The sequence below is a fragment of the uncultured Roseibium sp. genome (assembly GCF_947494555.1).
Taxonomy (GTDB): domain Bacteria; phylum Pseudomonadota; class Alphaproteobacteria; order Rhizobiales; family Stappiaceae; genus Roseibium.
Window position 1 is genome coordinate 573661 of the sequence record NZ_CANLVF010000003.1, and the last position, 57375, is coordinate 631035.

The 57375-nt window shown below is 57.6% G+C and carries 56 protein-coding genes and 1 tRNA gene (2 of these 57 cut by a window edge); 33 read left to right on the forward strand and 24 right to left on the reverse strand.

The annotated features are described in order from the left end of the window. Window positions 1-175 carry the 3' portion of a DUF1190 domain-containing protein gene (locus Q0915_RS17360; protein ID WP_299476146.1) on the forward strand. The gene continues 389 nt to the left of window position 1, outside the view, so the window shows 175 of its 564 coding nt (coding positions 390-564); its start codon lies off the left edge, out of view; the stop codon is at window positions 173-175. A 91-nt stretch (window positions 176-266) separates the two neighbouring features. Here Q0915_RS17360 and Q0915_RS17365 read toward each other — a convergent pair whose 3' ends face one another. Next, on the reverse strand, window positions 267-1166 hold the full coding sequence (locus Q0915_RS17365) for a LysR family transcriptional regulator (protein ID WP_299476149.1): 900 nt from the start codon (window positions 1164-1166) through the stop codon (window positions 267-269). A gap of 88 nt (window positions 1167-1254) precedes the next feature. Between Q0915_RS17365 and Q0915_RS17370 the strand changes: the two genes are divergently transcribed. After that, window positions 1255-1899 (forward strand): NAD(P)-binding domain-containing protein, encoded by a 645-nt coding sequence (locus tag Q0915_RS17370; protein WP_299476151.1) that lies wholly within the window; start codon window positions 1255-1257, stop codon window positions 1897-1899. Here the strand turns inward: Q0915_RS17370 and Q0915_RS17375 are convergent. The 6 genes from Q0915_RS17375 to Q0915_RS17400 form a co-directional block, all read right to left on the reverse strand. Then, the gene (locus Q0915_RS17375) at window positions 1883-2959 is read right to left on the reverse strand and encodes a DUF4105 domain-containing protein (RefSeq protein WP_299476153.1); all 1077 of its coding nucleotides are present in this window, start codon (window positions 2957-2959) and stop codon (window positions 1883-1885) included. The genes Q0915_RS17370 and Q0915_RS17375 overlap by 17 nt on opposite strands. 55 nt (window positions 2960-3014) lie before the next feature. Continuing rightward, complete coding sequence (gene gltS, locus Q0915_RS17380; RefSeq protein WP_299476156.1) at window positions 3015-4244, reverse strand: sodium/glutamate symporter; 1230 nt, start codon at window positions 4242-4244, stop codon at window positions 3015-3017. 223 nt (window positions 4245-4467) lie between these two features. After that, window positions 4468-5541: an FAD-dependent oxidoreductase gene (locus Q0915_RS17385; RefSeq protein WP_299476158.1), complete on the reverse strand. Its 1074-nt coding sequence runs from the start codon at window positions 5539-5541 to the stop codon at window positions 4468-4470. 20 nt (window positions 5542-5561) lie between these two features. After that, a complete protein-coding gene (locus tag Q0915_RS17390; protein ID WP_299476161.1) occupies window positions 5562-6239 on the reverse strand; it encodes a cupin domain-containing protein in 678 nt (225 codons plus the stop codon). Between the two features lie 260 nt (window positions 6240-6499). Continuing rightward, a complete protein-coding gene (locus Q0915_RS17395) occupies window positions 6500-6958 on the reverse strand; it encodes a DUF3429 domain-containing protein (protein ID WP_299476163.1) in 459 nt (152 codons plus the stop codon). Between the two features lie 93 nt (window positions 6959-7051). Further along, window positions 7052-7498, reverse strand: coding sequence for a DUF4174 domain-containing protein (locus Q0915_RS17400; RefSeq protein ID WP_299476166.1), 447 nt, complete (start codon window positions 7496-7498; stop codon window positions 7052-7054). Between the two features lie 225 nt (window positions 7499-7723). Between Q0915_RS17400 and Q0915_RS17405 the strand changes: the two genes are divergently transcribed. Further along, a complete protein-coding gene (locus Q0915_RS17405) occupies window positions 7724-8185 on the forward strand; it encodes a DUF302 domain-containing protein (RefSeq protein ID WP_299476169.1) in 462 nt (153 codons plus the stop codon). A 57-nt stretch (window positions 8186-8242) separates the two neighbouring features. On the opposite strand, the gene Q0915_RS17410 is transcribed toward Q0915_RS17405, so the two are convergent. Further along, window positions 8243-8557, reverse strand: coding sequence for an antibiotic biosynthesis monooxygenase (locus Q0915_RS17410; protein ID WP_299476172.1), 315 nt, complete (start codon window positions 8555-8557; stop codon window positions 8243-8245). 250 nt (window positions 8558-8807) lie between these two features. Between Q0915_RS17410 and Q0915_RS17415 the strand changes: the two genes are divergently transcribed. After that, window positions 8808-10100, forward strand: coding sequence for a fasciclin domain-containing protein (locus Q0915_RS17415; protein WP_299476176.1), 1293 nt, complete (start codon window positions 8808-8810; stop codon window positions 10098-10100). A 65-nt stretch (window positions 10101-10165) separates the two neighbouring features. Here the strand turns inward: Q0915_RS17415 and Q0915_RS17420 are convergent, their stop codons facing one another. Together Q0915_RS17420 and Q0915_RS17425 are read right to left on the reverse strand one after the other, a co-directional pair. Further along, window positions 10166-10705: an amino acid synthesis family protein gene (locus Q0915_RS17420; protein WP_299476178.1), complete on the reverse strand. Its 540-nt coding sequence runs from the start codon at window positions 10703-10705 to the stop codon at window positions 10166-10168. Then, window positions 10702-11880 (reverse strand): MFS transporter, encoded by a 1179-nt coding sequence (locus tag Q0915_RS17425; RefSeq protein WP_299476181.1) that lies wholly within the window; start codon window positions 11878-11880, stop codon window positions 10702-10704. Before Q0915_RS17425 ends, Q0915_RS17420 begins: the two co-directional genes overlap by 4 nt. 267 nt (window positions 11881-12147) lie before the next feature. Between Q0915_RS17425 and Q0915_RS17430 the strand changes: the two genes are divergently transcribed. After that, complete coding sequence (locus tag Q0915_RS17430) at window positions 12148-12960, forward strand: LuxR C-terminal-related transcriptional regulator (protein WP_299476184.1); 813 nt, start codon at window positions 12148-12150, stop codon at window positions 12958-12960. Between the two features lie 34 nt (window positions 12961-12994). On the opposite strand, the gene uxuA is transcribed toward Q0915_RS17430, so the two are convergent. Further along, window positions 12995-14215 (reverse strand): mannonate dehydratase, encoded by a 1221-nt coding sequence (gene uxuA, locus Q0915_RS17435; RefSeq protein ID WP_299476185.1) that lies wholly within the window; start codon window positions 14213-14215, stop codon window positions 12995-12997. A 128-nt stretch (window positions 14216-14343) separates the two neighbouring features. On the opposite strand from uxuA, the gene Q0915_RS17440 reads away from it, so the two are divergent. The 6 genes from Q0915_RS17440 to Q0915_RS17465 all read left to right on the forward strand — a co-directional run bounded on the left by Q0915_RS17440 (window position 14344) and on the right by Q0915_RS17465 (window position 19412). After that, window positions 14344-15072 (forward strand): GntR family transcriptional regulator, encoded by a 729-nt coding sequence (locus Q0915_RS17440; RefSeq protein ID WP_299477070.1) that lies wholly within the window; start codon window positions 14344-14346, stop codon window positions 15070-15072. Window positions 15073-15077: 5 nt separating this feature from the next. Then, a complete protein-coding gene (locus Q0915_RS17445; protein ID WP_299476188.1) occupies window positions 15078-16055 on the forward strand; it encodes a TRAP transporter substrate-binding protein in 978 nt (325 codons plus the stop codon). A 63-nt stretch (window positions 16056-16118) separates the two neighbouring features. Continuing rightward, entirely contained in the window at window positions 16119-16616 is a 498-nt protein-coding gene (locus Q0915_RS17450; protein ID WP_299476190.1) for a TRAP transporter small permease subunit, read from the forward strand. Window positions 16617-16618: 2 nt separating this feature from the next. Then, the gene (locus tag Q0915_RS17455; protein ID WP_299476192.1) at window positions 16619-17896 is read left to right on the forward strand and encodes a TRAP transporter large permease; all 1278 of its coding nucleotides are present in this window, start codon (window positions 16619-16621) and stop codon (window positions 17894-17896) included. 8 nt (window positions 17897-17904) lie between these two features. After that, window positions 17905-18960: an L-idonate 5-dehydrogenase gene (locus Q0915_RS17460; RefSeq protein WP_299476194.1), complete on the forward strand. Its 1056-nt coding sequence runs from the start codon at window positions 17905-17907 to the stop codon at window positions 18958-18960. A gap of 149 nt (window positions 18961-19109) precedes the next feature. Beyond that, a complete protein-coding gene (locus Q0915_RS17465) occupies window positions 19110-19412 on the forward strand; it encodes a hypothetical protein (protein ID WP_299476197.1) in 303 nt (100 codons plus the stop codon). Between the two features lie 61 nt (window positions 19413-19473). Here the strand turns inward: Q0915_RS17465 and Q0915_RS17470 are convergent, their stop codons facing one another. The 6 genes from Q0915_RS17470 to Q0915_RS17495 all read right to left on the reverse strand — a co-directional run bounded on the left by Q0915_RS17470 (window position 19474) and on the right by Q0915_RS17495 (window position 26689). Then, window positions 19474-20493, reverse strand: a complete 1020-nt coding sequence (locus tag Q0915_RS17470) for a LacI family DNA-binding transcriptional regulator (protein WP_299476200.1) — start codon at window positions 20491-20493, stop codon at window positions 19474-19476. Continuing rightward, window positions 20490-21977 (reverse strand): glycerophosphodiester phosphodiesterase family protein, encoded by a 1488-nt coding sequence (locus Q0915_RS17475; protein WP_299476203.1) that lies wholly within the window; start codon window positions 21975-21977, stop codon window positions 20490-20492. The genes Q0915_RS17470 and Q0915_RS17475 overlap by 4 nt, the downstream gene beginning before the upstream one ends. 10 nt (window positions 21978-21987) lie before the next feature. Then, the gene (locus tag Q0915_RS17480; RefSeq protein WP_299476205.1) at window positions 21988-23046 is read right to left on the reverse strand and encodes an ABC transporter ATP-binding protein; all 1059 of its coding nucleotides are present in this window, start codon (window positions 23044-23046) and stop codon (window positions 21988-21990) included. Beyond that, on the reverse strand, window positions 23046-23876 hold the full coding sequence (locus Q0915_RS17485) for a carbohydrate ABC transporter permease (protein WP_299476208.1): 831 nt from the start codon (window positions 23874-23876) through the stop codon (window positions 23046-23048). The genes Q0915_RS17480 and Q0915_RS17485 overlap by 1 nt, the downstream gene beginning before the upstream one ends. Window positions 23877-23880: 4 nt before the next feature. Next, on the reverse strand, window positions 23881-25182 hold the full coding sequence (locus Q0915_RS17490; protein WP_299476211.1) for a sugar ABC transporter permease: 1302 nt from the start codon (window positions 25180-25182) through the stop codon (window positions 23881-23883). 139 nt (window positions 25183-25321) lie between these two features. Then, window positions 25322-26689: an extracellular solute-binding protein gene (locus tag Q0915_RS17495; RefSeq protein ID WP_299476214.1), complete on the reverse strand. Its 1368-nt coding sequence runs from the start codon at window positions 26687-26689 to the stop codon at window positions 25322-25324. Window positions 26690-27327: 638 nt separating this feature from the next. Here Q0915_RS17495 and Q0915_RS17500 point away from each other — a divergent pair. Next, complete coding sequence (locus tag Q0915_RS17500; RefSeq protein ID WP_299476216.1) at window positions 27328-28728, forward strand: amidase; 1401 nt, start codon at window positions 27328-27330, stop codon at window positions 28726-28728. A 52-nt stretch (window positions 28729-28780) separates the two neighbouring features. On the opposite strand, the gene Q0915_RS17505 is transcribed toward Q0915_RS17500, so the two are convergent. Continuing rightward, window positions 28781-28856 (reverse strand) — tRNA-Ala (locus tag Q0915_RS17505). 152 nt (window positions 28857-29008) lie between these two features. Then, window positions 29009-29401, reverse strand: coding sequence for a TIGR02300 family protein (locus tag Q0915_RS17510; RefSeq protein ID WP_299476218.1), 393 nt, complete (start codon window positions 29399-29401; stop codon window positions 29009-29011). A gap of 415 nt (window positions 29402-29816) precedes the next feature. Between Q0915_RS17510 and aroA the strand changes: the two genes are divergently transcribed. From aroA to Q0915_RS17550, 8 genes are all read left to right on the forward strand, one after another. Continuing rightward, window positions 29817-31172, forward strand: a complete 1356-nt coding sequence (gene aroA / locus Q0915_RS17515; protein WP_299476221.1) for a 3-phosphoshikimate 1-carboxyvinyltransferase — start codon at window positions 29817-29819, stop codon at window positions 31170-31172. Further along, window positions 31169-31795 carry a (d)CMP kinase gene (gene cmk, locus Q0915_RS17520; RefSeq protein WP_299476224.1) on the forward strand — a complete coding sequence of 209 codons (627 nt, stop codon included), beginning with the start codon at window positions 31169-31171 and terminating at the stop codon, window positions 31793-31795. Before aroA ends, cmk begins: the two co-directional genes overlap by 4 nt. A gap of 275 nt (window positions 31796-32070) precedes the next feature. Further along, on the forward strand, window positions 32071-33768 hold the full coding sequence (gene rpsA, locus Q0915_RS17525) for a 30S ribosomal protein S1 (RefSeq protein WP_299476227.1): 1698 nt from the start codon (window positions 32071-32073) through the stop codon (window positions 33766-33768). A 32-nt stretch (window positions 33769-33800) separates the two neighbouring features. Continuing rightward, on the forward strand, window positions 33801-34679 hold the full coding sequence (locus Q0915_RS17530) for an NUDIX domain-containing protein (RefSeq protein ID WP_299476230.1): 879 nt from the start codon (window positions 33801-33803) through the stop codon (window positions 34677-34679). 12 nt (window positions 34680-34691) lie between these two features. After that, window positions 34692-35690, forward strand: a complete 999-nt coding sequence (locus Q0915_RS17535; RefSeq protein ID WP_299476233.1) for an SPFH domain-containing protein — start codon at window positions 34692-34694, stop codon at window positions 35688-35690. Further along, on the forward strand, window positions 35687-36586 hold the full coding sequence (locus Q0915_RS17540) for an NAD(+)/NADH kinase (RefSeq protein ID WP_299476236.1): 900 nt from the start codon (window positions 35687-35689) through the stop codon (window positions 36584-36586). Before Q0915_RS17535 ends, Q0915_RS17540 begins: the two co-directional genes overlap by 4 nt. Window positions 36587-36678: 92 nt before the next feature. Next, window positions 36679-37731, forward strand: coding sequence for a DUF3616 domain-containing protein (locus Q0915_RS17545; protein WP_299544359.1), 1053 nt, complete (start codon window positions 36679-36681; stop codon window positions 37729-37731). Between the two features lie 134 nt (window positions 37732-37865). Beyond that, window positions 37866-38750, forward strand: a complete 885-nt coding sequence (locus Q0915_RS17550) for a DMT family transporter (RefSeq protein WP_299476242.1) — start codon at window positions 37866-37868, stop codon at window positions 38748-38750. Between the two features lie 51 nt (window positions 38751-38801). On the opposite strand, the gene Q0915_RS17555 is transcribed toward Q0915_RS17550, so the two are convergent. Next, complete coding sequence (locus tag Q0915_RS17555; RefSeq protein WP_299476245.1) at window positions 38802-39695, reverse strand: LysR family transcriptional regulator; 894 nt, start codon at window positions 39693-39695, stop codon at window positions 38802-38804. A 108-nt stretch (window positions 39696-39803) separates the two neighbouring features. On the opposite strand from Q0915_RS17555, the gene Q0915_RS17560 reads away from it, so the two are divergent. From Q0915_RS17560 to Q0915_RS17575, 4 genes are read left to right on the forward strand one after another with little or no spacing between them, the layout of a single operon-like run. Next, complete coding sequence (locus tag Q0915_RS17560; RefSeq protein WP_299476248.1) at window positions 39804-41402, forward strand: sulfatase; 1599 nt, start codon at window positions 39804-39806, stop codon at window positions 41400-41402. A 24-nt stretch (window positions 41403-41426) separates the two neighbouring features. Then, on the forward strand, window positions 41427-42428 hold the full coding sequence (locus Q0915_RS17565; RefSeq protein ID WP_299476251.1) for a tripartite tricarboxylate transporter substrate-binding protein: 1002 nt from the start codon (window positions 41427-41429) through the stop codon (window positions 42426-42428). Between the two features lie 15 nt (window positions 42429-42443). Then, on the forward strand, window positions 42444-42926 hold the full coding sequence (locus Q0915_RS17570) for a tripartite tricarboxylate transporter TctB family protein (protein WP_299476254.1): 483 nt from the start codon (window positions 42444-42446) through the stop codon (window positions 42924-42926). A 6-nt stretch (window positions 42927-42932) separates the two neighbouring features. Further along, entirely contained in the window at window positions 42933-44438 is a 1506-nt protein-coding gene (locus Q0915_RS17575; protein ID WP_299476257.1) for a tripartite tricarboxylate transporter permease, read from the forward strand. Between the two features lie 69 nt (window positions 44439-44507). Here the strand turns inward: Q0915_RS17575 and Q0915_RS17580 are convergent, their stop codons facing one another. From Q0915_RS17580 to mtnK, 3 genes are read right to left on the reverse strand one after another with little or no spacing between them, the layout of a single operon-like run. After that, window positions 44508-45527, reverse strand: a complete 1020-nt coding sequence (locus Q0915_RS17580; protein ID WP_299476260.1) for a sugar-binding transcriptional regulator — start codon at window positions 45525-45527, stop codon at window positions 44508-44510. Further along, a complete protein-coding gene (mtnA, locus tag Q0915_RS17585) occupies window positions 45524-46633 on the reverse strand; it encodes an S-methyl-5-thioribose-1-phosphate isomerase (RefSeq protein WP_299476263.1) in 1110 nt (369 codons plus the stop codon). The genes Q0915_RS17580 and mtnA overlap by 4 nt, the downstream gene beginning before the upstream one ends. Continuing rightward, window positions 46630-47904, reverse strand: coding sequence for an S-methyl-5-thioribose kinase (gene mtnK / locus Q0915_RS17590; RefSeq protein WP_366525293.1), 1275 nt, complete (start codon window positions 47902-47904; stop codon window positions 46630-46632). The genes mtnA and mtnK overlap by 4 nt, the downstream gene beginning before the upstream one ends. A 125-nt stretch (window positions 47905-48029) precedes the next feature. Between mtnK and Q0915_RS17595 the strand changes: the two genes are divergently transcribed. The 4 genes from Q0915_RS17595 to Q0915_RS17610 all read left to right on the forward strand — a co-directional run bounded on the left by Q0915_RS17595 (window position 48030) and on the right by Q0915_RS17610 (window position 52302). Next, window positions 48030-49544, forward strand: a complete 1515-nt coding sequence (locus tag Q0915_RS17595) for a sugar ABC transporter ATP-binding protein (protein ID WP_299476265.1) — start codon at window positions 48030-48032, stop codon at window positions 49542-49544. A gap of 10 nt (window positions 49545-49554) precedes the next feature. Then, window positions 49555-50568 carry an ABC transporter permease gene (locus tag Q0915_RS17600; protein ID WP_299476267.1) on the forward strand — a complete coding sequence of 338 codons (1014 nt, stop codon included), beginning with the start codon at window positions 49555-49557 and terminating at the stop codon, window positions 50566-50568. A gap of 54 nt (window positions 50569-50622) precedes the next feature. After that, the gene (locus Q0915_RS17605) at window positions 50623-51645 is read left to right on the forward strand and encodes a substrate-binding domain-containing protein (RefSeq protein WP_299477076.1); all 1023 of its coding nucleotides are present in this window, start codon (window positions 50623-50625) and stop codon (window positions 51643-51645) included. Between the two features lie 228 nt (window positions 51646-51873). Beyond that, window positions 51874-52302 carry a peptidylprolyl isomerase gene (locus Q0915_RS17610; protein ID WP_299476269.1) on the forward strand — a complete coding sequence of 143 codons (429 nt, stop codon included), beginning with the start codon at window positions 51874-51876 and terminating at the stop codon, window positions 52300-52302. 94 nt (window positions 52303-52396) lie between these two features. Here the strand turns inward: Q0915_RS17610 and Q0915_RS17615 are convergent, their stop codons facing one another. Then, complete coding sequence (locus Q0915_RS17615) at window positions 52397-53626, reverse strand: MFS transporter (RefSeq protein WP_299476271.1); 1230 nt, start codon at window positions 53624-53626, stop codon at window positions 52397-52399. 175 nt (window positions 53627-53801) lie between these two features. On the opposite strand from Q0915_RS17615, the gene Q0915_RS17620 reads away from it, so the two are divergent. From Q0915_RS17620 to Q0915_RS17640, 5 genes are all read left to right on the forward strand, one after another. Next, a complete protein-coding gene (locus Q0915_RS17620; RefSeq protein WP_299476273.1) occupies window positions 53802-55010 on the forward strand; it encodes an SLC13 family permease in 1209 nt (402 codons plus the stop codon). A 151-nt stretch (window positions 55011-55161) separates the two neighbouring features. Next, window positions 55162-56148, forward strand: a complete 987-nt coding sequence (gene sppA, locus Q0915_RS17625) for a signal peptide peptidase SppA (protein ID WP_299476274.1) — start codon at window positions 55162-55164, stop codon at window positions 56146-56148. Window positions 56149-56163: 15 nt separating this feature from the next. After that, window positions 56164-56463, forward strand: coding sequence for an integration host factor subunit beta (ihfB, locus tag Q0915_RS17630; RefSeq protein WP_299476276.1), 300 nt, complete (start codon window positions 56164-56166; stop codon window positions 56461-56463). A 55-nt stretch (window positions 56464-56518) separates the two neighbouring features. Continuing rightward, window positions 56519-56884: a LapA family protein gene (locus Q0915_RS17635; RefSeq protein WP_299476277.1), complete on the forward strand. Its 366-nt coding sequence runs from the start codon at window positions 56519-56521 to the stop codon at window positions 56882-56884. Between the two features lie 14 nt (window positions 56885-56898). Beyond that, window positions 56899-57375 carry the 5' portion of an ornithine cyclodeaminase gene (locus Q0915_RS17640; RefSeq protein ID WP_299476280.1) on the forward strand. Its footprint extends 432 nt past the window's final position, so the window shows 477 of its 909 coding nt (coding positions 1-477); its start codon is at window positions 56899-56901; its stop codon lies beyond the right edge, outside the window.

Sequence of the window (57375 nt, forward strand, 5' to 3'; positions counted from 1 at the left end):
CCGGTATTACACATCGCGCGGGTATTATGTCGGTAGCTATGGCGGCGGCAGCTGGCGCACCTATAACGACGCCGTCAAGAGCCCTCCCAGCCCGGCGCGCGTTCAAACGCGCACGTCGATGGCATCGCGTGGCGGGTTTGGCAGCCGCTCAAGTTTCGGTTCCAGAGGCGGATAACAACGGCGGGGGCGACGGCGTATCGCCAAAAGCAGTTTTTACTGCTTCGCGCCGAAGTCCCGCCAATAGATCGAACAGAAGTGCCACGAAATCAAAGCTTCTTCATCAGGTTCGCGATTTTCGTGCGAAACCAGATGTGAGCCGGATCGTTGTGCCTGCGCGGATGCCAGAGCATATCGACAGAAAAACCCGGCACATCAAACGGCGGCGACCGGGCAATCGTTGTTTCGCTATAGAGCGACGCAAGACGCCTTGGAACAACGCACAGCGCGTCTGACTGCGCGACCAGAGCCGGTGCCAGCAGGAAGCTGGGCAAAGACACGCTCACGTGCCGGCTTGCGCCCAGCCGGGAGAGCGCTTTATCCACCGCCCCGACAAATCCGCCTCCCTCGGGCGAAATCAGGATATGGCGCGCGGCGCAAAACATCTCAAGCGTCAAATCCCGATCACCGAGAGGATGGCCTGAGCGCATGATGACGCAGAACGTTTCCGTCAGCGCGGTCCGCGACCTTGCATCCGGCAAGTTCATTCCGGTGACAAGAGCAAGCTCCGCAGCATCGCCTTCCATTGCATCCCACATGGACCTGGGTTCAAACGGCAAGAAGGCCAACCGCGCCATAGGGGCCGACGACCTCACCTGTTCTTCCAGCCGGTTCGCGACAATCGCATGAACATAGTCCGTTGCAATCAGGCCAAAGGTCTTGCGTGTTGTCGCCGCATCGAAAGCATTGTTTTCCCTGACGAGCGCATCGAGATCCTGAAGGTGTCTGCGCAGGTCACCCTGCAGTGCACGGGCCCGGCTTGTGGCAACCAGATGACGTCCGGAAGGTGTCAGAAGCGGATCGTTGAACAGGTATCGCAACCTCTTGAGCTGAGCTGACATGGCCGGTTGACTGATACCGAGGCGACCAGCTGCAACCGAAACACTCTCGTGCTCCAGCAACGCGTCCAAGGCCATGAGGAGCCCCAGGTCTCCCTGCTTCATATCCATTTTAATTATGCCTGACATACAAATTTGAAATTTCAATTATGAAAGGATCTCCGCCAAATACAAGCCAGCACCAACAAAGGAGATGGTCATGAAAATCGGCATCATCGGCTCCGGCGGCATGGCAAAAGCGCTGGCCGGCAAATGGAGTTCCAAACATCAGGTCATGTTGTCAGGCCGGGACCTCGACAAGGCCTCCAATGTCGCAGCAGAGGTCGGCGCAAGCGCAGGCACGGCAAAAGAAGCCGCTGCATTCGGCGAAGTGATTGTCCTCGCAACACGTTGGGAGGACGTCTTCAGCGGTATCGACAGCGCAGGTGGCCCGGAGGTCTTTCAAGGCAAGGTCGTCATCGACATCAACAATCCGGTCAACTTCGAGACCTTTTTGACGACGCGCGACGACAAAAGGTCGCTGACACAAGCCATTGCCGGTCACCTTCCGGGCGCGCATGTCGGCAAGGCCTTCAACATGGCACAGGTGGCCGTTTGGGAAGACCAGGACATGACCTATGACGGTCGCCAGATGGTGACTTTGTACACGGCCGACGAGCGCGCCGACGCGGTGATAGCTGAGCTGATCGGGGATGTCGGTGCGGAACCGCTGCGTCTTGGTGGCAACGAATATGCGTACCAGCTGGAGGCAGCGGCAGCGATCGTCATCAAGTTCCTGTTCGCCGGCCGAAACCCGCAGACCATTCTCAATTTCATTCAGCCCGAAGTCAGGGACGTCCGATGAAACTTTCCGACGTCCCGATCGCGGATGTTTGCAGGCGTAAGACTGCCTGGTCCGATCGCCCAACCCTTGAGCGCAGATAGCTGCTCCAAGTGTTTGCATCTTCAAATTCCCAAGGCGGCCGAATGTCCGGCCTCAGTTTTTGCCGCTCCAGGAGCTCTTCTTCGCTGACGCTGCTATCGATCAGTCCGAGCTCCTGGAACAGACCGACCGATGCACCCGGAACCCAGCGGCGCAGGTCATACCAGGGAACGGTTTCCCTGAGACGCGGGCTGAGCTTCAAGAGCGTTGTGAAACAGCTTTCTGAAATCGTTGAATAGAATTGAGGCGTCTGGTGAAGGCTCGCAACAAACTCAAGAAGGTGTCTGAGATACGCCCTTCCTTCTTCACCTGTTCCTTCCAGATCAAAGAAATAGAGATCGTTCGGCGGAACGCGCGCGAGCCGCTTCCAAAGAAGATCCCGTTCCGTGCCCAACACGGGATAAAGCTGATCGTGTTTGAAAAACCCGGCAACGGCATCAAACGTGTCCCAACTTGTCCGCCGGGCCTCGAAGGATACGGCCAGATGATCGCCATTTGAGAAGGCAAAACTCATCATGACGTGGACCGTTGCCGCCGAATTGCCGAATGGCTGGTAAATAAGCTGTATCCCGCTCAACTCATTCAGATCGAATGTTCGTGTCGTCCAGCGAGGTTGGGCAGGCTCATCAATTTGATGGACCGCGTCGCGGAAATTGATAATTTCGGCAAGATCCCCGTCGAACTTCACATCCACAATGCGCTCATGCAGCGGCACAAAGCTCTGAGGGTAGAGTTCCTTCTGGGAATAGGCCGAAAGGAACAGCGAAATAGCACCAATCACCGCGACCCGGCGCCAGTGCCGAACGGTTCCGGGAACAAACCATAATGCGGCTAGGCCTGGAACCGCACAGAGCGCAAGACCCGTCCGCAGCCAGTCGGGCCAGCCAAGCCAATAGTAGCTGGCGGCGGCCATGAAGGTTGAAGCCAGGATGACAGCGAGCCCGGCCAAGAACCCGAGAAGACGCGCAAGGCGTTTTTTCACGGCCTTCAATCCCATGACCTGACATCACTCGACCGTCTTGCAGCGAGACAAGCCGTCATCCGAGCGCCAGAAACCATTGAATGATGAACGCGTTCGCCAAGTCGACAAAGAAAGCGGATATCAACGGCAGGACGATGAATGCCAGCGGGGACGGACCGTACCGCTGCGTGACCGCTTTCATGTTGGCAATCGCAGTGGGTGTGGCCCCGAGCGCAAAACCGGCGAAACCGGCAGACAGCACCGCGGCAAAGTAATTTCGTCCCATGACCCGGAAAACGATCAGGACGATGAAGAGGGTTGCGGCAACCGCCTGCAGAACCATCGTTACCGCCAGGACACCCGCGCTTCCCGCAAGCGTCCAAAGCTCCATGCTCATCAGGGACATCGACAGGAACACCGACAGACTGAACTCGTTGATCAGATCCATGGACTGAGTACCCGCCGGTGATTTTGCTTTTTTGAAAATGGCGGGAACGAGGTTTGACAAAACAATGCCGGCAATCAGGCAGGGCACAAACAGCGGCAGTTTCAGACCTGCGGTGAGCAGGCTCTCATGGGCAGAATAGCCGATTACGATGGCGACGTGGATCCAAAGGATGCACCGCATGATTTCGACGTGATTGATCGGAGCGCGCGTTTCGTCCGTCGCCGCAGCTTCATGTGTCTCGCTCCCCTCTTCGCCAGCCGGTGCAGCGCTCTTGTTTTTGGCGATCAGGAACTTGGCAATCGGCCCGCCGAGAACGCTGGCAAGTATGAGGCCCACCGTCGCCGATGCAATGCCAAGCTCAGCAGCACCGGTCACACCATATTGCGAGGCGATTGTTGGGCCCCAAGCAATGGCTGTTCCGTGTCCGCCGATCAGCGATGCCGTGCCTAGAAGAACACCCGCCTGGGAGGGCAGGCCAAAAAGCAGCGCACCTGCCGAGCCGACAACATTTTGCACAATCATGAAAACAAGCGTGAGTGCGAGCATCACCGCCAGAATCGGACCACCGCGGGTCAGATCGGATATGCGCGCATTCAGCCCAACCGTCGTAAAGAAGTAGACCAGAAGAAAATCGCGAACCGACAGGTCGTACTCGATCGTCCGGCCCGTGCCCACCACCACGAGAAGCGCGCAAATGGCTGCGGCGAGCCCTCCGCTAACCGGTTCGGGAATACTGTAAGACGACAGGATCGTGAATCTCTTTGTGAGCCGCGCGCCCAGGAAATAAACGATTATGCCCAATGTGAAAGCTGCAAAGCTGTCAATGACGATCGGATCGGCAGCGGCCACGGGATCCATAGACTTCTCCGTATGCTGACCGTTCCCGCCGGTGGCTCACGCGTTCCTCGTCAACACGCTTGCCTTCCGATCAGATTGCCGGTCATGAACTACACTTGTCTTTAAAGACTCATCGTAGTCCATCGGCAAGACCAAGACCAAGACCATCCAGGTGTCTCATCGGAAATTGCCTTTCGCCAAGCGTACGTCGGACGAAGCGCCAATCGGCAACGGCGTCTGTCTCTCAGATCCGTTCTGCCGCCTCGAGTGCGCCTTCCAGAAATCCACCGTTTTCAGGCGCCGTTTCTGTACCCGAAAAGAGGACTCGCCCCTGCCAGGGATCTGCATCCAGGCCGATCTGGCGATACCGCGGATGGACGGATAGGTCAGGCACATCCAGGGACGTTGCCGTTTCGGGCTGCTTTGCCCAGTTCACCAGATGCACACGAACCGGGTGCGCAGCCTCCGGCCCAAAGAGTTCCACAAGATGCGCGACTGCGTCGCGTTCAAGCGGCTCATCGTCGCCGTCAGAACCGCCTCGGCCCGGGGCAACGAAACCGAACAGGGCAGCTTCCCTGGAGGCATCGACATCCGGTGACGCGTCATGGATCTCAAACAGCGGTCCACGATGGCTGATCGCATCTCCCGACAGACCAAGATCGCGCCAGAACGCGCGCTCGTAGATCGCAACAAACTTCGCGTGACCGGCCATCCAGGTCGGCACCGCATCCAGCATTTTGGAGAAACCTTCAGGCAGTGCCGGCCTGAACCGGATCCGGGCTGAAACCAGGCGCGGCGGCATGGCCAAAACGACACGGTCGGCGAGAAATCCGAAAGCGCCATCAGCTGCCGATCCCGTCAAGAGAATTCCGTCCTCCGATACGTCAAGACCCGTGACGGCGTGCTCGAGCAGGACTGCGCCTGCCGGCAAATCGGCAGCCAGCTTGTCGGTAAGCCGCGCGAGCCCCCCTGGCAGTCTCAAGGCTTCACCCATTGTTGCGAAGTCGAGATCCCGCCGGATGAGACCGTTCTGATCCTGGAACACAAGTCTCCCGGCAGAATGCTGCCGCATGAGTGGCAGATCGAGATCGGCAACGAGCTTCAACATCCGCGCGTTGTGGGGCCAAACCCAGGCAGGGCCGAGATCATAGCGAATGTCGTGCGACACCGCACCGGACAGCGAAAGAATACGGCCGCCGACACGATCTCGTGCTTCGAAGAGTTTGACACTCTCCCTCCTCGACACCAAAGATCGCGCTGACACGAGACCGCTTAGCCCTGCTCCGACAATCGCCGTCTCCACTTTTTCGAGTCTCACCGGAGTGTCCTTTCCGACCGTCAGGCGCCGGGCGCCGAAACGTGATTGAGATGCCCCGTCTTGATCCAAAGCCGCGCGCCTTCCACGCCGGCGGTCAGATCAATCTGTTCACCGACCGGCCTGCGGACCCATGACCAGGGATCCAGCCTCTCGCCACCCGAAATCACGTTGCCCTCCAAAATCAGAATTTCCGCACCACCCGGCGCATCGATCGTGGCGCCCGTGCCGGCGTCCCAGATTTCAATGCTTACTTTTTCGCGGGCATCTTCAAAAAGGGGTGAAATCCTGACGCCCTTTCGCTGTTCGTCCGCGACCGACCCCAGCTTTTTGGTGTCGATGCGCACATGGCTGCGATCCTCAGGGTCGAATTGCCAGAGCTTGACAAAGATCACCGCACCTTGCGGCGCACTCGGCGTGTGGCTCGAGCCCGGCGGATTGCGAATGTAGGAGCCGACGGGAAAGGCACCGTGCTCGTCTTCGAAAACGCCTTCAAGAACGATAAACTCTTCGCCGCCGTCATGTGTATGGGACGAGAAGGCACTGCCCGGCGCATAGCGCACGATCGTCGTCGCACGGGCGACTTCATCCCCAAGCCGGTCCAGCATCATCCGCTCAACGCCCGGCATTGGCGATTTCACCCACTTGTGGTGTTGCGGCACGACCTGAACACTCTGGTCAAATTCAGCATTCAGTTCCATGTCCTGTTTCCTTTCAGCACGGCGACGGTGCACATGACTTACGGCACAAGGCCTGCGCCAAATTGCGTTGTTTCACGTTCAGCAACGAAATTAACATAACTATCTACTGATAGATAGATCGTGATTCTATTGGAGATACTCAATTCACGAACGCGTGAAAGGACTGCCTTATCTGCGGTGCTTTCATCCAGGCAAACGTGCGTGTTCGAAGTTCGGTGTTTTGGAATTCCAGCCTTCGTGCGTCCTGCAGCTGCCTCGGATCAGATTGTACCCAAGGATCCGAGAAGAAGAGACCCCATAACGGCGATGCTCAAAGGTATCCGTAATTTCGGATACCAGGCAGGAGCTTCGCCGCGCATCGAGGCCTGCAGGTCAAGGTATAGGACAAGCGCAAAGGCGGCGGAGAGAACCAGCAAGCCCGGAAAGACTGGCATAAGCAAAGCAACCCAGCCGATCAGCGAGGGAACAACACTTAACCCGAGCCTGGTCGCGGACAGATTTGGTCGCCCTTCACGCCCCATCGTGAGACCCCACTGAATGCCGCCCAGAAATGACAGTATGACGGCACCATAAACAGCGAGTGCGTAAGCCGCCCACGCGGACCAGACTTGCGGACCGAAGACGGCAATCAGCGCAGCCGCGACAAACGGCAAAGCCCCTGTCCCGCCGAGCCACTTTGCCGGCAGCGGCACGGCTGCCTGCGTCGGGCTTGGAGACATGTGCGTATTCTCCGAAGTCATTCTCTCCCGCAACTCCAATTCCGGCTGCCCGCTAGGGTGCCGATGCCCTTATTGCAACGGCAAGCATCTGCCTCAACGTCCACTGCGTTTCATTTCCTGCCGCCGCATCGGCATTGTGTCGATCAGTGAAAAAACATTGCTTGCAGCAACAGGTTCAGAAGAGCGCAGCTTGATGCCCGTGTCCTTTCCGAATAACAGCACTTCGAAGCGATCGTCCTTTTTTCGCACGAATGTTTTCAATTCATTGCCCGACAAACCGAGATCGGGACCGGAAACGTGTGTTGCGTTGCTGCCGATAACTTCGATGACCGACATGTGGCGGTCATCGAGTTCCGACCTCATGCCCTTTAGCTGCTGACGCTGCGATCGCAGCGAAGGGTCTTCGTCGTTCGAAGCGAATACGACGAGAACCCTGTACTTCCAGGCCCAGCTATCGGACGGGCTTGCAAAAGCCGCGCTGCCAGCACCTGCGTTAAACGAAACCACCATCGCAAACAAAACTGCTATTGTTCTTGCCAACTTGTTTGAGCCCCTCCATGGACCGTCACCATTCGATTACGATCAACCGCGACCGACGGATCTGAAAGGATGTGAATTCCTGAAACAAAATACAGCGCATGCCCGCCCGCGTATTCCGGCCGTCCGCAATATGGCTTCATTGTGCTCATAAAAGTGTGATTGGCATTCGCGACAATCACTGCATGATATTGCCTTCCATTCCAACTCCCTTCTCTGGAGAATTCAATGCTCAACATTACTTTCAAAACGCTTCTGTCCGTTCTGGTGGTCGGCTCTTGGCTTACGGCCGCTCATGCCGCCGGTACAGACCGGGTTCACGTTCCGAGCGCGCATTCCGTAAAACAGACCGCAGACAATCTCGTTGCCGCAGTCGAAAAGGCAGGAGCGAAGGTCTTCGCCCGTGTCGATCATGCGGCAGGCGGAAAAAGCGTCGACATGGAAATTCCGGCAAACGAGCTCATCATCTTCGGCAACCCGCAGCTTGGAACACCGGTGATCCGCGATGCGCCTGAAGCCGGTCTCGATCTGCCGATCCGTGTTGCGATCATTGAAACCAGCGACGGCACCATCCTGGTCTACCACTCACCGGCGTCCCTTGCGGCCGCGCATGGCCTGCCGGCCGACCACCCGAGCATCGTCAAGATGACAGGTGCCCTGAAAAACCTGACGGCAGCGGCAGCGAAGTAAGGTAGCTCATCGCTGCTTCGTTGCCGGAACGCGGCAGCGATAAGCCCGGCGCAGAGTTCATTCACTCAGAACGGGCACGAACCCTTCAAAATGCGGGTGGCCGACGTACATGTGTCTGTTGCTGCCCGCGTTTTTATGCGCGGCGCGGAAGTGCTCCGATTTCGTCCAGTTGATGAAATCCTGCCGGTCCGACCAAATCGTGTGCGTTGCATAGAGGGTCGTACCGCTGTCTTCGTCGAATGCGCCCTTCAAAAGGTGAAATGTCTGGAACCCCGGCACCTCGGAAAGCCGGGAGTCGCGCTCTTTCCAGACCTGCTCAAATGCGTCCTCCTGACCCTTCAGGATCGAAAAGCGATTCATTGCCAGATACATGTTCTGCTCCAGATTGGCGGCCGTGCGCTATTGCGTGGCCTTGGCCATGTAACCTGAGTAGGTTACTCATGTTTTTCAAGTCTTTTCGCCTGTCCTCGCGAACCTGTCGCGTCGCTTGGCGCCTCTTGATCTTTTCCGGCTCGTTCACCCAGTTCACGTCACTGTGAACGGCAAATTGAGCGCAGGAGCAAACCATTTGGCCGATTGACCGTAGACACGAGCGATGGGGCGCAAGTAGGGAGCGCAAAAAATGCCTACAAACACGATCCTCGATATCGCGAGCGGAAGTAACGATTTTCAAATTCTCACCGCGGCTCTCGGAGCCTTTCCGGATCTTGCCGCCGCTGCCGGTGACAAGAACGCACTGCTTACCGTTTTCGCACCAACGGACCAGGCATTTCTCAACCTCGCCAATGCGCTCGACCCGACTGTCGGATCGGATGAGAACAAGGTCGTTCCAGCCCTTATTGCAGCATCGGAACTGTTGTCGCCTTCCGACAACCCGACGGCCTTCCTCAAGAATGTTCTGACTTATCATATCGCAGGCGGAGCACTTGACGGTGCCGCGGTGGCCGGCAGCAGCAGCATCACGACCCTTTCCGGCGAGACGATCGAGCCGGACACGTCATCCGGTCTTTCGCTCGGTGACAAGGACGACGGCTTTGCCGATCCCAACGTTGCCAATCCCGCAGGCTCGGAAAACGGCATTGTCGCGGACAACGGCATTGTTCATGTGATCGACAACGTTCTGCTGCCATATGACATCACGTTTGCAAAGGGCGGTTTCCTGTTTACCGGTAATGGTCCGGACGCTGTCATAGGCTCCGATCATTTCGACTTCATTTCGCTTGGGAAGGGCGACGACATCGCCAATGGTCTCGGCGGGCATGACATCATTTTCGGCGGCAGGGGCAACGATCTCATCAAGGGCGGTGACGGCAACGACTACCTGTTCGGTGGACGCAACAACGACACGCTCGAAGGCGGTGCCGACAACGACTACTTGAACGGCGGACGCGGGCACGACTTCCTCGATGGCGGCGACGGTAACGACAGTCTTATCGGCGGCCGCGGCAAAGACGTTCTCGAAGGTGGAGCCGACAACGATTACCTCAATGGTGGCCGTGGAAAAGACAGCCTCGAAGGGGAAGAAGGCAACGACTTCCTGGTCGGCGGCCGGTCAGCCGACAGCTTCATTTTCAACCCGTTCCGTGAAGGCGAAGGCGACGACGTTATCGCTGATTTCAATGCCAAGCGGGACAAACTGGTTCTTGATCTGCGCGATGGCGACCCGGAAGTTCTGGACGCGATTGCGGCGACGGGCGCCGCGGGGCTTCAGTTCACGGATCTGCTTGAATTCGACACCGATCCAGACACCGACGGCACCCAGGCAGCGGTTTCTTTGGGCGCGTCACACGATGGAGATCTCCTGATCACGCACCTGACTGGTACCATCGAGCTCAACGGCATTGCGTCCGACGTGGACCCCGCTGCGCTCATACCAGCGATCGAGTTTCTGGTGAACGACGAACCGCTCAGCTAACGGCAGGGCCTAGCTGCGCGCGAGCGCGCCCGAGACGGCATCGGCCATCCGGCCGGTGCCGTTTTCTATTGTGGACCGTCACCGACACGGGCACGCGGGCGCGCGCCACTCGCAATGCCGACACACAATACGATCTCGTTCGCGCGCGGCGCGTCGGCAATGCCCACCGTTAGCGTATCGATGTAGTTGAACGCCCAGGCTTCGTCCTTGTGACCGAGAGGCAGGTCAATGGTCTCACCGAGCGCGGCCACTTTCACGTTGGAGGGCATCAATGCCTTGCCGCCACCGATGGCCGCGCGGACGGGTTTGCCGAGCCTCGGATGCAGGAGGGCCGCGCCATGTTCGGCAGCGCCTTCAGAACCCACGATTGCGGCCTTGCCATAACCGGTCGGCGGTCCCTCCAAATGGCGCATGATCCTGCTGGCAAGCCTGTCACCGAGCACGGCCCCTATTTCGAAGAGGTCGGAGAGGTCGTCAGTGTCAGTACCGGCGAACGGATTCTCCAGGACCGCAAGCGCTGCCATGCGGATCAACGGATCACAGGCCACTCCGAATTCATCGGTCTCGACGGTTTCCTCAATCAAAAGCGTCTTTCGCAATTTCATCCATTATCCTCCTTCGGCGCATTCTCCCGGCCATTGAGACGCACCAGGCGAAACATCAATGCAGCCGGAACGACGAGCGCGAACATACACATGCCAAACGCCAATGATGCCCCCGCAGTCGACGCCCGTTCGTAAATCCAGCCGGACAAGGGTGGTCCGGCGGCCATGATTGCGTAGTAGACGGTGAAAAAGATCCCCATTCCGAAGGCGCGCCGCGCGGGAGCCACCGCCGCGCCTGAAAGGGCCATGATGACACCGGCGGGCGCCATGCCGACAAGCCCAAAAAGAAGACTTGCCGCAAGACCTTTTCCGGAAAGTCCAACCAGCCAGAGCGAAGCGACGGCACCGGTCATGCAGACGATCAGGACAAGATCCCGATGATTGAACCGGTCGACAATCTGACCGCACACTGCGCCTGAAAAGATCATGATCCAGCTGGCGATGCTGACGAGTGCCGCAGCTTGCAGAGGCGCATGGCCAAGTTCTTCCAGCATCAACGGTGCAAAGGAGAGATAGGCGACATATCCGGCGTTGAATACGCCCCATGCGGTTCCGGCAAGCAGGATCAATTGCCACTCCCGGCCACTCAGCCGGCTGGAGCTTCCACGTGACACTGCCGGCTTTCCTGACGGCGCACGATAGAGCAGCAGAACACCGGCTGCAGCGGCGGCGCAGTAGAGCGACGCAACAACAAAAGGCAGCCGCCAATCTTGCAGATCGGCCAGATAGGCGTGCCCAACCTGTCCCATGGCAATACCGAACGGCCAGCTCATGACAAGAATGCTCATTGCGGTGGAGATTTCCCGACCTTCAAACCAGTCGGCGATCATTTTGGTGAAGTAAAGCGTTGAGAGAAGAAATCCTGCGCCTGCAACCAGCCGTCCAAGGCCGATCATCATGGGACCGGAACCAAAACCGCTCAAGAGCCCGCCCAAGGCTAGTGCGCTTAATCCGACAAACGCAAGAACACGGTCGGAAGCAAACCGGCCAGACATCCCTGCGGGTAATGCCAGGAAAAGGCCCGGCAGCATGAACAGGCCAATCAGAAAGCCAACATCCGAATAGTCGATCCCAAAGGAAGTGACGAGATCATCGCCAACCGAAACGGCGGTCTGAAACTGAAAACCGAGCGCAATTCGCGCAAAGAAAAGCAATGCAAGCATTCGCCAGCGCATCAGGCGCACCAGATCTTTGGTTCAAAACCGGTGCGCCTGTCGGTCGAAGCCCGCCTTTTTGGCCCGTTTGGACTTGTTGAACATCCATATTCAGTCATTTGATCCCCCGTGCCGCCGAGCATAGGAGGGGTGCCATCGGGCGAATATCATGCAGATGCGGTATTTTCTGCGTGCCGGTGCTGTATTCAGCGTAAGTACCTGCGGGATTGCACGTTCCAAGAAGAAGTCGCAGGATGCGCAAAGTCAGCCGGTTGGGGGCGGAAACAGGTGCAGCCAGACACGATACTCAGTCCGCGCGAATTGGAAATCGCCCGCGACTATGCGCAGGGTCGGACCTACCACGCGATTGCGGAGCGCCTGCACATCGCGCCTTCAACCGTGCGTACGCACCTGGCCGCGATTTACCGAAAGCTGGAAGTCTCCTCAAAGCTTGAACTACATGCCCGCCTTGAAGGCGACAGCGGACCAAATGACAACCAGACCGACCACGCAGCTGTTATTTCCGAGCTGGCGCTCAGCCTGGAAGAGGCCATCGGACGGGAAAGGGCACTAAGCGAAGTCCTGCGCATTATCAGCCGTTCGCGCGGCGACACAGAACAGGTCATGGCCGCGATCCTTGGCCATGCCCTGGAATTGTGCGATGCCGAGTGCGGGATCCTGTTTGAATATCATGGTGACCAGAAATTCTCAGCCGGCTTCACGCGCGGTATTCCCCGGAACTTTCGGGACTGGCTCGAGAAGCAGGACGTCTTTTCCGTCGGTGAAGGAACCGGCCTTGGGCGCATGGAAACGGTGCATGACATCATCAACATCGTCGATGTCCGCTCCGAAGGTCTTTACCGCACGGAAGAGCCGCTGCGACACGCAACAGCTGACCTCGGTGGAGCCCGCTCCTTTGTTGCAATCCCGATGCTTTCCGGCGACCGTCTCGTCGGCGCATTCACTATCTACCGCCAACAGGTCAGGCCGTTCAATGCGCAGGCGACGGCTCTTGCGCAAACATTTGCGGACCAGAGTGTCATCGCGCTCGACAATGCCCGGATGGTGAGCGCGTTGAGAGCACTCACAAGCGGAGAGTGATTGGCCGGCGGCGTTCATCGGACCCGGTGTGTGCTCACTCGGCGGCCCCTCGCCGGGAGGCGTATTCCAGACCGGCAATGACGCCGCGCAATTCGGCAAGCCCCTTAAGCCGGCCAATCGCGGGATAGCCTGGCTGAGCCCGGCGGGACAGATCGTCCAGAATGTCCTGCCCATGATCCGGACGGAAGGGGATCGAGTGATCCTCGCGGCCGCCTTCCCGGCGGCTTTCTTCCTCCGCAAGCACCGCTGCAATCAGAGCCGGAATATCGACATCGCCGCCGAGATGCTCCGATTCATGGAAAGAGCCGAAGACCGTTTGATGCTCCCGCGCTACATTGCGCAGGTGAAGGAAATGAACATGCGCGCCGAGGCGCTGCATGATGCCGGGAAGATCGTTGTCGGCACGGGCACCGAGCGACCCGGAGCAAAGAGTTATCCCGTTTGCCGGCAAATCAACCGACTTCACCAGGCGTTTATAGTCTGTTTCCGTCGACATGATCCTGGGTAGTCCCAAAAGGCTATAGGGCGGATCGTCCGGGTGGCAGCAAAGTCGCAGGCCGAGCGACTGGGCGTGAGGAGCGACAAGTTCCAGAAACGCCGTCTGATGGGACGAAAGAGCAGCTTGATCGACTGGTTCGTAAGCAGCCAGATGCGCCCGGATATCATCTAGCGTGAGCTGATCATTGCCACCGGGAAGGCCGCATATGATGTTGTTCACGAGCGCTGCCTTGAAGGTGTCGTCAGTCTCTGAAAAACGCTGCTGTGCTGCTTCGACCACATCTTCGGGAAAGTCGGATGCCGCGCCCTCGCGCTTCAGTAGGAACATATCGAACATAACGAAGTCAGCGAGATCAAAACGCATGCATGTGGCCCGGTTCGGCACAGCATGGGCCAGATCTGTTCGCGTCCAATCGAGAACCGGCATGAAATTGTAACAGATGACTTTTATCCCGGCCGCCGCCAGATGAGACAAGCTGGTCTTGTAGGCCTCAACATGGTCGCGCCAGTTACCCGTCTGCCGCTTGATGTCTTCCGAAACCGGAAGGCTCTCGACGACCTCCCATTCCAGCGGCTCAGGCAGATGCACGGACTGGCTCCGGATCGTTGCCTGACGGCTGGCAATCTCTTCCGACGACCAGACGTCCCCCGGCGCTATGTGATGCAGTGCCGTAACGATCCCGCGCGCACCCGCCTGCGCGACATCGTCTAGCGAGACCTGATCAGCCGGTCCGAACCATCTCCATGTTTCGCGCAAGCCGGTTCCCTCCTATACCGTTGGATCAACATGTAACGCATTTTTTGAATGCTTGGCAGCCGCTTGTCAAATTTTTGTTGACTAGTATGGCAGTATGGCAGATAACCGCACTGGGAGGGCTTCTCGTGTTGAACGAAGTCGGAATCGATACGTGGCTTGACGATACGCTTGCGATAGCGCCGCAGGTGCGGCGCATTCTGCGCGAACGCATCGTCAAGAACGACCTCCCACCGGGCAGCAAGCTGTCCGAGGCAGAGATCGCCAAAAGCTATGGCATCAGCCGGCAACCGGTTCGCGAAGCATTCATAAAACTGGCTGAGGAAGGATTGCTCCTGATCCGGCCGCAACGCAGCACGCTTGTTACCAGGATCGACTACCCGACCGTTCTGCAATCGCGGTTCGTTCGGGAAGCGGTCGAGGCGGACATTGTGCGCTTGCTCGCCCAGACACCGCAGCCGGCACTGGTAAAGGAATTGCGATCGCAATTGCGGCATCAGGCCAAGATCGGAAAGACGTCCTCAGCAGACTTCATCAACGAAGATGAAAAGTTTCACCGCACGCTCGCGGAGGCGGCTGACAAGGACGTGGCCTGGCAGTTTGTGGAAGGACTGAAAAGCCAGATGGACCGGGTCCGGTTCCTCAGCTTCGAACTCTTTCCATTTGCCACGCTGATCGATCAGCATAGCGCCATCGTCGATCAGATTGAAGCGGGTGACCCGGATGCAGCCTCCCGGGCCATGCGGCAACATCTGAACGAGATCCTCAAGACTCTGCCCCAGATCATAGAAAGAAATCAGGTCTATTTCGATCGCTGCGAGGATCTGGCGACTGATGGATCATCATCCAAACGGGAGTGAGAGTCATGACATTCAGAATTGGCAATTTCCTCGCCGCCTGCCTCGTGTCGCAGTTTGTGGCGGGTGCTGCGGTGGCACAGGACACCACATTGAAACTGGGCCATCTGGCGAATGAGCAGAATGCCTGGCACAAGGCGGCGGTCAAATTCGGCGAGGAACTCTCCGCACTGACCGATGGTCGGATCGCGGTCGAAGTCTATCCGAATGAATCGCTCGGCAAGGAAATCGACCTGATCAACGGCATGCAGCTGGGTACGGTCGACATGACGATCACCGGCGAGAGCCTCCAGAACTGGGCGCCGATGGCCGCGCTTCTGGCCGTACCTTATGCTTATGCCTCCACAGAGCACATGGATGAGGTGGCCTCTGGAGAAATCGGTGACCAGATCAAGGCACAAATCATCGAGAAGGCACAGATCCGGCCGATCGCGTATTTTGCACGCGGCCCGCGGAACCTGACATCGAACCGGGCCATTGCGGCTCCCGATCAGCTCGAGGGCCTGAAGATGCGCGTGCCTAACGTCCCGCTCTTCGTGGACGTATGGAAGTCACTCGGTGCCGCACCGACACCAATGGCCTTTTCAGAAGTGTTCACAAGTCTGCAGAACGGCACCATCGGCGCGCAGGAAAACCCGTTGGCCCTAATCCGTTCCGCCAATTTCAATGAGGTCCAGTCCCATGTGAACCTAACCCAGCACGTCCGGTCCTGGATCTACCTGACAATCGCCGAATCGACCTGGCAGAGCCTGAGCCCGGAAGACCAGGCACACGTTCTTGAAGCCGCCAAGCGCGCCCAGGAATTCGAGCGCGGCCTTTTGGAAACCAGCCTTGCTGACGATCGCGCTTACCTGGAAGAAAACGGCATGACTTTTGTCGAAGTTGACGGCGCGGCCTACGCAGCGGCGGCGAAGGACGCGGTTCTGGCCAATGTGAATGACGAGATCAAACCGATCGTGGAAAATCTCTTCAACAGCCAGAAGTAACTTCCTCCCCCAACTTGCCCGCCGCCCTCAAGGAAGGCGGCGGGCCTTTCTCCGGGTCGCTTCATGAAGGTCATCTTGCAAATCTACCGCGCGCTCGAGCTTTTGTGCCGGGCAGGTGTTTTTATCGCCTTCATGGTGCTGATCATCGCCGTGCTTACCCAGGTCCTGGGCCGCGCAATCGGTGATTCTCCGGTCTGGACGGAAGAACTCACCCGGTTTGCCCTGATCTACATGACCGCACTTGGTGTCGGGCTCGGACTGATGAGCGGCGACCTTGTCAATGTCGATATTGTTTGCGACGCCCTGCCTGATCCGTGGCCACGCGTTCTGAACGTTGTCGCTTCGCTTGCGACCGCGTTTCTTGCAGCCATTCTCCTGCCAGGTGCCTGGAAATACGTTCAAATCGGATTTCTCCAGAAATCACCGGCGATGGGCCTGCAGATGTCCTTCGTCCATTTCAGCGTTTTTCTGCTGTTTCTTCTTCTTTTTGTTTTTGCCGTGATGCGCGCCGTTCTCACGCTCCTGCATATTGAAAATTCACAATTGAAGCAGGAGGTCTGACCTTGGAGGTCTTCGTACTCTTCGCCGTCTTTATCGGCTCGCTCGTGATCGGTATCCCCGTTGCTATTGCTCTCGGACTTTCCTCCCTCAGCTATCTGCTGGTCTCCGGCATTCCGCTCGTGGTGGTGCCGCAAAAGGTCTATGCCGGTATCGATGTCTTTGTGCTTCTCAGCATTCCAGGGTTCATTCTGGCAGGAAACCTGATGAACAACGGTGGCATCACGGAGCGGATCATCCGCTTCGCCAATGCGCTGGTCGGCTGGGTTCGAGGAGGTTTGGGCCTGACCAACATCGGCGCATCCATGCTCTTTGGCGGTATTACCGGCACGGCTGTCGCGGACGCGGCCTCCATTGGCGGCGTCATGATCCCCGGCATGAAAAAAGCCGGCTATCCGGCTGACTTTTCGGCGGCTGTCACTGCAGCATCGTCCACGGTCGGTCCGATTATTCCGCCAAGTGTCCCCATGATCATCGTCGGAGCCCTCAGCGGCATTTCCGTCGGCCAGATGTTTATGGCCGGGGCCGTTCCGGGCCTGCTGATGGGTCTCGCGATGATGATCACTTGCTATGTGATTGCACGGCGGAACAACTTTCCCAGGGAACCCTGGCGCGGCACCGGCGAACTCTTTCGCGCCTTCGCAAGCGCCTTCTGGGCGATTGCCATGACGGGCATCATCATTTACGGGCTCCTGAGCGGCATAGCGACACCCACAGAAACCGCGGTTGTCGCCAGCGTCTATGCCTTTGTTGTCGGGGCATTCGTCTACCGTGAGCTTCCGTTGAAGAAAGTCCCGAAGATAATCGCGGACAGTGCAGTCTCGGCCGCCTCGATCCTGGCGCTGGTCGGACTGGCCAATGTGTTCGGCTGGATTCTCGTCTCAGAACGGATACCGCAGGCAATTGCCGGGACCGTGCTATCAATCACCGACAATCCAATTCTCGTCGTGCTGATCATCAATCTCCTGCTGCTCTTTGTCGGCATGTTCATGGAGACGATCGCCGCACTGATCATTCTGTTCGTTCCGCTCTTGTCTCTCGCACAGGCCGTCGGCATCGAGCCGCTGCACTTTGCAACCTTTGCCGTTCTGAACCTGATGATCGGGCTGACAACGCCGCCGGTCGGGGTCTGTCTGTTCGTCTGCGCCGGTATTGCAAGGTTGCCGCTTTCGCCGGTGGTCAGGGCCATCCTGCCCTTTCTCCTGAGCAACATCATCGTCCTTCTGCTGGTGTCTTTTGTTCCGGCGCTAGCGACCTGGCTGCCAAATCTCATTTTCGGATAGGACCCGCCATGACATCCCGTGCCTGCGTCCTGCATGGTATCCATGATCTGAGGCTCGAAACACAATCCGAGCCGGTGACCGGGCCCGGCGACGTAAAGATTGCCATTCTTGCCGGTGGCATCTGCGGTTCCGATCTTCATTACTTCGATCATGGCGGCTTCGGTCCGGTGCGCGTCAGGGAACCGATTGCGATGGGTCACGAAGCTGCCGGCCGCGTCGTGGAAACCGGCATTGATGTCGACGCGGTGCACACAGGCGACCTCGTCGCCATCAACCCAAGCCAGCCCTGCGGACACTGCCTCTACTGCAAGGAGGGCAACGACGTGCATTGTCTCGACATGCGGTTCATGGGATCCGCCTACCGGTTGCCGCACGAACAGGGCCTCTTCCGTGAACGGATTGTGGTTCCCGCAAAACAGGTTCACCGTTTCGGCCAGGATATTCGTCCGCGCGCGGCCGCATGCGCTGAACCGCTTGCCGTCTGCCTGCATGCACGTGCGCAAGCTCCGGATCTCAAGGGGAAACGTGTTCTTGTGACCGGTGCGGGTCCGATCGGCGCCCTTTGTGTAGCCGTCGCAAGGGAAGCCGGTGCGACCGAAATCGTCGCAACAGATCTGCAAGCCATGCCACTCAGCGTCGCAAAACAGATGGGTGCGAGCAAGACTGTCAACCTTGCAGCAGAATGTGATGGTCTCGATCCCTACAAGACAGACAAGGGGCAGTTCGATGTCGCGTTTGAGTGTTCTGCAGCCGCGTCTGCAATCAGAGACGCGCTGCTCTGCCTCAGGCCGCGCGGCACGTTCATTGCGGTCGGAGTTGCCGGAGACACGCCCGTGCCGCTCAATCTGATTGTCAGCAAGGAAATCACGGTAAGGGGAACACACCGGTTCCATGCCGAGTTTGCCGCAAGCGTCACAGCGATCAACAGCGGCTCGATAGATGTGGCACCGATCATTAGCCCCTCGTTTCCGCTTGAGAAGGCCGTCGACGCCTTCACACAGGCCGGAGACCGGACACATGCCATGAAAGTGCATATTCTCTTCAACGGTTACAGGGCTGATTGACTAGGCTCCACGCAGGCCGGGCGCGTTTGCAGCAGGCTTTGCCAGCACCCGGCGGGCAAGCACCAGTGGCAGATGACTTGTCGTGCACCTTGGATACACTTTGTTGCGTTCTCAGCACGCACAGAAAGATCGACGTCGGGGGAAGAGAATTGTCCAAGGAAATCACGATGCAGCAGGAGTTCCTGGAACAGGTCGCCGGAAAGCGCCTTGTCAACGGCGATAGCTGGGTGGTCATTGCGCCCGGAGGAACCGTCTATGGCGTTGGGCCGGACCAGGACGAGATATCAGGAACCTGGCGCTGGAGTGACGTTTACTACTGCCGGGAGATACTTTTCGGTGGCAAAGATCTGACCGAGGATCACCAAACCGTCCGTCTGGATGGCGACAAGGTGTCGTTCGTGCACCAACGCGGCGAAGGTGAGACGGTTAGCTGGACAGTCCTGCAGGGCTAACAAGGGCACAGAACGGACACTGCATCAGCAAGCGGCGTGGCGGGAATTTTCTAATGCAGGCTCACGGGGCCAGCGTGGTCGCCCGCTGGAACAAAGACACGCCACAAATTTCAACCTGTTGAGGCAAATCCGGGTTTTCAAGCCGCCGCATCAGAAGGTTCAGCGTGATCTCGCACAGTTCCCGGCGGCTCTGAACGATAGTCGTCATGTCGTAGGATTTCCAAGATGCCTGAACGATATCGTCGTAGGCGACAAGCTGGATATCCTCTGGGATATTGATCCCATAGTCGTGACGTAATCCGTCAAGGACGCCCAAAGCCAGATAATCCGCGGTACAAAAAAGACCGTCGACTTCGCTCCTGACGCGATTGACATGGGCTGACGCTTCCAGACCGCCTTCATAGGTCTGGGTTCCCCAGGCAATAGGGATCACCGGTATGCCGGCATCGTTGGCAATCCGTTCGAATGCCAGAGCGCGGCCGTTGATGGAGAAAGACGAGCGCTCCGGCGTGACGACGGCAAGTTTACGGCAACCGCTTGCCACAAGGTGTTCGAAGGCCAGCCGCCCTCCGGCTTCGAAATCGGTCACCACCCGGTCAACCGGCGCACCTGGATCGCGCTTGTTGACCACGACCAGCGGAACACCGTTTTCCAGGCATTCACGGCAGATTTCTTCCGGCGGCGTGTCGGATGTCACGATGACACCGGCGACACTGTATTGCAGGAGAGACCCGATCAGATCGGCAACATCAGCCGACGGGTCACCGCGTAGAAGGATAGGCCTGAAGCCGCGTTCCAGAAGACCCTGCGACAGAAGGTCGATCTGTTCGGCACGGAACGGATTGTCGAGGTCGGCGGCAACGACGCCAACAAGATCGGACTTCTGTTTGTGCAGCGAACGCGCAAGCACGTTGACCCGGTATCCGAGTTCACCCGCTGCCTTGATCACTTTTTTGCGGGTTTCGTCCGAAACGCTGGCGCCATCGGTGAATGTCCGCGATACGGCTGAACGCGACACGCCGGCAAGTCTGGCCACGTCGAAGGAATTGACCTGTTTCTTGGGGCTCCCCTGGTCAGTCATTCTTTGTTCCGATTTTTATCTTTTTCGAACAGGATCCGCCGCGCAAGAAATGGCTCGTTCACATTGAAAATGTCCGGCTGAAGCTGAGCAAGCTCTGAAAACACGTTAGGATCGCTGCCCATATAAGCAACCATTACCTTGCGCCCGGCTGCACGGACCGCAGCAAAATCCCCAAGGTTTGCGTTTCTCGCATTGAATTCGATGATGTCGGCGTCGAAGGCCGACAGGCATTCGTTCAGCGTTTCATAATCTTCGGGGCGCGCCATCAGGCGAGCTGAGGGCGCCGAGCGGTGGATTGTTTTCAGCAGCTCCTGGTCGAAGGACCAGAAAAATACATCGTCCGGCGGGATTCTGGCGAGGACGGTCCCCACCACGGCCAGCTGGTCCGCCTGCTTGATCTCGACATAGAGTTTTCGACCCGTCGCAGCAGCAAGATCCAAGTATCCGGCAAGTTCCGGTAAAGGCTCTCCCTTGAAAAAGGGATCAAACTTCACCCCCGCATCAAGTTGCCGGAGCGCCTCCAGCGTCGCGTCTGCAAGAGGTCCTGATCCCGTGGTTGTCCGGTCAAGCATTTCGTCATGATGGACCACAAGATGCCCGTCCGCCGATTGACGCACGTCGACTTCGACGTACTCAAATCCGCCGTCCCAGGCTGCCCGTGCGCTGGCCAGCGTATTTTCAGGTGCAATCCGGCAGGCTCCACGGTGGCAGACGATTTCCGGTGTCTTGCCGGTTTCAAAGCTCGGTGCAGACACCATTTCCGGCTGATCGGAACAAATGCCAAGGACTGGCATCCTGACCAGTTCTGCAAGAACGTCAGCACGTTCCTCATGCCAGGTCACAACAGGGAGGTTCATTGACCTTGCGATTCGAAAGAAGGCCTCATCCAGCAAACGGTCCGGCCGCTCGCTTGCGCGTTCCCAACACGGATGCACGAGCTCGGCGCGGCAGTCACGCGCAATGGCGAAGGGATCGAGGCCCAACCCGACAAGAATGGAGACCGGATAGGGGCAGCCGCTTTCGACAAGCTCTGTGCAATAATCGGCGGTGTTGGCGCCGACGATGACCTTTTCGATCCTGTTTTCGATCAGGCACTCGACCGCCAGCGAGGCGGCTTTGCCCTCTTTTGCGTCAAGATATATACCAGCGCCCAGCTCCGATGCGAGCCTTGCGACATCTGAAAATCTGGGAGCTGGCCGCCCCACAGACGCCGTCAATTGCGAGAGTTCTTCCGCCGAAAGCGCGCTGACCGGACTGCGTATACCGCAGGTCTTGGAAAGATCTTCATCGTGAAAGGCAACCGGAATGCCATCTGCCGTCAGCCGAACGTCGACTTCCCACATCTCAGCGCCAAGCTCATGCGCGATCCTGAAGGCGCGCAAGGTGTTGTCAAAGGCATAGGCGCTCGCGCCGCGATGCGCGATTGCGAGCGGTGGTCCTTTGTGCCGGTGGATCCAGGTCTTTCCGGGTTGAAAGGCAGCCATCGATCCGCCGTCAAAGCCGGTCGCCATCCGGACCAAAGGCCAGGATCCGGTCCGCCGCAATGCCCCAGGTCACTTCGTCGCCGACCCTATAGCTGCCACCTTGTGTCTGGATCGAGCGAAGGACTGCGCCGTTTTCCAAAGTGACGTCATAAAGTTCCTCACGGCCCTGGGTTTCCACGAAACTGATCCTGCCCTTTACCTTTAACGCGTTGTCCGGCTGAAAGAATTCCGGGCGAATACCGAACCGCATTGCTGAACCTGGGCCGGGAAGCGTTATGCCCGCCGGTACCGGCAGCGTGACTTCCGAGTTTGCGAGCCTGAAGCCTGCTTCATCCACGCTGCCTTCCAGAAAGGCAATCGGAGGGTTTCCAAGAAAGCCGGCGACAAAATCCGACGAGGGGTCCTCGTACATCTCCTTTGGCGACGACAGCTGCACGATCCTGCCCTCGTCCATAATGGCGATTCGGTCGCACATGGACATGGCCTCCACCTGATCATGGGTCACGAGAACGGCAGTGATCCCCGTCTGAAGCTGGATACGCCTTATTTCGGACCGCATTTCCAGCCGCAGTTTCGCGTCGAGATTTGCTAGCGGCTCATCGAGAAGGAGGATGTCCGGTTTGCGGACCAGTGCCCTCGCCAGAGCAACGCGCTGCTGCTGCCCGCCGGAGAGCTGCGCCGGCCGGCGTTGCAGGAGTTCGCCGATGTGAACCAGTGTGGCAATCTCCTGAACCTTACGGTCGATTTCAGCCTTGCTTTCCTTACGGACCTTCAGAGGAAAGGCAATGTTGTCATAAACGTTCATATGCGGGTACAGCGCATAGTTCTGAAACACCACGCCGACATTTCGCTTCTGCGAAGAGACCTTGGTTACATCCCTGTCTCCAAACAGAAGCCGGCCGCCATTCATCCGGTGAATGCCGCAAATGGCGAACAGCGTGGTGGACTTGCCGCAGCCAGAGGGCCCGAGCAACGCCAGCATTTCGCCGCTATTGATGTCCAGCGACATGTTGTCGATCACCGTGGTGTCGCCGAAGGTCTTGGTGAAGTTTTCGATTGAGATACGCATCAGCCCTTCGTGCCTCCGCCATAAATGTTCATGAGTTTGTTCTGGAAAATCAGATAGATGATGGCGACAGGCAGCGCATAGAACAGCCCGACGGCCTTGAAGAGATTAAAGTCGGCCTGTGTGCCGCCGTCGAGCAGCATCGTGGCCAGATAGGTTGACAGCACCTGAGCTTCGGTTCCGGGAGCAAGCACCATTGGCAGGATGAACTCGGACCACCCGGAGAGAAAGGAGAAGATCAGGATCGCCATCAGGCCAGGCTGAACTTGAGGGAGAACCAATTGCCACCAGACGGTGAAACGGCTTGCGCCATCCTGAACGCCCGCCATTTCAATCTCCCACGGAACGGTGTCATAGAACCCTTTCATCACCCAGATGCCGAATGGCAGCTCCAGCGCCGCCTTGACCACGATCACCCCAATCAGTGTGTTGTATAGACCCAGCAGCTGAAGGATCAGAAAGATCGCGATGATGAGAGTGACAGTTGGAAAAGCGTGAAGCACGATCAGGCTGCCGAGAAAGAAGCCACGCGCCGGGAAAGCGAGGCGCGAGAGCGCATAGCCGGCGGTGAGCGAGATCGCCGATACGGCAAGCGATGTGAAAAGAGCAAAGTTGAAGGTGTTCAACGTGACACCCCAGATCCCCCAACTGCCGTCGTCCAGATCCGTCCACAGGAAGCGGAAATGATGAAGTGTCACGCCGTTCGGGATCATTGTCCCGGGTACCTTCGTGGTGAAGGCGTCCACCAGAAGAAAGGCGAGCATGATCAAAAGCGGTGCGGAGAAGACCAAAAGGACCAGTAGCACTGGCCAGTTTCGGAAGTTTGGCTTCATGTCTTTACCCCTCGATCCGCGGTTTCACGAGTAGATTTCGGAAGTTGAACAGCCTTAGATAGGCAAGGCTCGCAAGGAGGCCGATCACAACAAGTATCAGAGCGTAAGTCGCGCCAAGCCCGTACTGGAGGTTTCCTCCATAGTTGTTGAGCGCCGTGTGAAAGGCCGCCAGCGCCCAGACCTCTGTTGCACCACCCGGTCCGCCGTCGGTCGCCAGGTAGATGTATTCAAACGACGTGAGCAGGGACATGGTCTGATAAGACGTAATGAAAAGAATCGGCCAGCGCAGCTGTGGCAGGATGATGTACCAGATCTGCTGCAGACGACTGGCTCCATCCACTTCGGAGGCGTAAAGCATTGACGCTGGGATTGCCCGGATTGCCGACGAGAAAACGATCATGCCCATGGAAGCGCCGACAAATCCGTTGATCAGGACGATTGTCGTCCAAGCGTGGAACTCGGTATCCAGCATCCAGTTTCTGGGAGGCACCCCGAAACCCGAAAGCACCGTAGATATAAAACCGGTGTCCCAGGTGAACCATCGCCACATCACGATGTAGAGCACCGGCGGGAGAATGCGTGGCAGGAACCAGATCGCCCTGAAAGCTGCGGCCTGTCCGGCGGGCAGATAGAATGTCGCAATTGCCAGAAACAGCCCAAAGAGCACATTGAACGACAGCGTGAAAACGACATAAATGACCGTGTTCTTGGCGTATTGCCAGGTGGAATCGAGCGAAAACAAGAAACCGAAATTGTCCGTGGTCCAGACCCAGCCGGTATAGGCGACCTCCGTGATGAGGGGGCGATCCGTTTCGGGAATTCCCGCTTCTTCAAGCGCTGCTTCGAAAGCAGTCGGGCTGTCAAAACGCTCGTTCATCAGCGAACGCTTGAACAGATCAGCAGCCTGTTTGCGGTCCCTGGTCTTTCTGATCGGGTTTGAGCGCAGATCCTTCAGGGCACGTTCCACGTCACGCCGCTTCGAAAACACTTCACCTTCGTGCAGCTTGGCGAATTCTTCCGCGACCGGCTTGCCGAAATCCAGAGCCAGGGCTTCCAGACCCTTGGCATCCACCCGGTAGCCCGCGCCTTCAATCTGCTCCAGTGTTGATTTCGGCAGGCCTGCGTCGGTGAGCGCGCGCAGACCGCTGGCGTTCAGAACGTAAGCGCCTCCTTTGACACCGGTGGCCGTGCTCATGTTCGTGAAGGAAAAAAATCCTGTCAGAACCACCGGCACGAGGAAGAACAGAAAAACGACGATGAGTGCCGGCGAAAGAAAGGCAAGGCCCAGCCAGCTCGAACGTTGCATGAGGTGCTCCTGCTAGAGCGTCGGCATTCGAGGGAACGCGCGAACGTGATCAGTAAAGTCGGATCAATCAATCTTTGGAACTTACTGCGACCGGACCGGGCGGCAGGCACCCGGTCCGGTCGCTCATTTCAATTCCGGATCAGCGGACGATCAGCTCATCGCCCAGCGTGGCCTTCATCTGAACTTCAACCTCTGCAACTGCCTCGGCCGGGGTTTTGGTGCCGGTCCAAGCTGCCTCAAGCCCCTTGAACAGGGCTTCCGAATAGGCACCGTAGTTCACGTGGTTCGGCTGAGAGTTTGCATGCCCAAGCAGGCGTGACGTTGCTTCATCGGCCCAGCGGTCATTCGCGTAGAGTTCGATGTTGGACTGCTGTTTGGAAATACCCAGGTGGTTCGATTTGATCGCGTGCAGCGTGTTGATGCGCGGCTCGGAGGCGATCTTCACGAGGTTGGCAGCGATTTCTTCAGCTTCGTCATCCGCGTTGTCAGTGATGAGGTAGACCAGCGGATGGGTGATGGTGTTGGCGCGCCCATTCTCGTCACCGGCAGGAATAAGCGAGAACTCGATCGTATTCCAGAAGTCCTGGTTGCCTTCCTGCGCATAGCGTCCGTAGTGCCAGGTTCCACCATGCCAGATAGCGGCTTTGCCGTTGGCGACCTCATTGTACCACTGCCCCCAATCCGTTCCGAGGTGGTTCTTGCGGGTTACACCTGCTTCAACGGCGTCGGCGAAGAACTGGTAGAAACTTTCCATCGCCTTTTTGTCCAGAACCAGCTTGCCACTCTGCGGATCAATAAGTTCACCGCCGAAGGACTGGTAAAACTGGGCGAAGTCCGGGCCATTGGAAACACGCGGATAAAAGCCGTAGCCCTCTTCGACGGCTTCCATGTCAACGGCCTTCTTGGCGTCGGCCAAAACGTCCTGCAGCGTGTATTCGCCCGCTTCGACCTTTGCAGGCAGCGCCGCAATGTCTTCGTCGCTGTAGCCGATCTTTTTCAACGCGTCTTTCCAGAAAAAGAACGGACGGCTTTCAGCATCCTGCGGCAAACCCCATTGCACATCATCAAACGCAGCGATTTCCATGAGGTTCGGGTAAATGTCGTTGAGCGGCCAGGCGTCGAGATCAAGGTACTCTTCAACAGGCACAATGTATCCAGCTTCCGACCAGGGCGCGATATCGAGATGCGACGTAACGACAATATTTGGCGCTGTTCCGGCCTCGGCCGCGAGCGTCACAGCCTGCTTGAATTCCTGCCAGTTACCGAACTGACCCTTGGACTCGACCGTAATATTCAGGTCTTCGCCATTGATCGCGGCCTCTTTTTCCAGGATGTCGGCGGCCATTTCAATGGCTTCCCAACGGTACGCATCGCTGTCGTTGGAACCACCAGCCCAAACGGTGATGGTCAAGTCCTTTGCGAGGGCTCCGCCAGCGACGGTCGATGCCGTGAGGGCCAGAACGGCTGCTGCCGTGGACTGACGCAGTCTTGATACGAAAGTGGTCATGATACTCACCTGCTCTCTTTCTCGCGCCGTTTCCGGAGTGGTTTTTCAGCGCGGAATATAATGTTTGCACACGTGTGCAAAACGATCAATACAGATGAGTCATTACGGCTGTGTGACACCCTCACGGATTGTCGGAAGGCCTCCAGTAGCGGTATCAGGATCGCACTGCGGCACAACAGATTTAAGTCAAGATGGTGCTTCTCCAGGCTGAAACACTTCCTGGAAATATTTCCAGCGTTCATCCCGGATGATGTGCACCCACCGCGACAATTCACTCCAGGAATGCATCTGATATCTCCTGCGAACCGCGGCTTTTGTACCTTATGCAGGAAACCCAATTGAAATTGCCGTCAAACACGAAGACCCATCAATGACGGTCAGTCTATTCGTCGTCACCGGCTCGACCGGCACCTCGATGATCAGGTGAACCTGCCCCTGACGCGGTGAACTGTTTGGTAAGCCCGCGTTCGACAGCGCCAAGCGGCCGGAATGCAGAACCGTGCCACGTGCTTCAGGTCTTCATGCAAGCAGACCGTTGTCAACGGAAAGCTTCTCCGGTGACGGCATCGGATTTGGACTGTGCAGCGGTTGAAAATCGCCTACCATCGCAGGAAATTCGAATTGAAAGGTGCCGACCCATGGATGCTGCCGATTTTGCAATTCAAAATGCGGACGCACTCTGCCGGATGAGTGCCCGCGATCTGGCAAAGGGCTATCGCGATAGAACGATTTCCCCTGTCGAGGTTGCCAAGGCCTGTCTTTCCAGAGCACATGAACTGAACCCGGTTTTCAACGCTTTCACCTTTATTGACCACGAGGGAGCGCTTGAGGCAGCGCGCTCCTCCGAGGCCCGTTGGGCAAAAGGGGAACCATTGTCCGTGGTCGACGGCGTTCCGGCAACCATCAAGGACATCGTGTGGGTCAAGGACTGGATGGTCCGGTTCGGCAGTGCGCTCACGAGCCCTACCCCTTTTCAGGAAGACGCCCCAAGCGTGCGTCTGATGCGCGCCGCCGGCATTGTTTTTCTCGGCCAGACAACAACGCCGGAATTCGGCTGGAAGGCAGTCACCGACAGCAAGACATTCGGCATCACGCGTCACCCGCACGATACCGACCTGACCCCCGGCGGCTCGTCGGGCGGTGCCGCCGTTGCCGCAGCCCTGGGTGCCGGTGTCTTTCACCTTGGCACGGACGGCGGCGGGTCCATCAGAATTCCCTCGGCCTTTTGCGGCCTGACCGGACTGAAGCCGACGTTCTCGCGGGTGCCGGCCTATCCTGCAAGTGCCTTTGGAACGGTCGCGCATATCGGCCCAATGTGCCGCAATGCCGAAGACGCCTTCGAGATGCTGAAGGCAATGTCCGGGAGGGATCGCCGCGACTGGTATCAGGGTGAAGGACGCCTCGACCCGCTGGACTATGAGGCTGTCGAAATCAAGGGATTGCGCGTCGGCTACTGGACCAAGCCGCCAGCCGGTCGTCTTGATCCTGAAGTCGCGCAAATTGTCGACCGGCAGGTGAAATCTCTGGAAGCTCTCGGGGCCATCGTCGAACCGTTCGACCTGCCCGGATCCGATCTTCTTGACACCTTCCACGTTCATTGGTTTTCCGGCGCGGCGGCGCGCCTGGCGTCATTCAGCTCCGCCGAATGGGACAAAGTCGACCCCGGCCTTTTGGAGATTGCGGAAACAGGCAGGTCTTATTCAGCCCAGACCCTTGTGGCAGCACAGGTCGAGCGGGCCGAATACGGCGCAAGGATGGATGCTGCGCTTGAGGCGTATGATTTCATTGTGTCACCCGCCGTCACCGTTCCGGCCTTCGGCGCCGGACTGGAAGTCCCGGCAGGTTCAAGCCTCAACCGATGGACCGAGTGGGCAAGTTTCAGTTTCCCGATCAACCTGACCCAACAACCGGCGGGCGTAGTCCCCTGCGGCAAGACACAGGCGGGATTACCGGTCGCGCTTCAGGTGATCGGCGCGCGGGGCAAAGATGCGAGGGTACTGTCGTTTTTGGACAAACTTGAAAAGGGTGGCGGCATTTAGCACAGCCTGCGGCACCATTTCGAACCCGGCAATTTTTTCAGAAACGAGGAAATGGTGGAGCCAAGGGGGCTCGAACCCCTGACCTCTTCGCTGCCAGCGAAGCGCTCTCCCAGCTGAGCTATGGCCCCATATTCCATTGTCGGCCGGTGTTGGGTCTCCGGCGTTGATGGGGGCGGAACATAGTCACACCGCCCCTCAAGATCAAGCAGAAATTTCGGTGAATTTGCCTGCCTTGAACCGAAAGGAACGGACAGCGAAAATTGCCTGTCCGATCAATCGATTACTGGTCTGTGTCGTCTTCAATCTCGACCCTGATGCCGGGGACTGAGTCTTCGTCTTCGTCCTCGTCTTCGAGGAAGACGTCGTCGTCGTCGCTTTCATCGCTTTCGATTTCCACGTCATCGTCACCTTCGAGGTCCGGCACATCGTCGGAGCCTTCCGCTTCAGCGTCGGCTTCTTCGAGCGTCACGATTTCCGGTGCTGCCGTGTCCTCTTCTTCTTCCTCTTCTTCCGGTTTTTCTTCTACCTTGGCCGCCTTGGCGGCGCGCGTGGTCATGACCGTTTCGAAGATGGTGCCGCATTTCGGGCAGGTAATCGGGTCGCGATGAAGATCGTAGTATTTGGCGCCACAGCTCGGGCAGAGCCGCTTTGTGCCAAGTTCAGGTTTTGCCACTGTGCTCACCCTTCATTCGTTTTCTGGCTGACTATTCGGTGGGCCGCCCCATAGCGTTATGCTCAGCCGGTGTCAAAGCCAAATCGGTAAAAAAAATCCATTCGCCCCATTCTTCTGCATGTTGCGAGCCAAAGATCAAGCGCGCGAAAAAGTTCTCGCCAAAAAATCACACTTGCAGGCATTTGGTCCCTATCAGATCGAAGCCTCAGCCCGGCGGCGGACCAAATGGTCGAACAAACGCTGTCCTATACTTGATTCGGGAGCAAAATACACATTCAGGAGACGAGGGCTCCGGTCAGGGGAGACGCAGCTCTATGAGCAAGGCCGCCTATCAAAAACACTGGAGATGACGGAACAGCATCCGCGTGATAGGACGTGACACCTTTTGCAAACTTCCAAGTTCCGGACATTGAAAATGTCACATAATACCGCACCCACTCCACTCACAGCGAGCACCGGCAAACCTTTGACCGGCACGATCCGCGTGCCCGGCGACAAATCCATTTCGCACAGATCCCTGATGTTCGGCGCGCTGGCCGTCGGTCGCACATCGGTCAAAGGACTTCTGGAGTCCGAAGACGTCCTGGCGACAGCAGATGCGATGCGCGCGGTTGGCGCGACGATCGCAAAGCATCAGGACGGGAGCTACACCGTCGACGGCATCGGCCTCGGAAGCCTTCTGGAACCGGAACATGTGATCGACTTCGGCAATGCCGGTACCGGCGTCCGTCTGACCATGGGCATCTTTGGCAGCCACAACATCGCGGCCACCTTCGTGGGCGATGCGTCCCTGTCAAAGCGCCCGATGGGCAGGGTACTAAATCCGTTGCGCGAGATGGGGACAAACGTGATCGCGCGCGAGGGCGACCGCCTGCCCGCTTCCATTCGCGGTGCCGAAACAGCTCTGCCAATCACATACCGGGTCCCTATGCCCTCCGCGCAGGTCAAATCCGCTGTTCTGCTTGCAGGATTGAATGCACCGGGCGAGACAACAGTTATCGAGCCGATCCCGACACGCGACCATACCGAGAAGATGCTGAAGGGTTTTGGTGCGGAGATTTCCGTTTCCCTGAATGAAAACGGCGAGCGCGTCATCAAGCTCAAGGGTCAACCGGACCTGCAACCGCAGGATATCGACGTGCCGGGCGATCCGTCTTCCGCCGGTTTTCCGCTTGTTGCCGCACTCATCGTTCCAGGCTCCAACGTCACAATCGAAAATGTGCTTCTCAACGAGCACCGTTCCGGACTGATCACCACCCTGATCGAAATGGGCGGCGACATCGAAATTGTGAATCGGCGCGAGACCGGCGGCGAAGAAGTGGGCGACCTTAGGGTCAAGGCCAGCCGGCTGAAGGGCATTACAGTGCCGGCAAGTCGCGCCCCTTCGATGATCGACGAATACCCGGTTCTGGCGATCGCGGCTGCCTTTGCCAAAGGCGATACCTTCATGCCGGGCCTCGACGAATTGCGCGTAAAGGAATCCGACCGGCTTGCCGCGGTTGCCCGCGGGCTTGAGGCAAACGGCATTCCGTGCATTGAAACCGAGGACACGCTGACGGTTACCGGTGGAGCAAATGCGATAGGCGGCGGCACGGTGACAACACACCTCGATCACCGCATCGCGATGGCCTTCCTGGTTCTGGGCATGGCCGCGCACAAACCGGTCACCGTCGATGATGGTGCTGTGATCGCGACCAGTTTCCCGACCTTTACGACGCTGTTCGAAAACCTCGGAGCAAGCTTGACGATGCAACCCGGCGAGGCGGCATGATCATAGCGATTGACGGTCCTGCAGCTTCGGGAAAAGGTACTCTCGCGCGCCGGCTCGCCGACCACTTCGACATTCGGCACCTCGATACGGGACTGACTTACCGCGCTGTTGCGGCTGCACTGCTGGCAAAGGGGCTGCCGCTCGGAGACGAGGGCGTTGCCATCGAGATCGCTCAAAATCTTGACCTTGCCCACATGGACAAGACCGTTCTCGCCGCCCATGAAATCGGTGAAGCTGCCTCCCGCATTGCGGTACTTGGCGGCTTGCGTGAGGAGCTCGTCAATCTGCAGCGCCGTTTTGCGCAAACACCCCCTGGTGCCGTTTTGGACGGGCGCGACATCGGCACGGTCGTGTGTCCGGATGCGACGGTCAAGCTGTTCGTCACAGCATCTCCGGAGGCACGTGCACGCCGGCGCACGGATGAGATGATCTCAAAGGGAAACGATGCAAATTACGCCTCGGTTCTCGACGATCTGAAGCGCCGGGACGAGCGTGACAGCCAGAGAACCGTCGCTCCGATGAAACAAGCTGACGATGCGGTCTTGCTTGATACGACAGAAATGGATATAGAGACCGCGTTCCAGGCGGCTGTGGATATCGTGTCCCGCGCCAAGGGTGCCTAAGAATGATTGGGGGTTCGCCTTGAAGGCGCGCCCCTTTCAGTGCATCCGGAACACTTGGCCTTTGTGGCCGGCAGTTCTTGATAAGAACGACATGTAATTTCGGCAGGGCGCTGCTTATCCGCACCCTGTGGCGAGACTGGATTTTCCGTCTTCTGCCCCCGCCGGCCCGCTTTCGAAGCGGCAGGATCAGCGGAAACCGCGATCCCGGGAGATGGACAATCCGGAGTGCAACACCAACCCGCCGGCGGTGCGCCAACTGGCGCTCAGGAGAATAAATGACCGATTTCAATCCCTCTACCGAGGATTTTGCAGCTCTTCTCGAAGAGTCTTTCGTCCAGAACGACCTTTACGAAGGTGCCGTTGTCAAAGGCACCGTCGTCGCAATCGAAAAAGACCTTGCCGTCATCGACGTCGGCCTGAAGGTCGAAGGCCGCGTGCCGCTGAAGGAATTCGGCGCCAAAGGCCGCGATGGCGAAATGAGCGTCGGGACGGAAGTTGAAGTTTACCTGGAGCGTGTCGAAAACGCTCTTGGCGAAGCTGTTCTGTCGCGCGAAAAAGCCCGCCGCGAAGAAAGCTGGGTTCGCCTGGAAGTCGCTTTCGAAGCCAACGAAAAAGTCAACGGCCAGATCTTCAACCAGGTCAAGGGCGGATTCACCGTCGATCTGGACGGCGCTGTCGCCTTCCTGCCGCGTTCGCAGGTCGACATTCGTCCGGTTCGCGACGTAACCCCGCTGATGCACACGCCGCAGCCGTTCCAGATCCTGAAAATGGACAAGCGCCGCGGCAACATCGTTGTGTCACGCCGTGTCGTTCTGGAAGAAACCCGCGCCGAACAGCGTTCGGAACTGGTTCAGAGCCTGGAAGAAGGCCATACCGTGGAAGGCGTGGTCAAGAACATCACCGACTACGGTGCGTTCGTCGACCTCGGCGGTATCGATGGTCTGCTGCACGTCACCGACATTGCGTGGCGCCGCATCAACCATCCGTCGGAAGTTCTCACCATCGGCCAGACCGTCAAGGTGCAGATCATCCGCGTCAACCAGGACACGCATCGCATCAGCCTCGGCATGAAGCAGCTTGAAACCGATCCGTGGGACGGTATCGAAGCCAAGTATCCGATCGAAGCGAAGTTCACCGGCCGCGTGACCAACATCACCGACTACGGTGCCTTCGTCGAGCTGGAGCCGGGCATCGAAGGCCTGATCCACGTTTCGGAAATGTCCTGGACCAAGAAGAACGTCCATCCGGGCAAGATCGTTTCCACTTCCCAGGAAGTCGAAGTGATGATCCTGGAAGTCGATCCGGTCAAGCGCCGCATCTCGCTCGGTCTGAAGCAGACCCTGCAGAATCCGTGGGACGCGTTCGCGGAACAGTTCCCGATCGGCACAAACGTCGAAGGCGAAGTCAAGAACAAGACCGAATTCGGCCTGTTCATCGGCCTCGACGGCGACGTGGACGGCATGGTTCACCTCTCCGACCTCGACTGGAACCGTCCGGGCGAGCAGGTGATCGAGGAGTACAAGAAGGGCGACATGGTCAAGGCCGTCGTTCTGGATGTTGACGTTGAGAAAGAGCGTATCTCTCTCGGCATCAAGCAGCTCACGGGCGATCCGATGGAATCGGGTGCTGCCGGCGAACTGCGCAAGAACTCCGTCGTCACCTGTGAAGTCACCGAGATCAAGGACAGCGGCCTGGACGTCAAGATCGCGGACAGCGATCTCACTGCCTTCATCCGCCGCGTGGATCTTTCGCGCGACCGCGAAGAGCAGCGTCCGGAACGGTATTCCGTCGGCGACAAGTTCGATGCCCGCATCACGCAGTTCGACAAGAAGACCCGCCGCGTGACTGTGTCCATCAAGGCACTGGAGATCGCAGAAGAGAAGGAAGCTGTCGCACAATACGGTTCTTCCGATAGCGGCGCGTCTCTTGGCGACATCCTCGGCGCTGCCCTCAAGCAGCAGTCCGAAGACTAAGGTTTTCCCCTCTCGAACCATCGGGAACGGAAATGAAAAGCCCGGCAGCAATGCCGGGCTTTTTGTATTGTGCAGACAGTTCGCGTCTTCACCCGCTTGGCTTTCTCCCACATCTCGCCATCTCGATCCTCACCCTCCGGCCTGCAACAGACCGTTCTTTCGGCGGACGTTGCCTATTGACTTATTATCAACTTAGTTATATCTATTTTGATAATAAGGAGTTTGATATGGACTATCCCAAGCCTGCAGTGGCCGTCGATCTTGCCTTGATCACCGTCCTCGACGAAAAGCTCTGTTGCCTGCTGATGCGCCGCCACGACGCGGAGATCGTTGGCGGCGACTGGGCCATTCCCGGCGGCTATGTCCACATTGAAGAAGCCATCGAGGCAACGGCCGAACGTGTGCTTCGGGACAAGGTTGGACTGTCGGATGTCTATCTGGAACAGCTCTATACCTACGGCGCACCAGCAAGGGATCCTCGGGAACGCGTCATCAGCGTCACGCATTTCGCGCTCGTCGACGCTGATCGGCTGGGTCAGGCGATTGCGGACAACGCGAATCTACTCCTGGCAGAAATCTGTGCGGACTGGAATGAGGAAACGGGTGGCATCGCAAGCGCGCACCGCATTGACGGTGAAACACTCACCCTGGCATTCGACCATGCCTTCATTCTGGGTGATGTGGTCAAACGGCTGCGTGGCAAACTGGATTACACCAGCATTGCCCTGGAACTGTTGCCGCCGCTGTTTACCCTTCGACAAGCTCAGGAAGTTTATGAGGCTATCCTAGGGAAACAGCTCACCAAGCCGGCCTTCCGCAGAAAACTCCTCGATAGAAATATCATCAAACCAACCGGTAAACGCGAGACAGGATCCGCCTTCAGACCGGCGGAGCTTTACGCACGCATTTGAAAGGTACAGACAATGGCACAGATACAGAGATTTCCGCTGGTCCGTCACTTTCGTGCTGACGCCTCCAGCCATGTCCAGAAATACAGCAAGGGCAAAAGAGTCCGCTCCGGCAAGGGCCTTTCCTTCTGGTTTCTGCCCCGGCAGACATCCGTTAGTGAAATACCGACCGATGACCGGACGCTTCCATTCATGCTCAAAGGCCAGTCCAAGGACTATCAAGACCTGGCCGTCCAAGGCAGCGTCGTCTGGCGTGTCGTGGACGCAGAATGTCTTGGAGAGCGCGTTGATTTCACGATCGATCTGAAACATGGAGCCCTGCTGGGGCAGCCGATCGACCAGATCAATGACCAGATCGGATCGCTCGGTCGACGTTACATCTCCGCCTATATCAAGGGCAAGGACGTACGCGATCTTTTGCAAGCAGGCGTCGAGCCGCTCCAGACGGCCCTGAGCAACGGCTTTTCCGAGGATGACACCCTTCCTGCGATGGGTATCGAAATAGTCGGTGTCGGCGTCGACAATGTTTCGGCGAGTTCCGCCTTGTCCCGCGCCTTGCAGACGCCAACATTCGAGCAGCTACAGCAGCGTGCGGACGAAGCAACCTTTGCCCGACGGGCTATGGCCGTGGAAAAAGAGCGTGCCATCGCAGAAAACGAATTGAGCACCAAGATCGAGCTGGAGGCACAGCGCAAGGAGCTTATCGCCCGCGAAGACGAAAACGCCCGTTCGAAGGCCGAAGCCATGGCTGCCGCAATGAAGATCGACGCGGTTGCCGAGGCAGGGCGCATCAGAACAATCGATCAGGCACGTGCGGATATGGAGAAGGAGCGCATGGAAGTCTATGCGGATCTGCCGCCGATGGTGATGTTCGCTGTGGCAGCCCAGGAGTTTGCCGGCAAACTTCAACACATAGACAACCTGACAGTTACACCCGACATGCTCTCAAATGTCATCGGCCAGGTCCAAAGCGCCATGAAAGGCTCGCCTTTGCCGGGTGAGACCCAAACATGAGCAGCCTGGCTCCCCGCGTCGTCATCGTCACCCGGCAGTCCGAATTTCAATCGCTGCTGGCATCCCATGGCACGCGGGGGCAGGCAGCCTTTTTTCTGCAAAGCCGTGAGCAGGATATCAGCGAGGTAGAAACCGCACACATGGCGCTGGCGACAGCAATCCAACGGACCAAGTCCGCAGTGCCGGCTGAATGGTCCATTGCAAGTGTTGAGCGCGACGACCTGGACCGGTTTCTCTTCACCGACAACGACATCATCGTTGCTGTCGGGCAGGACGGTCTGGTTGCCAATCTCGCCAAATACTGCTCAGGCCAACCCGTCATCGGGGTGGCCCCCGGGCAGGACGGCTCAGAGGGAATTCTGACCTCGGCGTCTCCGGCAGACGTTGCCCGCCTTCTGGAACAGGTTGAACGAAATGCGGTCGAGATAAACCACCGGACGATGGTCTCGGCAATTCTGGGTACGGGAGAAACCCTGTGTGCACTCAATGAATTGTTCATCGGTCATCGCAGCCATCAGTCCGCACGCTACCTGATCCGCATAGGAAACGAGGAGGAGTATCAGTCGTCTTCGGGCGTAATCGTGTCGACCGGAACCGGCGCAACAGGCTGGGCAAAGTCGATCATGACGGCAACACACCAGATGTTCGACATCGATCCGACCGACCGCAGCGCGCTCTATTTTGCGAGAGAGCCGTGGCCCAGCCACCACAGCGGCTGCGAATTGCGGTCAGGTGCAATCGGCCCAGGCAAGGATTTGCACCTGACTTCGCGCATCAATGACGGCGGTGTCGTGTTCGCGGATGGAATAGAACAGGACTTCCTGCGGTTCGACTGGGGACGCCGTGTGTCGGTGTCCATTGCGGACAAGACGCTGAACCTTGTGTCGGCCACTTAGACTGGTCAGGAAGATTGACCGCCTGGACAGGAACAATCGAAAATTAGGTTATGCTTGCACGCAATGACATCTGCACCGAAGGGAGCCACATGATGCGACTATTGCTGCTTTTTCTGCTCGTGTTGACGTGGCACTCGGAGGCAAGTGCGGATATTTTTCGGGCGGACACCGAATGGAAGGTCAAACCGGATTTCGAGAAAAGCGCTGCCGCTCGTGAATCGATCAGCGGCGCGGACTGCGCTCCAGACGGTGGATGGTGCCTGGCGGCCAATGATGAGAAGAACTATGCGCAGTTCTTCAAGATCGGGAAGAACAGGCTCGACCCGGACAAGAAAGGAGTGATCCGGCTGCTGCCGAAGAAGGTCGACGGTGAGAAGATGGACGAGATTGACGCGGAAGGCGTGGTTTTTGTGCCGTCCGGTGATGACAACACACCGTCCTACTTTTATGTCACCGGCTCGCACGGGCTTTCCAGAGGCGGCGATTTGCAACCGTCTCGATACTGGCTGTTCCGATTCCCGGTCGAAACAGGCACCGGCAAGCCGACCTTCACATTCGACGACAAGAAGGTTGTCCCGGAAGTTGAGCGAACAGATCTCCTGGCAGACACGATCGAAGCCAATCCCGACCTTGCCTCTTATGTCGATCAGAAGCTGGACCAAAATGGCGTGACCATCGAAGGGATCTCCGAGATGAACGGCGACATGCTGTTCGGTCTCAGGAGCCCGTGCCTTGCCAACCACGCGTTTATACTGCGGGTGCCTGGCAGCGAGCTTTTCAAGAAGACCCCGCCCTCCTCAACAACGGAGAAGGTTGGGCTGGGTGACAATGTCGGTGTGCGCGATCTGACCCGGGTAAATGATGGCCTTCTCATTCTTGCGGGCCGAAGCGACGACCGCAGGGGCGTTCAAGACTTCACCTGCGACGAAAAAAGAACGCCGCCATCGCCGGCACCGTCTCTCTGGTTCTGGAGCGGTAAGAATGGCGACGCTGCCAAACCGTACGGAGCACTCCCTGGTATAGATGTAAACGCGAGCGCCGAGACATTGCTTGTGCTCGAGGAAACTCAGACAGCCTACAGGGTGCTGGTGCTGTTCGACGGTGAGAAAAACGGCGCGCCGGTGGAGTTTCTGGTCAATAAATAGCATTAGCTACTGGTGCGTGCGCAAGATTGCACCGTGCGGCAAGAGAACCGAATTCGGCCTTGCCGGACTTGCAATGTTGCCGTTCTTTCGGATGATCGCTGGATACTCTCGACAGTCCGTTTTGGATTTCCAACATGTCAGCCCTTGATCTGTGCCGCCTGGCCGGCACCGTCTTTCTTGCCGTCACGCTGGTCGTGATCGGCGACACCTGCGGAAAGCTGCTCACGCAGAGCGGCGTGGATCCTTTCATCGTCGCCTGGTCTCGCTTCGCGATCGGGGCGCTTGTCCTGTGGCCGCTCGCCCGCATCCAGTGGCGGGAACTTGCCGGCATGAAGGATTGGCGCGTGATCCTGCGGGCTGTCTTCATCGCGGGCGGGATCTCGTCCATTCTGACGGCACTGGAAACCGAACCGATCGCAAACGTGTTCGGTGCCTTTTTCGTCGGACCGATCATTTCCTATGTCCTGGCAGTCGTCTTTTTGAAGGAAAGGCCGTCGACCACCCATACCATTTTGCTGGCAGTCGGATTTCTGGGTGTGCTGCTGGTGGTCAAACCCGGTTTTGGCGTGACCACAGGCACGCTGTTCGCCCTGCTCGCCGGGACTTTCTACGGCTGTTATCTCTTCATGACAAAGCTTCTTGCCGGGGCCATGCGGCCCACCCGGCTGCTGATGTCGCAATTGCTGTTCGGCACGATATTGCTCACCCCTCTCGGTCTCACCTCTCCAATTCCACCCAGCGAAACGAGCGTATGGTCACTGCTCATTGCAAGCGCCCTCGCCTCCACAGCGGGTAACTACCTGCTGGTCATCGCAAACCGGACGGCAGACGCGAGTCTTGTGGCGCCACTGGTCTATACGCAGCTCATCTCGGCAACCATTTTAGGTGTCATTGTCTTCGGCGACTGGCCGGATCCTGTCGCGCTGCTCGGCCTGGCGCTCATTTCCTTGTCCGGACTTGGCTCACTTGCTGTGCGCAGAAAGCCGGATGACCGCACCACGAATGCACGTTCGGGCTGACATCGCGGGTTTCAGCCGCGCACGTGGCACGCTCGACGCATACTTCCAAGGTCAGAACGTCAGATCCTCCGTTTCGAAATAATCCAGGACAGCCCTGATCGCATTAAAGCCAAGCGAACTCTCGCGCACATAAATTCCGGCGTCCCTGCGCGGCATGCCATGCAGGGTCGGACGAATTGTGAGCCCTTCGCTCTCCACGCGATTGGCCAGCTGCAACGGCGCGGACATGACGAAACCTCCCTCCTTGACCAGTTGAAGCCCGGTTGCGAATGAGGTGGTCCGGATATTGATGATCGATTCCAGCGCGTCTTCAGGTGCGCAATATTCCTGAATGCGTTTTTCCGTCTTCGGATCGACCACAAAACTCACCCACCGGTATCCTGACAATTGCGCCGGATCGATATGTTCCTTGCGGGCGTGCGGGTCATCGGCGCGGACGACGATACCGTGTTCGACACTGGTAACGAACCTGATATGGACGCCATCCATCAGTTGTTCCGGCGGTATTATGCCCAGGTAGACGTCGATCTCACCCGTTTGCAGTGCCTTTCCCAGATCATGTCCGGTGTCCGTCCTCACTTCCAGTTTCAACGCCGGGAACCGTGCATTGAGCCGCGCAAAGAGCTGGGCAACGCAGTTCAGGTGAAAGACCGGTCCGGCTCCTACTTTGAGAACCGGCAGCCCCGCGGTGCTGATCGTTGAAACTTCCTCGATGCATTGACGGTACTCGTGCTGAATGCGTTCCGCTCGTTTCAAAAACACTTTGCCCGCCGCCGTCAGCTTCATGCCGCGCCGGTCGCGTTCAAACAAAGCCGCGCCAACCTGATGTTCAAGATTGGCAATGCGTTTGGTGACCGACGGCTGTGTGAGAGCCAACTCGCCGCATGCCGCGGTCAGGGATTGGTGCCTGGCAACAGCCAAAAACGCAGTCAGGTTCTTATCCATGTGACATTCTTTTTTTGAATGAAAGCTATCAATAATTCAATTTTACAGAATATCTTGTTTCGATCAATGTGGGACAGGTTCGCGGAACAACAAGCTTTGGGAGGAGCAATGCGGACGGTCCTGGTATTGTTTGACTCGCTCAACCGTCTGGCGCTCGGCGCCTATGGCGGCACCGCAGTGAAGACACCCAATTTCGATCGATTTGCCCGGCGCGCAGTGACGTTCGACAAGCACTATGTCGGCAGCTTGCCGTGTATGCCCGCACGGCGGGACATGCATACGGGCCGGCTCAATTTCATGCACCGGCATTGGGGCCCGCTTGAGCCCTTCGACGATTCGTTCGCACGGCTCCTGAGCGATGCCGGTGTCTATTCGCACCTGATATCCGATCACCTTCACTACTTCGAAGACGGTGGCTGGGGCTACGCCAACGCCTTCGACAGCTGGGACTTTATCCGCGGGCAGGAATACGACGCCCTGAAAGCGCTCGCCGCGCCTCCGGTCGACAGGTTCAAACAGAAATTCGATCCCAGCCACTATCCGTTCGACAACCTGGCGAACGCTACGATCACGCGGGGCAACACGGACCGCATGGCCTGGAAACGGTCGAGGGCTGCCATCACACATGACTTCCTGAAAGAAGAGGCCGATTTTCCGACCGCCAAGTGTTTTAAGGCGGCGTTCGAGTTCCTGGACCTGAACAAGGAGGCCGACAACTGGTTCTTACAGCTCGAGTGTTTCGATCCGCATGAACCCTTCGTTGCGCCCGAACGCTTCAAGGAGGCGTATGAAAGTGGCTACAACGGTAAGATCCTGGATTGGCCGCTTTATGAAAAAGTCAGCAATTCCAAACAGGAAATTGCCGAAATCCGGGGGAATTATGCCGCCCTCGTTGCGATGTGCGACGAGTATTTCGGCAAGCTTCTCGATCACTTCGACGCAAACGATCATTGGGACGACACCTGCCTGATCCTGACAACCGATCACGGATTTCTTTTGTCGGAGCATGAGTGGTGGGGCAAGAACAGAATGCCCTACTATGAGGAGATATCTCACATCCCGCTCATGATCTGGCATCCAGAGCACGCGGATCAGTGCGGTTCGCGGCGCAAGAACCTGACGCAAACTCCGGATCTCATGCCGACAATCCTTGAGATCCACCAGTGTCAGGTTCCTCCCAGTGTGACCGGCGTATCGTTAAACTCAATGCTTGCTGACGATACGCCGGTCCACGAAAGCCTGGCTTTCGGCATGTTCGCCGGGCCTGTCTGCGTGACCGACGGGCGCTACAGCTACTTCCGCTATCCTGAAGACCTGTCCGGTGAAAACCTCAATCTCTACACCCTGATGCCGACGCATCTGGCGTCTCATTTCACGATAAGCGAACTTCAGACCAGCCAACTGGCAGGTCCGTTCGACTTCACCAAGGGCGTGCCGTTGTTGAAAATACGGCTCGACCCGAAGAATACGCAGGTCGGTAACGACGGACAGACGCTCGAAGACTGCACGTCGGCGCTCTACGATCTGGAAGTTGACCCCGGGCAGACGGCGCCCCTATCGAACGATGCCATTGTCGCCCGTCTGGCTGAGCGAATTGTCCATCATTTCACAGAGCATGACGCTCCGGCCGAGCTCTATACGCATTTCGGTCTTCACCGCGAATTCGCACCTGAGAAGGAAGCGGCAGGACACGCTGCCGAGGCTTGAAAACACCATTTGGAGGAGGAAAACATGAAGCTACCGAAGTCCCTGCGCACGATTGCTGCGACAGCTGCGATCGTGACGATGTCAGCCGGATCGGCAATTGCCGAATTTCCCGAACGCACCATCGAACTGATCCATCCCTGGGGCCCAGGAAATGCGATGTCCGTCAGCCAGCTCATTGCCAAGGCAATGGGAGAAGAACTCGGGGTCGACATGCCGGTGATCTCGACACCCGGCGCTGCCGGAACGAAGGGGCAAAAAACCGCCATGTCGCGTCCTGCCGACGGATACACCGTATTCGACGGGTACGTTGCACCGCTGGTGTTGCAGCCGATCCTCGGAAATGCCGACTGGACGTTCAGCGACTTCAAGCCGCTCAACGCGGCGGTTTCCAACGCCTTTGCCATTGGCGGGCGGGTTGACGAAACCCGCTGGTCCAACTTTGAAGAGATGATGGAATACGGCCGGGCAAATCCGGGCGAACTCCGGTACTCGTCCGGATCCAGGAACAACCTGCCGCACATGGTGATCGCGAAGGTTCTTCAGTCCTACGGTGTCGTGGCGCAGAATATCCCCTATACGCAGGACGGAAACGCGGTCAAGGATCTCAAGTCGGGCGTGCTTGACTTCTCGTTTATCAATGTCGGCAACTACATTCAGGACAAACCGGCCTTCAATATCATGCTGGTGCTGTCTGAACTGCCGGGGGCGAAAGCGTCCTACGACGGTGCGCCCAGCATTGCAGATCTCGATATCGATCTCGGCCTGTCCGGACTTGCGCCCATGGGCTGGACCTGGTGGATCGTACACAAGGACACTCCGGACGATGTCACCGAAAAGCTTCGTTCCGCAATGTCTGCGGCAATGCAGCGTCCGGACGTGCGGGGGGCGATTGAAAAGGTCGGGTTCGTTCCCCTGGAATGGGATCACAGCCAGTATGAAGAGGTTGTCGGTCCGGTCCTCGATCAGCTTTCCGCGATGGGCAACGCCTTGAAGTGGGAAGAAGAAGAACTGAAGAAACTCAACTAGAGCGACACGACGGCGATGACCTCAAGAACCCTGGCCTTGCTGGTGACCGCCTTCTTTGCGGTCATCGTCGGCATTGTGTTTCAACAGATCCACACGTCCATGCATGAACAGGGGATCGCCAGTGGCGGTCCCTACGACAATGCGGCGGCCTATCCGCGCGCCGTTGCCATCGCAATTGCCGCGCTCGTTCTCGTTCAGCTTCTGGCGGACTTCATTTCGGACCGAAAAGAAACCATGAGGCTGCCGCCTGACGCCTTCAAGAGAGCTGTCGGCCTGCTAGTTGTCTTCGCCGTCTACCTTTGCTGTCTCGGGCCACTTGGATACCACCTGACGACAACGCCGATGGTCTTTGCAATCATGTTTATCTGCGGTGCACGGCAATTTGGAAAAATGCTGATTGCAGCGCTCGTCATGTCTTTCGGGTTTGCCTTCGTATTCGAGAAATTCCTCAACGTGGTCCTGCCGGGCGGCGTCTTCAGACTGAATATTCCGTGGTAGACATCCATGCTCTTTGAATCTCTCCTTGCCGGGTTCCAGCTTTTTCTGACACCTCTGGCAATCGGCCTGACATTTATCGGCATTCTGATCGGTCTTCTTGTCGGCGCGATGCCGGGCCTGGGTCCTTTGATGGGCATCATCCTTTTGCTGCCGGTCGCGATCGGATTGCCGCCGGTCGCCGCGATGGGATTTCTGATTGCCATCTTCGTCGGCGGGTCCTGTGGCGGCTCCATTTCGGCCATTCTGCTGCGTATCCCCGGAACACCACTGGCTGCGGCCACTCTGTTTGACGGGTATCCCATGGCCCAGAAAGGACGGGCGGCGGACGCAATCGGGATCGCCATTTCTGCGTCCGCCATCGGCGGCCTTATCGGTGGGGTCGTGCTGATCTCCGCTTCGCCTTTGTTGGCAAAGTTCGCCAGCGGTTTCGCGCCTCCGGAATACGCCATGCTCGCCATTACGGGCCTGTTTGCCATCGCGATCATCTCCGGCGGTTCGTTGATCAAGGGCTTGATCTCCGGCTGCTTCGGACTTTTGCTGGCAACCATCGGAACGGACGAATTTTCAACCGGCTACCGTTTCACTTTCGGTACGCACCATATGCTCAACGGCTTCCATATCGTCGCTGTCGTCGTCGGCCTCTTCGCGATTTCGGAAATGGTCTACCAGGTGATCGGCAACGACCTTCTCAAAAAGCCCGACATCAAGGTCGAGCGGCCAGGCTTCGGTTCGCTTCTCAGGACGCTTCGGCACTGGGGCAACCTGATCAGGTCTTCCGCGATCGGTGTTTTCTTTGGCGCGCTTCCCGGGGCGGGCGGCGTGATCAGTTCCTTCAGTGCCTATGCGATTGCAAAATCCGCGGCCAAAGAAGGTGAGAAATACGGAGAAGGCGCAGAAGGTGGGGTCGTTGCGACCGAGAGCGCCAACAATGCCACAGTCGGGGGTACGCTCGTACCTTCACTGGCGCTCGGAATACCGGGTGATGCCTCGTCGGCGATGCTGCTTGGCGCCTTGCTGATCCTGGGTTTCGTTCCAGGTCCGATCCTCTTTGAGCAGGAACCGGAATTCGTCGGCGGCATTTTCCTGGTCTATATGGCGTCCAACGTCTTTCTGCTGTTTGCGGGCATCCTGGCGACGCCATTTTTCGTTTATGTCCTGCGCATACCGAAATTCTACCTGATACCAATCATTCTGATCCTGTGTTCAATCGGTACCTTTGCCCTGCAGGCCTCGGTATTCGACCTGATGGTCATGTTCGGTTTCGGTCTGGTCGGGATCCTGTTCCGGGCCGCCAACTATCCATTGGCACCGATCGTGATCGGCATCATCCTCGGACCCATTCTGGAAAACAATCTCCGTCGCGCCCTGCTGATCTCCAGAGAGGGATATTGGATTTTCCTCGATCGTCCGGTCTCCGCCACGCTCGTTTGCGTGAACGTGCTTCTGGTGGCCGGAGCACTCTATTATGCCTGTCGGAACCGAAAGCGATTTTTCACAAAGCAGGAGGTTTGACCTGGCGAAAACCCGAAACGCCAAATCTGTTTGAAGACGGATCAGACTTCAGCACAAAGCGGCATTCACTCAGGGGTCTGTTTCCGCCAGCGCAAGCAGTTGCTCGGCGGTCTGCGAACAGGTGGCTACGTGGGTTGCGTAGTTGCCGCGAATGGCCGCAAGCATGGGTGCCGCGCGATCCGGGCCGACCCCAACCAGCAGACCCATATCCTTGTTGCGCATCTCGTCCAGCGTGACCGCAATCATCCGGTCTTCGATGTCCCTGTTGAGACCATTGCCGTACCGGTCAATCAATCGGCCGCAGATAACCCCAATCGCACCGTCTCCGGCACAGGTCTCGACGTCGGCTCTGTCAAGGAGACCTGTATGCACCACATGGCTGTCTTCACCGCAGGTGCCACAGGCAAAAACCGTTTTGTTGCAAGTGGCAACAGCTTCCAGTTGTGCCTGGATAACCGGCTCCTCCTTCAACCGCTCAACAAGGCTCTTGTCGGACAAGACCAGCGGGACGTGCAGATTGACACAGTGGGCGCTGTAGCGCCTTGCAAGCGTGGCGGAGCAGGTCTCGGCAGCAAACCCCAGTGCGGCAGGACGCGATCCCACAAGCTGGACCACAGTCAGGCCCTCGACGGCAACGCGTGGTGCGGCTTCAGCAACGCGATAGACTGTTTCACCCCATGCCACGCCCAGCCGGTCACCCGGCTTCAGCAAACTGGGCAGCCAATCGGCGACGACCCGCGTTACCCGATCAAGAGACTGTTCATTGCTGCCGGAAGCGGACGGCACGACCACGGCATCTTGAAGACCGAACCGTTCGACGATCCGGCGCGCAAGTTCCTGGTTCCGAAAGACGTCGGTGTCGAGCGAAATCCGCACATAGTCACGCTTTCGCGCCTCCGCCAGATAGTTGACTACCGTTGCCCGCGAGATGCCGAGCCGTTCGGCAATGTCATTCTGATTCATGCCATCATGATAGTAGCACCAGGTCACTTCGATGATTGCGTCCTCCTGGGTGCGCGCCCGCGTGGCGATGGAGCGAGGTCCACCCCTGCCGTCCGCCGGCACCGACCTGGAAGGACCCGGGCTCATGCGCTTTTGGCAAGCTTGGCCAGATCGGGAAAAAGCTCTGCCAAACCCTCGGCGCTTGCTTCACACACACCTCGTTCGGTAATCAGCCCGCTGACGAGATGGTTCGGTGTCACGTCGAAGGCAGGGTTGCCGCCGGGCGTGCCAATCGGAGTAACCTGCACCCGCCCAATTGTGCCTTCAGGGGTCAGGCCCTGGACGTGGGTGACCTCCTGCTCCGCCCGTTCTTCAATCGGAATTTCGGCAACACCGTCAGAAACGCTCCAGTCAATCGTCGGCGACGGCAATGCGACGTAAAACGGAATATTGTTGGCCTTTGCGGCGAGCGCTTTCAAATAGGTTCCGATCTTGTTGCAGACGTCACCACGGCGCGTCGTCCGGTCCGTCCCCGTGATGACGACATCGACGAGACCATGCTGCATCAGATGCCCGCCCGCATTGTCGGTGACATAAGTGTGCGGAATTCCATGACTTCCAAGTTCCCAGGCGGTGAGTACTCCCTGGTTGCGTGGCCGTGTTTCATCGACCCAGATATGGATCGGGATGCCGTTGTCGTGGGCCTGGTAAATCGGGCTCGTGGCGGTTCCCCAATCCACTGTGGCAATCCAGCCGGCATTGCAATGCGTCAGGATGCGGACCGGTTCGCCCGACGGTTTCCCCGCCGCAATCTTTCGAATGATCTCCAGCCCGTGCTGGCCGATGTTGAAGTTGATGTCGACGTCTTCATCAGAAATTTCGTGCGCAAGACGCAGGGCGGCTTCCGCGCGATCGCCTTCTGCAAGAGGCATCAGATGTGCACGGCAACGATTGAGCGCCCAACGCAGATTGATCGCGGTTGGACGGGTCTTGTCCAAATACTCCCAGGCCTTTTGCAGGTTCTGGTCCGAGGGATCCAGTTTGGCGGCCAACGCCATGCCATAGGCGGCTGTTGCACCGATCAGCGGCGCGCCGCGTACACGCATCTCTATGATCGCGTCGGCGAAGTCCTTTAGCGTGTCGACCTGCTGAATGCGGAATTCATGGGGCAGCCAGCGTTGATCGATAATCTGGAGCGCGCCCTTGCCTTCATCCCACCAGAGCGAACGGTAGTGGGTCCCATTGACTTTCATAGGATGTCCTCAGTGTTGATTTTGCGTGCGAGGGCCAGCACGTCGTTGATGGAACCGAAACTGCCCGCTTCCCGGATCAATTGCGCACCCATGTGCAAATTGCGCGCTTCCAATTTCGCCTTAAGCGCCTTGTCCTCGATTTCCTCGAAGTCGGCATTGTGGGCGAGCGACAAGGTCCTGCGGTGCATTTCTATCCCGCAGAAGCCCATCGCGTCGGTCATGATTTCAGCCAGCAGTTCGTCGCAGGCATCAGCCGAATGATGTCCCTGGTCTTCAAACAGCGCACCGGGATAGAGCATGCCGGTCCGCTCGGTTTGCCACAGCTGCTTGAACTCGTCCTCGAATGCGCCAACGGTCTCGGTGATGACAGACAGAAGCCATTCCTGATATCCGGCCAATTCCCCTGCACCGCGGTGCGCTGGCTGACTGAAATAGGCCATCAGAAAGTTTGCCAGCAGCATGCCGATGTCGAACCCCATCGGTCCGTACTGAACGAACTCCGGATCGATGACACGGGTTTGCGTATCGGTCGACATGATCGATCCGCTATGCAGATCGCCATGCACCATCGTCTCCGTGTTGGAGGCAAACTTCATCAACAGGCGCTGCACCTTGGCCTTCAGGCGCGCATCAGACCGGAGCGCAGACACCACCGGCTCGAGCCCATCGGTATGATGGTTCATTTCCGCTTCGTGATAGGGATCGGTGAAGACCAGCGCCTCAGTGATCGCCGGAATTTCAATGTTGCCGGCAAACAGGCTGACATCCTGTTTCTTGTCGGCACTCTTCATTGACAGTTCCGATCCCCGAAAAGCTGTCCGGGCACAAAACTTGCCGAGAAACTCACCCAGGCCTGCAACCTGTTCTCCGTCAATGAGCTTGCGGCGGAGGATCTTGTGAGGAGCAATGTACTCCATCACGATCAGCGCCTGCTCTTCATCGAAGTGATAAATGGCAGGGACCGAGCCTGGATCTCTCTGTTCCTGCCGCAGCAAAGCGTGGTTCTCGAAAAAGGCCCGGTAGAGTGGCAATGGCCAACTGTCGCCGACAAGGCGCACATAAGGCAGCGCCTGTTTGACGACTACGGTTCCCTGCGGCCCCTCAACGATAAAAACCAGGTTCAGATTGCCGTCACCGACCTCGCTCACGGTCCAGCCAGCCGGATCCTGTCCGACACGTTTTGCCACGGCGGCGACTGGCGCCAGACGAGCTGCGAGGTCCTCCGGCGACAATGGCCGATACTGCTCCGGCGTATCCATGACTGCGTTCAATCCTCCCTTTTCCGCTCAGATAATGATCGAGTTTATTCAAAAGTCAACTTAGTTGACAAATGACTATATTGCATGTTGTATCAATGACAAGCGGGAGAGGAGCCCGCAAAAAATTGGGAGGAACGGTGCAAAACGTCACCTGCAAACTCCGCGGTCTGGAAAAGTCCTTCGGGCAGAATCACGTTCTCAAGGGCATCGATCTGGATCTGCGGTCCGGGGAAGTCACTGCGTTGATGGGGGCCAACGGTGCCGGCAAGTCAACGCTCGTCAAAGTGCTGTGCGGCTACCACTTTGCCGACGCAGGTGAGATCGAGCTTGGCGGAAAACCGTTTTCGCCGGCAGACGCCGCAGACGCGATCTCCAAAGGCGTCGTGACCGTTCACCAGTCCATTGACGATGGCGTCATCCCCGACCTTGACGTTGCGACCAACCTGACGCTCGACCGGTTGACGGAGCCGGGTGTCGGCCTGTTCGTCAATGACAGGAAGCTCCGCAATCAGGCCCGGAAAGTTGCCGAAAGCATGGGCCTGACTATGGATGTGCGCATGCGGGTCGCCGACCTTGACGTCGCGGACCGGCAGATGATCGCAATCGCTCGCGCGATGGCGAGATCACCAAAGCTGCTTATCCTGGACGAACCGACCTCATCGCTCTCTTCCACCGAAGCCGAACGCTTGTTCGAGCTGATCGACCGGTTGCGCGGCGAAGGCGTCGCAATTCTTTATATTTCACACCGCATGTCCGACATCAGGCGGGTCGCCGACCGGATCATTTCCATGCGGGACGGGGCAATCTCCGGCGTATTCGAAACAGAACCGCTTGATTATGTCGGGGCTGTCAACGCCATGCTCGGCCACCAGATGACAGAGGTCGACATCGATCCCGTTCAAGGTGGTGAAACCGTGCTGCGCCTGGACAAGCTCAGGCTGTTCGCCGATAGCCGGGACATCAATTTTGAAGCACGGGAAGGCGAAGTGGTCGCCTTTACCGGATTGCTCGGGAGCGGCAAGACGCGTCTTGCCGAAGTCATCTACGGTCTTGCCGAACCTGCGGGCGGACATCTTGACCTGGATGGCAAGTCCTATCGGCCGACAGATTCGGGCGACGCTGTCTCAAAAGGCGTTTTCATGTCTCCAAAGGACCGGAGCATCAATGCCGTCGTGCCGGACTTCGACATTGCCAACAACATGACCGTACCGTTCCTCGGCGCTTTCAGTAGCCTGTCTTTTTTGAATGACAAAAAGCAGCGAACCGCGGCCAGGGACATGATCGAAAAAATCGGCGTCGTCTGTCAGAGTGACGGGGACGCCATCGATACACTGTCGGGCGGCAACCAGCAGAAAGTCATGATCGGCCGCTGGCTCCTGAAGGCATCACGTGTGCTCCTGCTGGACGAACCGTTTCAAGGTGTCGATATCGGTGCGCGGCGCGATATCGGCCGTTACATCCGGCAAACCGCAAAAGGCCGAACAACGCTTGTCTTTGTCGCGGAGATCGACGAAGCGCTTGAAATCGCCGACCGGATCGTCGTGCTGAACGAAGCCGCGATCGCGGGCGAATACATCAATCAAAATGTTGACCTGAACAGCCTGGTCGCGGACGTGTCCGGCCCCGGTGAACGACTGGCTCTTGCAGGATGAAGTTTAAAAAATGAACAGCAGTGCACTCGATTTTGCAATTAAGTACGGTTTCCTGATCCTGCTCGGCGGGCTTGCTTTGTTCTTTTCACTTTATGCAAGCGGATTTGCCAGCCCGCGATCAGCTGTTTTCGTTTTGCAGTCGGTTGCCATAACCGGCATCTTGGCACTTGGTGTCACTTGCACCCTTGTCGTCGGAGGCTTTGACCTTTCCATCGGCTCCGTTGCGACCTCCGCGCTGATGCTGTCGGCCTACACCATGGTAATCCTGGAACAATCGGCTTTCGTTGCAGTCGCGCTGTGTCTGCTGATGGGCGCTCTGGTCGGGCTCGTGAACGGATTGCTGATCGTCAAGATGCGTGTGCCTGACCTTTTGGCGACGCTCGGCATGATGTTTCTCCTGATCGGGCTGCAGCGCATTCCGACACAGGGCAACTCGATCGCAACCGGGATGAGCCTGGAGGACGGGTCCGTGGCGGAAGGTACTTTCTCCGCTGCATTCCTTTGGCTCGGCCGCCACCGGTTCGATCTCTTTCTCGACCGTCTTATGCCGGTGCCGGTCGTTGTCTTCCTGTTGATTGCGGTGCTGATCTGGCTCTTTCTCGGCTATACGCGGCACGGACGGCTCATGTACGCGATCGGGTCAAACGAACGAGCAGCCGGGCTCGTCGGTACCAACGTTCATCGCTACAAGGTCGTGGCCTACATGATTTCCGGGATGCTCGCTTCTGTCGGAGGCATTCTCCTGGCGGCGCGCCTCGGACGCGGCGACATTGCGTCCGGAAACAATCTGCTGCTCGACAGTGTTGCCGCGGCGCTGATCGGTTTCGCCGTGCTCGGCGCGGCCCGTCCAAACGCGTTCGGAACGGCTGCGGGCGCGTTGTTCGTCGGAATCCTGCTTCAGGGCCTGACCATGATGAACGCACCTTACTACATGCAGGATTTTGTAAAAGGGGCCGTTCTGGTCGCCGCACTTGTCTTTACATTCTATCTGTCTTCGCGGCGCGGGGGCAGGAGAACAGCGTGACGCCTGAAGGCGCCGCTCATATTGGGAGGAAACAATATGTTCAGACGTGAATTCATGAAACTGGCTCTTGCAGCCGGAGTTGGTCTTGGAGGCGGCAGCGCGTTTGCCGCGGACATGCCTGCTCCCTTCGACAAGCCCGAGGACGTCAAGATCGCGCTCGTGCGCTATCTTTCGACCGGTGACTTTTTCCAGTCCTATCTGTCCGGCGTCGAGAAGCAGGCCGAGGCACTCGGTGTGGACCTGCGCGTTTTCGACAGCCGACAGGATGCAGCGCTTCAGGCAGACATGGTGGACCAGGCGATCGCCCTTGGCGTCGATGGCATCGTCATTCAACATGGCTTGACCGAGTCCATGAAACCGGCCGCACAGCGCGCAGTTGACGCGGGCATCAAGGTTGTCGCCTTTGACGTGAATGTCGAGAACGACGCCATCCCCCAGGTGGAGCAATCGGATTATCTGCTTGGAAAAATGGCTCTTGAGCAGGCGATCAAGGACAACGGCACCTCCTTTACCGCAGGTTACGTCTACGTTCCGGGCATTGCGCCGCTCGACCGCCGAGACAAGGCCTGGAAGGAAGTGAAGGGTGACAATCCGGGCATCAAGGAAGCGGCGATGTTCGGCACGCTGGACAATCCGATTGCCAACTCCGTTGCAAACCAGGCACGGTCGGTGCTTCAGGCAAATCCGACCATCAACGTGGTGTTCGCGCCTTATGACGAGTTCGCAAAGGGCGTCAAGATCGCGGTTGACGAGGCCGGGCTGAACCAGGACATCAAGATTTACTCGGCAGATGTATCGACTGCCGATATTTCCGCCATGCGCGAGCCGGACTCCGCCTGGGCTGCAACTGTCGCCACCAACCCTGCCGTGGTCGGCGAGGTAAGCGTTCGCACGCTTGCCCTGATGCTGGCCGGTGAAGACCCCGGAAAGCAGGTGATCGTTCCGCCGACCCTGATCACGCAGGACTTCCTCAACGAACAGGACGTGCGCAACATGGAGGATCTCGGCGAAAAGATGCCCCAGTTCCAGCATGCGGACGTTTCCGTCGCCGAATGGATCCCGCTTCCCGCGCGGTGATCCAGGCATGAACAATCGCTGCAAACCCGGTCCCGCGCGACCGGGTTTGCTTCCACGACCAGGCATCCGGATGCCGGTGCAAACTTCCTGCGTCTTAATCTTAAGACCATCGTAAATCTTGCAAGCTTTACAAATTTGCCCGGTGCTTTACGGTGCCGTCCGGCGACGAGCATCCGCATCCCGACGCGGCCTCAAAATTCAACTCAAGACAGGATTGCGAAACGCATAATGACCGAAGCCAAAGCCGGTGACACGGTTCGTCTTCACTACAAGGGCACGCTTGATGACGGGTCCGTATTCGACTCGTCCGAAGGACGGGAACCACTTGAGTTTACTGTCGGGTCCGGCCAGATCATTCCAGGTCTCGACCAGGCGATTCCTGGCATGAAAGTCGGCGACGAAAAGACCGTTCGCGTTGAAGCGGAGAACGCATACGGGCCGATCAACCTCGAAGCCAGACAATCGGTACCGCGCGCCAATATTCCTGACACCGTTCCCCTTGAGATCGGATTGCAGCTTCAGGCTCAGACCGAAAATGGCGGCGTCATGAGTGTGACCGTCGTTGAGTTTTCCGATGACGAGGTCGTACTGGACGCGAACCACCCGCTGGCAGGTCAGGCCCTGACATTTGAAATCCAGATGGTCGGAATCAATTGATCAGGTTCTTCATCGGCGCGCCGGTACAACATTGAACAATCTCAAAAACCCACCTTCCGGTGGGTTTTGGCTGAGAATTCTCAAGCGACAGCGATTATTCTGACACCGCTGCTTGTGGATTGTCCGGTTTGTCCCGGACCAGCGTTTCTTCCATGAACAAGACGTAGATGATCAAGCCGACCGTTGCCGTTGCCGCAAGGCTGAGAAACGCGACGGTGTAGCTGGTAAACTGCACAATGTACTCCGCGACAATGTTGCTGAGCGAAGCGCCTATCCCGATCAGCATTGCCAGAACACCCTGGGCGAAATTGAAGCGGCCCGTTCCGGCAGTGATATCGGCAAGAACAAGCAGAAAGACCATAGCGAAAATACCGTTTGCAACGCCGTCCAGCGCCTGGATCGCGACCAGCGCGTAGGTATTGTCGAACTGGCTGAACAGGATACCGCGAACCGGCAATACCAGAAACGCGATCAGAAGCAGCGGTTTACGGCCCCACACATCTGCCTTCTTGCCACAGAAAATCGCCATCCCGATCATGACAAGCTGAGCTGCAATCACGCAGGCGGCCGTGAAAGCGACGCCGTGCTCTGCATCGCTGTTGGATGACAGTTTCTGGCTGACCAACGGCAACATGGACGCATTGGCCGAGTGAAACAGAAAGATGCAGATGGCAAAGACCAACAGGCGCCGGTCTTCAAACAGACTGAAGATACCCTCAGGAGATTTAGCGCCGGTGTTTTCTTCGCCGACACCGCCGCGGGCAAGATCGTGATCGATCGCATCCTTGTTGATCAGCAGCGCGCAAAAAATCATGCCGCACGCCATTGCCGCCACAAGCCAGAATACGCCAAGAGCCGACCAGGTCAGCGCCAGAATTGCAGCGAGCATCGCCGCGATCATGTTGCCAGCATGGTTCCAGGCCTGGTTTGCACTGGTCTGTCTCGTGAAATAAGCGTGCCCGACCAGTCCCAGGGTCACGGCGGCAATAAGGGGCCCGAGAAACGCTGATGCGGACCCGATCAGGATCTGGGCCGTGTAAACCGCATAAGCGTCGTTGAAAACCAGAATCCCGATGGTGCTTGTGGCAATTGCGATCGCGCAAATGATCAGCAAGGTGCGTTTCCATTTCACCGTATCGACGATAGCACCCGCTGGCGATTGCATGACAACCGTCGCAATGCTCCCCGCGGCGAGCGCGAAACCAATCGCGCCCGGTGACCAGTGCTGAAGCGTAAGCAGGTAGATCGCGAGATAGGGGCCGATACCACCCACCACGTCTCCGGCGAAGAAATTCACGCCCAGCAACGGTTTGTTCAACTGCATGTCCTGCGCCCCGGCGTTCCTTGGGTTTTCGACTTGATTCACAAGTATCATAAACAGGAACTGGAATTCGGATTTTAATGCGTCTTAAAATAGAATAACAATGTCTTTCAACAGAATTTGCGCGAGAACTGATTAGATGCCTTTAAGTTTAATTGTATCTATATTTGTTTTTTTCATGATCGCAATCAGGCAATGGCTGCCAGATTGGCTTAAAATCTGGATGATCATGACCATTGGCGCCGTATTTCTTTTGGTTACTGGAAATATTTCACCTACGGAAGCTTTGAAAGCGATCGACTGGAACGTCATCGCCTATTTATTTGGTGTATTTGCTATCTCCCATGCCCTTTTCGCTTGCGGTATTTCTTTGAAGGTGAGCAACTGGATCTGTGCCGAAAACCGGTCCGTGCCGCAAATCCTTTTCTTCTTCATTTTGTTCGTGACAGCAGTCTCTGCGGTGCTTACGAACGACGCTGCAGCGGCAATCGGGACACCGATTGCCATTGCGATTGCGGCCAGCCTGGGCATCTCCGCAGCTCTGCCGCTGATTGCGCTGTGTGTCTCGGTGACTGTCGGCAGCATGTTTTCTCCGGTCGGAAACCCTCAGAACCTGCTGATTGTCGCAGACGGGCATTTCAACAATCCGGTTGGGGTTTTTCTGGAATGGCTCGCTGTTCCGGGCCTGATCTCGCTGGCCTTCACACTGCTCTGGTTCTGGTTTTGCTTTTCAAGAACGCCGAAGGGAAATGCACCGCAACATGTCGCACCGGAAGAGCAGACAAGCCGCCGCTGGCCGGCATTGCTTGCCACAGGGCTATTGTGTGTGCTCGTCATAACAGACAGCGTTGCCCATGAAAGCGACTGGCTGCCAGACCTGCCGCTCGGTGCACTCAGCCTGATCGCAGCGGTTCCCTTGTTTCTGTTTTCCTCGAACCGGCTTCAGCTGGTCAAGGAGGTGGACTGGCATACGCTGGTTTTCTTTGTGGCCATGTTCATCGTGACCGGTGCTGTCCTGAAGTCCGGCGCGCTGCAGGAATGGCTCAGCCCCTGGCATGATCAACTCGGCGAACCGTTGCTTGTGACTTCCATCGCATTTTTCGGCAGTCAGGTGTTTTCAAACGTTCCGCTCGTGGAGATCTATCTGAACCTGCTCAAAGGCCATGACACGCCTACGCTGATGTTGCTCTCCGGGATTTCGACGCTCGCCGGAAATCTTTTTATCCTCAGCGCGGCCAGCAACGTGATCATCGTTCAGCAGAGCGAAAAACACGGTGTGACACCGTTCCAGTTCTGGCAGTTCACGCGCTACGTTTTGCCGGTGACCGTGGTTTCTCTGCTCGTTTGCTATGCATGGATCGCCTTCCTGGTCTCGATTTCAGAATGAGATCGGGAGCTGTCGGCGTTAATTTTTCTGCCTGCCTGCCCTAATCTGCCGCAATCTGATGCCAAAGTCCGATAAGCGATTGCAATTTTCCCAACACTCACCCTATGTAGGTTATTGGTTTTCATAAGATCTTGATCGGAGCGACCTGTTCATGCCTGTAGACGTTGACGCGCTGGTGGATAGACGAAGATTGCGGCGTAAAGTGACTTTCTGGCGTGCAGCGACGTTTTTGGTGATTGCAGCGGCTCTCATTGCCGGTCTGGCCTATGCATCCGGCGTCTCCGGGCTCTCCAAGCGCTCTGCTCACATTGCGCGCATCCCTGTCGAAGGGGTGATTGTCGAGAATCGCAAGACGCTCAAGATGATTGAAAAGATCGCCAAGGCGGATGCGGTTAAGGGTGTCGTGATTTCCATCAACTCGCCCGGCGGAAGCACAACAGGGGGCGAAGCACTTTATCAGGCCCTGCGGGAACTGGCCGAGAAAAAGCCGGTCGTTGCCGAAATCCGCACGGTAGGCACTTCAGCCGGTTACATGGTTGCGCTCGCATCCGATCACATCGTCGCCCGATACAACACGATCACCGGTTCGATCGGTGTGCTGTTCCAGTTCGGAAATCTTGAAAAGCTTCTGGAAACCGTTGGTGTCCAGATGGAGGCGGTCAAAAGCGCGCCGCTCAAGGCAGAGCCGGACTTTTATTCCGCCACCACGCCTCAGGCACGTGCGATGCTGCAATCGCTCGTCAACGACTCCTACGACTGGTTTGTCGGACTGGTTGCCGAACGGCGTCAGCTCGAACCGGCGACTGCACGCGAACTCGCCAACGGGCGCATCCTGACCGGTCATAGCGCGTTGGAAAACAAGCTCGTCGATGCAATTGGCGGAGAGGATACCGCCGTTGCATGGCTGGAGACTGAAAAGGGCGTTGCCAAGGATCTGCCGGTCGTCACGTGGACGACAAACGAAAACCTTGAAGAGCTGCCGTTTTCGTCCCGGATTTCGCGGGAATTGGGAAAAGGTATCGGATCAGCTGTCATAAACCCGCTAAATGACGCTAAGGGGCTGATTCCTCGAGGCCTTACGCTTGACGGGCTCGTATCCGTTTGGCAGGCTTCTGACGCGGCAGAACAAAAACCGTAAGCGAGGGGGCTCTCCATGATCAAATCTGAGCTGGTTCAGCATATCGCAGAACAGAATCCGCATCTCTACCAGCGAGATGTCGAGAACATTGTCAATGCGATCCTGGATGAGATTACCGAGGCCCTCATGCGCGGAGATCGGGTCGAGTTGCGTGGTTTCGGTGCGTTTTCCGTCAAAAACCGCCCAGCACGCGTTGGACGCAACCCGCGTACCGGGCAGAAGGTGGAAGTGGATGAGAAACACGTTCCCTTCTTCAAAACCGGAAAAGAAATGCGTATACGTCTGAACGACGGTGTCGATCACGGCGACGACTGACCGAAGGTCACCTGTCCGAATTTGAATTTTGACCTGAACCCGCCAGGAGAGCGCAGTGACCCGTTTCATCAAGAATGTGATCCTATTCGCAATCGCGGTGGTTCTGGTTCCCCTTTCGGTCGCCAACAGGCATACGGTCAACCTGTCTCTCAATCCTTTCGATCCGCAGGATCCGAGGCTGACGATCCCTGAGATCCCGCTTTTCTGGGTGATCTTTGCAAGTCTTGCCGTCGGGATTGTTGTCGGAGGATTGGGCGCATGGGCAAAGCAGGGACGCTGGCGCAAGGAGGCACGTCTCAAACGCCGGGAAGCCGATATGTGGCACAAGGAAGCCGATCAGCTGCGTGAAATGACAGGGGCATCCCAACCTGCGGCGAACACCAAAGGGCTCCCGGGACCGGACAAGCGTTCGGCGGCCTAGGGCGCAGATCGCGCATGCGAATAATCTCCAGCGATGAGATTGATGCCTGTCTGGAGGACAGGGAAGTTCTTGAGACGCTCCGCAGCGCTTACAGGTCGAATATCGTCGCTCCCCCGTCCCCTGATTTCCGCGTCAATCGCCTGAACGGCATGTCGGGCGCTCTTGCCGTGCAACCCGCCTGGACAAATTTTTCAGCCCAGAACGACGTGGAACGCGGCTATGTCGGATGCAGCTTGGCGCTCAATCTGCCCGAAAACAGAAGTGTTTCGTCGAACCTTTACATTCTCTTTTCCGGAACAGGCGCTCAACCGATAGCCTTGATCGACGGAATGCGCCTCGGAACATGGCGGATAGCGGGTGTGCACGCACTTGCGATGTCGTATCTGGCGCGGGAGGATACATCGCGGCTCCTGGTCATCGGCGACAATCCGCGTCTGCCCAGAGTGCTTGCCGCCTATGCCACGGCGCGAAACCTGACGTCGGTCCTTTTC

Excerpts from the sequence above, each read along its gene's own strand:
- Q0915_RS17365 (WP_299476149.1), bottom strand. The coding sequence starts at position 1,166 with ATGGATATGAAGCAGGGAGACCTGGGGCTCCTCATGGCCTTGGACGCG.
- Q0915_RS17370 (WP_299476151.1), top strand. The coding sequence starts at position 1,255 with ATGAAAATCGGCATCATCGGCTCCGGCGGCATGGCAAAAGCGCTGGCC.
- gltS (WP_299476156.1), bottom strand. The coding sequence starts at position 4,244 with ATGGATCCCGTGGCCGCTGCCGATCCGATCGTCATTGACAGCTTTGCA.
- Q0915_RS17390 (WP_299476161.1), bottom strand. The coding sequence starts at position 6,239 with ATGGAACTGAATGCTGAATTTGACCAGAGTGTTCAGGTCGTGCCGCAA.
- Q0915_RS17395 (WP_299476163.1), bottom strand. The coding sequence starts at position 6,958 with ATGTCTCCAAGCCCGACGCAGGCAGCCGTGCCGCTGCCGGCAAAGTGG.
- Q0915_RS17405 (WP_299476169.1), top strand. The coding sequence starts at position 7,724 with ATGCTCAACATTACTTTCAAAACGCTTCTGTCCGTTCTGGTGGTCGGC.
- Q0915_RS17410 (WP_299476172.1), bottom strand. The coding sequence starts at position 8,557 with ATGTATCTGGCAATGAATCGCTTTTCGATCCTGAAGGGTCAGGAGGAC.
- Q0915_RS17415 (WP_299476176.1), top strand. The coding sequence starts at position 8,808 with ATGCCTACAAACACGATCCTCGATATCGCGAGCGGAAGTAACGATTTT.
- Q0915_RS17420 (WP_299476178.1), bottom strand. The coding sequence starts at position 10,705 with ATGAAATTGCGAAAGACGCTTTTGATTGAGGAAACCGTCGAGACCGAT.
- Q0915_RS17425 (WP_299476181.1), bottom strand. The coding sequence starts at position 11,880 with ATGCGCTGGCGAATGCTTGCATTGCTTTTCTTTGCGCGAATTGCGCTC.
- Q0915_RS17445 (WP_299476188.1), top strand. The coding sequence starts at position 15,078 with ATGACATTCAGAATTGGCAATTTCCTCGCCGCCTGCCTCGTGTCGCAG.
- Q0915_RS17450 (WP_299476190.1), top strand. The coding sequence starts at position 16,119 with ATGAAGGTCATCTTGCAAATCTACCGCGCGCTCGAGCTTTTGTGCCGG.
- Q0915_RS17460 (WP_299476194.1), top strand. The coding sequence starts at position 17,905 with ATGACATCCCGTGCCTGCGTCCTGCATGGTATCCATGATCTGAGGCTC.
- Q0915_RS17470 (WP_299476200.1), bottom strand. The coding sequence starts at position 20,493 with ATGACTGACCAGGGGAGCCCCAAGAAACAGGTCAATTCCTTCGACGTG.
- Q0915_RS17475 (WP_299476203.1), bottom strand. The coding sequence starts at position 21,977 with ATGGCTGCCTTTCAACCCGGAAAGACCTGGATCCACCGGCACAAAGGA.
- Q0915_RS17480 (WP_299476205.1), bottom strand. The coding sequence starts at position 23,046 with ATGCGTATCTCAATCGAAAACTTCACCAAGACCTTCGGCGACACCACG.
- Q0915_RS17485 (WP_299476208.1), bottom strand. The coding sequence starts at position 23,876 with ATGAAGCCAAACTTCCGAAACTGGCCAGTGCTACTGGTCCTTTTGGTC.
- Q0915_RS17490 (WP_299476211.1), bottom strand. The coding sequence starts at position 25,182 with ATGCAACGTTCGAGCTGGCTGGGCCTTGCCTTTCTTTCGCCGGCACTC.
- Q0915_RS17495 (WP_299476214.1), bottom strand. The coding sequence starts at position 26,689 with ATGACCACTTTCGTATCAAGACTGCGTCAGTCCACGGCAGCAGCCGTT.
- Q0915_RS17500 (WP_299476216.1), top strand. The coding sequence starts at position 27,328 with ATGGATGCTGCCGATTTTGCAATTCAAAATGCGGACGCACTCTGCCGG.
- aroA (WP_299476221.1), top strand. The coding sequence starts at position 29,817 with ATGTCACATAATACCGCACCCACTCCACTCACAGCGAGCACCGGCAAA.
- cmk (WP_299476224.1), top strand. The coding sequence starts at position 31,169 with ATGATCATAGCGATTGACGGTCCTGCAGCTTCGGGAAAAGGTACTCTC.
- rpsA (WP_299476227.1), top strand. The coding sequence starts at position 32,071 with ATGACCGATTTCAATCCCTCTACCGAGGATTTTGCAGCTCTTCTCGAA.
- Q0915_RS17530 (WP_299476230.1), top strand. The coding sequence starts at position 33,801 with ATGAAAAGCCCGGCAGCAATGCCGGGCTTTTTGTATTGTGCAGACAGT.
- Q0915_RS17535 (WP_299476233.1), top strand. The coding sequence starts at position 34,692 with ATGGCACAGATACAGAGATTTCCGCTGGTCCGTCACTTTCGTGCTGAC.
- Q0915_RS17540 (WP_299476236.1), top strand. The coding sequence starts at position 35,687 with ATGAGCAGCCTGGCTCCCCGCGTCGTCATCGTCACCCGGCAGTCCGAA.
- Q0915_RS17545 (WP_299544359.1), top strand. The coding sequence starts at position 36,679 with ATGCGACTATTGCTGCTTTTTCTGCTCGTGTTGACGTGGCACTCGGAG.
- Q0915_RS17550 (WP_299476242.1), top strand. The coding sequence starts at position 37,866 with ATGTCAGCCCTTGATCTGTGCCGCCTGGCCGGCACCGTCTTTCTTGCC.
- Q0915_RS17555 (WP_299476245.1), bottom strand. The coding sequence starts at position 39,695 with ATGGATAAGAACCTGACTGCGTTTTTGGCTGTTGCCAGGCACCAATCC.
- Q0915_RS17560 (WP_299476248.1), top strand. The coding sequence starts at position 39,804 with ATGCGGACGGTCCTGGTATTGTTTGACTCGCTCAACCGTCTGGCGCTC.
- Q0915_RS17565 (WP_299476251.1), top strand. The coding sequence starts at position 41,427 with ATGAAGCTACCGAAGTCCCTGCGCACGATTGCTGCGACAGCTGCGATC.
- Q0915_RS17570 (WP_299476254.1), top strand. The coding sequence starts at position 42,444 with ATGACCTCAAGAACCCTGGCCTTGCTGGTGACCGCCTTCTTTGCGGTC.
- Q0915_RS17575 (WP_299476257.1), top strand. The coding sequence starts at position 42,933 with ATGCTCTTTGAATCTCTCCTTGCCGGGTTCCAGCTTTTTCTGACACCT.
- Q0915_RS17580 (WP_299476260.1), bottom strand. The coding sequence starts at position 45,527 with ATGAGCCCGGGTCCTTCCAGGTCGGTGCCGGCGGACGGCAGGGGTGGA.
- mtnA (WP_299476263.1), bottom strand. The coding sequence starts at position 46,633 with ATGAAAGTCAATGGGACCCACTACCGTTCGCTCTGGTGGGATGAAGGC.
- Q0915_RS17600 (WP_299476267.1), top strand. The coding sequence starts at position 49,555 with ATGAACAGCAGTGCACTCGATTTTGCAATTAAGTACGGTTTCCTGATC.
- Q0915_RS17605 (WP_299477076.1), top strand. The coding sequence starts at position 50,623 with ATGAAACTGGCTCTTGCAGCCGGAGTTGGTCTTGGAGGCGGCAGCGCG.
- Q0915_RS17610 (WP_299476269.1), top strand. The coding sequence starts at position 51,874 with ATGACCGAAGCCAAAGCCGGTGACACGGTTCGTCTTCACTACAAGGGC.
- Q0915_RS17615 (WP_299476271.1), bottom strand. The coding sequence starts at position 53,626 with ATGCAGTTGAACAAACCGTTGCTGGGCGTGAATTTCTTCGCCGGAGAC.
- Q0915_RS17620 (WP_299476273.1), top strand. The coding sequence starts at position 53,802 with ATGATCGCAATCAGGCAATGGCTGCCAGATTGGCTTAAAATCTGGATG.
- sppA (WP_299476274.1), top strand. The coding sequence starts at position 55,162 with ATGCCTGTAGACGTTGACGCGCTGGTGGATAGACGAAGATTGCGGCGT.
- ihfB (WP_299476276.1), top strand. The coding sequence starts at position 56,164 with ATGATCAAATCTGAGCTGGTTCAGCATATCGCAGAACAGAATCCGCAT.